This is a genomic window from Streptomyces sp. NPDC101490, assembly GCF_044767145.1.
Lineage (GTDB): Bacteria > Actinomycetota > Actinomycetes > Streptomycetales > Streptomycetaceae > Streptomyces.
Map to the genome: position 1 here is coordinate 375,412 of NZ_JBIWNI010000001.1, position 56,141 is coordinate 431,552.

50 protein-coding genes and 1 tRNA gene (1 of these 51 running past the window's edge) are annotated in these 56,141 nt (G+C 73.9%); 17 read left to right on the forward strand and 34 right to left on the reverse strand.

Annotation, left to right across the window (positions count from 1 at the left end; translation table 11 throughout):
• Positions 1-851, reverse strand: the 5' portion of a protein-coding gene (locus ACIRQY_RS01620) for a molybdopterin-dependent oxidoreductase (RefSeq protein ID WP_403921544.1). The gene continues 319 nt to the left of window position 1, outside the view; 851 of the gene's 1,170 nt are visible here — the first part of the coding sequence; the start codon lies at positions 849-851; its stop codon lies off the left edge, out of view.
• Positions 852-964: 113 nt separating this feature from the next.
• Between ACIRQY_RS01620 and ACIRQY_RS01625 the strand changes: the two genes are divergently transcribed.
• Both ACIRQY_RS01625 and ACIRQY_RS01630 read left to right on the forward strand, forming a co-directional pair.
• Positions 965-2,377: a glycosyltransferase 87 family protein gene (locus ACIRQY_RS01625; protein WP_403921547.1), complete on the forward strand. Its 1,413-nt coding sequence runs from the start codon at positions 965-967 to the stop codon at positions 2,375-2,377.
• Between the two features lie 115 nt (positions 2,378-2,492).
• Positions 2,493-3,341 carry an S-methyl-5'-thioadenosine phosphorylase gene (locus ACIRQY_RS01630; RefSeq protein ID WP_403921550.1) on the forward strand — a complete coding sequence of 283 codons (849 nt, stop codon included), beginning with the start codon at positions 2,493-2,495 and terminating at the stop codon, positions 3,339-3,341.
• A 184-nt stretch (positions 3,342-3,525) separates the two neighbouring features.
• Here the strand turns inward: ACIRQY_RS01630 and ACIRQY_RS01635 are convergent, their stop codons facing one another.
• Positions 3,526-5,889 (reverse strand): glycosyl hydrolase family 18 protein, encoded by a 2,364-nt coding sequence (locus ACIRQY_RS01635; protein ID WP_403921553.1) that lies wholly within the window; start codon positions 5,887-5,889, stop codon positions 3,526-3,528.
• Between the two features lie 213 nt (positions 5,890-6,102).
• Positions 6,103-6,780 (reverse strand): DUF4230 domain-containing protein, encoded by a 678-nt coding sequence (locus tag ACIRQY_RS01640; RefSeq protein WP_403921555.1) that lies wholly within the window; start codon positions 6,778-6,780, stop codon positions 6,103-6,105.
• Between the two features lie 182 nt (positions 6,781-6,962).
• On the opposite strand from ACIRQY_RS01640, the gene ACIRQY_RS01645 reads away from it, so the two are divergent.
• Complete coding sequence (locus tag ACIRQY_RS01645) at positions 6,963-7,715, forward strand: VanZ family protein (RefSeq protein WP_403921558.1); 753 nt, start codon at positions 6,963-6,965, stop codon at positions 7,713-7,715.
• A 448-nt stretch (positions 7,716-8,163) separates the two neighbouring features.
• Here the strand turns inward: ACIRQY_RS01645 and ACIRQY_RS01650 are convergent, their stop codons facing one another.
• From ACIRQY_RS01650 to ACIRQY_RS01660, 3 genes are read right to left on the reverse strand one after another with little or no spacing between them, the layout of a single operon-like run.
• On the reverse strand, positions 8,164-8,361 hold the full coding sequence (locus ACIRQY_RS01650) for a hypothetical protein (protein WP_403921560.1): 198 nt from the start codon (positions 8,359-8,361) through the stop codon (positions 8,164-8,166).
• Positions 8,362-8,387: 26 nt separating this feature from the next.
• The gene (locus ACIRQY_RS01655; RefSeq protein WP_403921564.1) at positions 8,388-8,708 is read right to left on the reverse strand and encodes a 4a-hydroxytetrahydrobiopterin dehydratase; all 321 of its coding nucleotides are present in this window, start codon (positions 8,706-8,708) and stop codon (positions 8,388-8,390) included.
• A gap of 1 nt (position 8,709) precedes the next feature.
• Positions 8,710-9,672 (reverse strand): Twin-arginine translocation pathway signal, encoded by a 963-nt coding sequence (locus tag ACIRQY_RS01660; RefSeq protein WP_403921567.1) that lies wholly within the window; start codon positions 9,670-9,672, stop codon positions 8,710-8,712.
• 452 nt (positions 9,673-10,124) lie between these two features.
• Here ACIRQY_RS01660 and ACIRQY_RS01665 point away from each other — a divergent pair, with 452 nt between their 5' ends.
• Genes ACIRQY_RS01665 through ACIRQY_RS01675 form a run of 3 tightly spaced genes read left to right on the forward strand, consistent with a single transcriptional unit; the run spans position 10,125 to position 10,737 of the window.
• The gene (locus tag ACIRQY_RS01665) at positions 10,125-10,343 is read left to right on the forward strand and encodes a hypothetical protein (protein ID WP_403921570.1); all 219 of its coding nucleotides are present in this window, start codon (positions 10,125-10,127) and stop codon (positions 10,341-10,343) included.
• Positions 10,340-10,558, forward strand: a complete 219-nt coding sequence (locus ACIRQY_RS01670; protein ID WP_403921573.1) for a hypothetical protein — start codon at positions 10,340-10,342, stop codon at positions 10,556-10,558. The genes ACIRQY_RS01665 and ACIRQY_RS01670 overlap by 4 nt, the downstream gene beginning before the upstream one ends.
• The gene (locus ACIRQY_RS01675; RefSeq protein WP_403921576.1) at positions 10,555-10,737 is read left to right on the forward strand and encodes a hypothetical protein; all 183 of its coding nucleotides are present in this window, start codon (positions 10,555-10,557) and stop codon (positions 10,735-10,737) included. The genes ACIRQY_RS01670 and ACIRQY_RS01675 overlap by 4 nt, the downstream gene beginning before the upstream one ends.
• A 266-nt stretch (positions 10,738-11,003) precedes the next feature.
• Here the strand turns inward: ACIRQY_RS01675 and ACIRQY_RS01680 are convergent, their stop codons facing one another.
• From ACIRQY_RS01680 to ACIRQY_RS01705, 6 genes are all read right to left on the reverse strand, one after another.
• Positions 11,004-11,921 carry an SAM-dependent methyltransferase gene (locus ACIRQY_RS01680; RefSeq protein WP_403921579.1) on the reverse strand — a complete coding sequence of 306 codons (918 nt, stop codon included), beginning with the start codon at positions 11,919-11,921 and terminating at the stop codon, positions 11,004-11,006.
• The gene (locus ACIRQY_RS01685) at positions 11,900-12,562 is read right to left on the reverse strand and encodes a cysteine hydrolase family protein (protein ID WP_403921582.1); all 663 of its coding nucleotides are present in this window, start codon (positions 12,560-12,562) and stop codon (positions 11,900-11,902) included. Before ACIRQY_RS01685 ends, ACIRQY_RS01680 begins: the two co-directional genes overlap by 22 nt.
• Complete coding sequence (locus ACIRQY_RS01690; protein WP_403921585.1) at positions 12,559-13,692, reverse strand: isocitrate/isopropylmalate family dehydrogenase; 1,134 nt, start codon at positions 13,690-13,692, stop codon at positions 12,559-12,561. Before ACIRQY_RS01690 ends, ACIRQY_RS01685 begins: the two co-directional genes overlap by 4 nt.
• Positions 13,689-14,225 (reverse strand): EF-hand domain-containing protein, encoded by a 537-nt coding sequence (locus ACIRQY_RS01695; protein ID WP_351790723.1) that lies wholly within the window; start codon positions 14,223-14,225, stop codon positions 13,689-13,691. Before ACIRQY_RS01695 ends, ACIRQY_RS01690 begins: the two co-directional genes overlap by 4 nt.
• 267 nt (positions 14,226-14,492) lie before the next feature.
• Positions 14,493-15,968, reverse strand: coding sequence for a lipase family alpha/beta hydrolase (locus ACIRQY_RS01700; protein WP_403921588.1), 1,476 nt, complete (start codon positions 15,966-15,968; stop codon positions 14,493-14,495).
• Positions 15,969-16,114: 146 nt separating this feature from the next.
• Positions 16,115-20,605, reverse strand: a complete 4,491-nt coding sequence (locus tag ACIRQY_RS01705) for a peptidase C14 caspase catalytic subunit p20 (RefSeq protein WP_403921591.1) — start codon at positions 20,603-20,605, stop codon at positions 16,115-16,117.
• Positions 20,606-20,683: 78 nt separating this feature from the next.
• On the opposite strand from ACIRQY_RS01705, the gene ACIRQY_RS01710 reads away from it, so the two are divergent.
• Positions 20,684-21,679 carry a translation initiation factor 2 gene (locus tag ACIRQY_RS01710; RefSeq protein WP_351790731.1) on the forward strand — a complete coding sequence of 332 codons (996 nt, stop codon included), beginning with the start codon at positions 20,684-20,686 and terminating at the stop codon, positions 21,677-21,679.
• On the opposite strand, the gene ACIRQY_RS01715 is transcribed toward ACIRQY_RS01710, so the two are convergent.
• From ACIRQY_RS01715 to ACIRQY_RS01750, 8 genes are all read right to left on the reverse strand, one after another.
• Positions 21,657-22,163: a DUF3093 domain-containing protein gene (locus tag ACIRQY_RS01715; protein ID WP_351790734.1), complete on the reverse strand. Its 507-nt coding sequence runs from the start codon at positions 22,161-22,163 to the stop codon at positions 21,657-21,659. The genes ACIRQY_RS01710 and ACIRQY_RS01715 overlap by 23 nt on opposite strands.
• Before the next feature lie 59 nt (positions 22,164-22,222).
• The gene (locus tag ACIRQY_RS01720) at positions 22,223-22,891 is read right to left on the reverse strand and encodes a thioredoxin domain-containing protein (protein WP_351790736.1); all 669 of its coding nucleotides are present in this window, start codon (positions 22,889-22,891) and stop codon (positions 22,223-22,225) included.
• On the reverse strand, positions 22,888-25,095 hold the full coding sequence (locus ACIRQY_RS01725; RefSeq protein WP_403921595.1) for a cytochrome c oxidase assembly protein: 2,208 nt from the start codon (positions 25,093-25,095) through the stop codon (positions 22,888-22,890). The genes ACIRQY_RS01720 and ACIRQY_RS01725 overlap by 4 nt, the downstream gene beginning before the upstream one ends.
• Positions 25,085-25,789 carry a copper resistance protein CopC gene (locus ACIRQY_RS01730; protein ID WP_403921597.1) on the reverse strand — a complete coding sequence of 235 codons (705 nt, stop codon included), beginning with the start codon at positions 25,787-25,789 and terminating at the stop codon, positions 25,085-25,087. The genes ACIRQY_RS01725 and ACIRQY_RS01730 overlap by 11 nt, the downstream gene beginning before the upstream one ends.
• An 81-nt stretch (positions 25,790-25,870) precedes the next feature.
• Positions 25,871-26,536 carry a hypothetical protein gene (locus ACIRQY_RS01735; RefSeq protein WP_403921600.1) on the reverse strand — a complete coding sequence of 222 codons (666 nt, stop codon included), beginning with the start codon at positions 26,534-26,536 and terminating at the stop codon, positions 25,871-25,873.
• Positions 26,537-26,911: 375 nt separating this feature from the next.
• Entirely contained in the window at positions 26,912-27,304 is a 393-nt protein-coding gene (locus tag ACIRQY_RS01740; protein WP_403921603.1) for a hypothetical protein, read from the reverse strand.
• A gap of 93 nt (positions 27,305-27,397) precedes the next feature.
• A complete protein-coding gene (locus ACIRQY_RS01745; RefSeq protein ID WP_403921606.1) occupies positions 27,398-27,739 on the reverse strand; it encodes a GNAT family N-acetyltransferase in 342 nt (113 codons plus the stop codon).
• A 32-nt stretch (positions 27,740-27,771) separates the two neighbouring features.
• Positions 27,772-28,695: a pirin family protein gene (locus ACIRQY_RS01750; RefSeq protein ID WP_403921609.1), complete on the reverse strand. Its 924-nt coding sequence runs from the start codon at positions 28,693-28,695 to the stop codon at positions 27,772-27,774.
• Positions 28,696-28,808: 113 nt separating this feature from the next.
• Between ACIRQY_RS01750 and ACIRQY_RS01755 the strand changes: the two genes are divergently transcribed.
• Together ACIRQY_RS01755 and ACIRQY_RS01760 are read left to right on the forward strand one after the other, a co-directional pair.
• Positions 28,809-29,372 (forward strand): carboxymuconolactone decarboxylase family protein, encoded by a 564-nt coding sequence (locus ACIRQY_RS01755; RefSeq protein ID WP_403921612.1) that lies wholly within the window; start codon positions 28,809-28,811, stop codon positions 29,370-29,372.
• Between the two features lie 117 nt (positions 29,373-29,489).
• Positions 29,490-29,780, forward strand: coding sequence for a hypothetical protein (locus ACIRQY_RS01760; protein ID WP_351790758.1), 291 nt, complete (start codon positions 29,490-29,492; stop codon positions 29,778-29,780).
• Positions 29,781-29,973: 193 nt separating this feature from the next.
• Here ACIRQY_RS01760 and ACIRQY_RS01765 read toward each other — a convergent pair whose 3' ends face one another.
• Complete coding sequence (locus ACIRQY_RS01765) at positions 29,974-30,225, reverse strand: EF-hand domain-containing protein (protein WP_403921615.1); 252 nt, start codon at positions 30,223-30,225, stop codon at positions 29,974-29,976.
• A 181-nt stretch (positions 30,226-30,406) separates the two neighbouring features.
• Between ACIRQY_RS01765 and recQ the strand changes: the two genes are divergently transcribed.
• A complete protein-coding gene (gene recQ, locus ACIRQY_RS01770) occupies positions 30,407-32,485 on the forward strand; it encodes a DNA helicase RecQ (RefSeq protein ID WP_403921618.1) in 2,079 nt (692 codons plus the stop codon).
• A gap of 602 nt (positions 32,486-33,087) precedes the next feature.
• Positions 33,088-35,652, forward strand: coding sequence for an ATP-dependent Clp protease ATP-binding subunit (locus ACIRQY_RS01775; protein ID WP_403921621.1), 2,565 nt, complete (start codon positions 33,088-33,090; stop codon positions 35,650-35,652).
• Positions 35,653-35,852: 200 nt separating this feature from the next.
• On the opposite strand, the gene fdhD is transcribed toward ACIRQY_RS01775, so the two are convergent.
• Positions 35,853-36,689: a formate dehydrogenase accessory sulfurtransferase FdhD gene (fdhD, locus tag ACIRQY_RS01780; protein ID WP_403921624.1), complete on the reverse strand. Its 837-nt coding sequence runs from the start codon at positions 36,687-36,689 to the stop codon at positions 35,853-35,855.
• A gap of 397 nt (positions 36,690-37,086) precedes the next feature.
• Between fdhD and ACIRQY_RS01785 the strand changes: the two genes are divergently transcribed.
• Together ACIRQY_RS01785 and ACIRQY_RS01790 are read left to right on the forward strand one after the other, a co-directional pair.
• Positions 37,087-38,070, forward strand: coding sequence for a Dyp-type peroxidase (locus ACIRQY_RS01785; RefSeq protein ID WP_403921627.1), 984 nt, complete (start codon positions 37,087-37,089; stop codon positions 38,068-38,070).
• Positions 38,071-38,076: 6 nt separating this feature from the next.
• The gene (locus tag ACIRQY_RS01790) at positions 38,077-38,919 is read left to right on the forward strand and encodes a family 1 encapsulin nanocompartment shell protein (protein ID WP_403921630.1); all 843 of its coding nucleotides are present in this window, start codon (positions 38,077-38,079) and stop codon (positions 38,917-38,919) included.
• A 21-nt stretch (positions 38,920-38,940) separates the two neighbouring features.
• Here the strand turns inward: ACIRQY_RS01790 and ACIRQY_RS01795 are convergent, their stop codons facing one another.
• Positions 38,941-39,405 (reverse strand): GreA/GreB family elongation factor, encoded by a 465-nt coding sequence (locus ACIRQY_RS01795; RefSeq protein WP_403921633.1) that lies wholly within the window; start codon positions 39,403-39,405, stop codon positions 38,941-38,943.
• 121 nt (positions 39,406-39,526) lie between these two features.
• Positions 39,527-40,759 carry a serine hydrolase domain-containing protein gene (locus ACIRQY_RS01800; RefSeq protein WP_403921635.1) on the reverse strand — a complete coding sequence of 411 codons (1,233 nt, stop codon included), beginning with the start codon at positions 40,757-40,759 and terminating at the stop codon, positions 39,527-39,529.
• A 150-nt stretch (positions 40,760-40,909) separates the two neighbouring features.
• On the opposite strand from ACIRQY_RS01800, the gene ACIRQY_RS01805 reads away from it, so the two are divergent.
• The gene (locus ACIRQY_RS01805) at positions 40,910-41,554 is read left to right on the forward strand and encodes a 1,4-alpha-glucan branching protein (RefSeq protein ID WP_403921637.1); all 645 of its coding nucleotides are present in this window, start codon (positions 40,910-40,912) and stop codon (positions 41,552-41,554) included.
• Here ACIRQY_RS01805 and ACIRQY_RS01810 read toward each other — a convergent pair.
• From ACIRQY_RS01810 to ACIRQY_RS01845, 8 genes are all read right to left on the reverse strand, one after another.
• Positions 41,524-42,075, reverse strand: coding sequence for a hypothetical protein (locus tag ACIRQY_RS01810; protein ID WP_351790785.1), 552 nt, complete (start codon positions 42,073-42,075; stop codon positions 41,524-41,526). The two genes, ACIRQY_RS01805 and ACIRQY_RS01810, sit on opposite strands and share 31 nt — an antisense overlap.
• Before the next feature lie 221 nt (positions 42,076-42,296).
• Positions 42,297-45,206 (reverse strand): AAA family ATPase, encoded by a 2,910-nt coding sequence (locus tag ACIRQY_RS01815; RefSeq protein WP_403921639.1) that lies wholly within the window; start codon positions 45,204-45,206, stop codon positions 42,297-42,299.
• 224 nt (positions 45,207-45,430) lie between these two features.
• Positions 45,431-47,125 (reverse strand): S8 family peptidase, encoded by a 1,695-nt coding sequence (locus ACIRQY_RS01820; RefSeq protein WP_403922272.1) that lies wholly within the window; start codon positions 47,123-47,125, stop codon positions 45,431-45,433.
• A 904-nt stretch (positions 47,126-48,029) separates the two neighbouring features.
• Positions 48,030-48,896, reverse strand: a complete 867-nt coding sequence (locus ACIRQY_RS01825) for a GNAT family N-acetyltransferase (RefSeq protein ID WP_403921641.1) — start codon at positions 48,894-48,896, stop codon at positions 48,030-48,032.
• Positions 48,897-49,132: 236 nt separating this feature from the next.
• Positions 49,133-50,032: a hypothetical protein gene (locus tag ACIRQY_RS01830; RefSeq protein WP_351790794.1), complete on the reverse strand. Its 900-nt coding sequence runs from the start codon at positions 50,030-50,032 to the stop codon at positions 49,133-49,135.
• Positions 50,029-51,042, reverse strand: a complete 1,014-nt coding sequence (locus ACIRQY_RS01835) for an SPFH domain-containing protein (RefSeq protein ID WP_403921643.1) — start codon at positions 51,040-51,042, stop codon at positions 50,029-50,031. Before ACIRQY_RS01835 ends, ACIRQY_RS01830 begins: the two co-directional genes overlap by 4 nt.
• 242 nt (positions 51,043-51,284) lie before the next feature.
• The gene (locus ACIRQY_RS01840; protein ID WP_403921644.1) at positions 51,285-52,304 is read right to left on the reverse strand and encodes a DMT family transporter; all 1,020 of its coding nucleotides are present in this window, start codon (positions 52,302-52,304) and stop codon (positions 51,285-51,287) included.
• Complete coding sequence (locus ACIRQY_RS01845) at positions 52,301-53,131, reverse strand: phosphatase PAP2 family protein (RefSeq protein ID WP_403921646.1); 831 nt, start codon at positions 53,129-53,131, stop codon at positions 52,301-52,303. The genes ACIRQY_RS01840 and ACIRQY_RS01845 overlap by 4 nt, the downstream gene beginning before the upstream one ends.
• Positions 53,132-53,279: 148 nt before the next feature.
• Here ACIRQY_RS01845 and ACIRQY_RS01850 point away from each other — a divergent pair, with 148 nt between their 5' ends.
• Both ACIRQY_RS01850 and ACIRQY_RS01855 read left to right on the forward strand, forming a co-directional pair.
• Positions 53,280-53,882 (forward strand): TetR/AcrR family transcriptional regulator, encoded by a 603-nt coding sequence (locus tag ACIRQY_RS01850; RefSeq protein ID WP_351790806.1) that lies wholly within the window; start codon positions 53,280-53,282, stop codon positions 53,880-53,882.
• 29 nt (positions 53,883-53,911) lie between these two features.
• Positions 53,912-54,286 (forward strand): DUF488 domain-containing protein, encoded by a 375-nt coding sequence (locus ACIRQY_RS01855; RefSeq protein WP_403921648.1) that lies wholly within the window; start codon positions 53,912-53,914, stop codon positions 54,284-54,286.
• A gap of 1 nt (position 54,287) precedes the next feature.
• Here ACIRQY_RS01855 and ACIRQY_RS01860 read toward each other — a convergent pair whose 3' ends face one another.
• Positions 54,288-54,821: a DUF309 domain-containing protein gene (locus tag ACIRQY_RS01860; RefSeq protein ID WP_403921650.1), complete on the reverse strand. Its 534-nt coding sequence runs from the start codon at positions 54,819-54,821 to the stop codon at positions 54,288-54,290.
• 159 nt (positions 54,822-54,980) lie between these two features.
• Between ACIRQY_RS01860 and ACIRQY_RS01865 the strand changes: the two genes are divergently transcribed.
• A tRNA-Pro gene (locus tag ACIRQY_RS01865) sits at positions 54,981-55,054 on the forward strand.
• Positions 55,055-55,359: 305 nt separating this feature from the next.
• On the opposite strand, the gene ACIRQY_RS01870 is transcribed toward ACIRQY_RS01865, so the two are convergent.
• Positions 55,360-56,001, reverse strand: a complete 642-nt coding sequence (locus tag ACIRQY_RS01870) for a class F sortase (RefSeq protein WP_403921652.1) — start codon at positions 55,999-56,001, stop codon at positions 55,360-55,362.
• Between the last annotated feature and the right edge of the window lie 140 nt (positions 56,002-56,141).

The window sequence follows — 56,141 nt, forward strand, 5'->3', positions numbered from 1 at the left end:
CGGGTCTGCGGCAGCGCCGACAGTCCGTCGAGCGTCAGGCGGTACGGACGAGGTCCGAGGACCTCCAGCCGCCACCCTCCCAGCGCCGCCGCCGACACCCCGGCGGCAGCCGCCGTCCGGTTCACCGGCAGCCCCTGCGGCCCGTGGTCGGGATGCCGGGGCGCGAGCAGGTCGAGGGACTTCAGCGGGGTGAGGGACTGGCCGACCGTCGTCACCGTCACGACACCCGCCGCCGCGACCGTCCCCAGGAGCAGCGAGCGCCGGTCGCGGACGTCCTCGGCGGGCAGCGCGAGCGTCCCGGGCGACAGGCGCCGCCAATGGGCCCTGATCTCCGGCGCCTTGACCGCCATGTGCAGCAGGATCGAGCCCGCCACGACCCACGCCACCGCGAAGTGCACCGGGACGAAGGAGAACGGCCACGGATACCACTGGACGATGTTCAGCAGACCGGTGAGCACCTCGAACAGCGCGCCGGAGACCAGGACCGCGACGGACAGCCGTTCCAGGGCGTGGCGCACGGACCGGACCGGCGGCCAGGTGAACAGCCGCGGATAGACCGTCCACAGCTTGACCAGGAGCAGCACGATCGCCACGAGACCGGTGGCGACGTGCAGCCCCTGCGTCAGCCGGTAGCCCCACACCGGCCGCGCGGGCAGCCGGTCGGCGAGCCAGCCGGGCGGATGCTGGAGGTAGTGGCTGACGAGTCCGGTCAGGAAGCAGACCGCGAACGCGGCCCCGAGCCAGCGGCCGACGGCCGTCGCCGTGCGCGCGTCGTGCAGGCGGCCGGTGAACTCGGGCGGCCGGAGCGCACCCGCCGGGGGACGGAGCCGTCCGGGCATACGAGAGGTCATGCCGTCCATGACACCCGTACGGGCGGCCGAACGGGCTCCGCGACACCTTACGCAACCCGAACGCCCCGACGGGTCGCCCCGGCACCGGCCCCGTCCGCTGTCAGGCTGCGCCCATGCCCCGCACCCGCCCCGTCCTCCGCACGGTACCCCTCGCCGTGTTCCTCCTCGCCGCGCTGACGACCGCCCTTGTCCTGCTGCTGCGGGACGACACGGACGGTGGCGCCCTCCTGGCCGGGTACGCGGGATGCTGGGCGCTGTACGCGGTCGCCCTGACCGTCCTGCGCCGGGTGCCCGCCCGCGCGGTCGTCCCCCTGGTCCTGGCCGGAGCGGTCGCGGTCACCCTCACCGGTCTCGCCGCCGCTCCCCGTACCAGTACGGACTCCTTCCGCTACGCCTGGGACGGCAGGGTGCAGGCCGCCGGAACCTCCCCGTACGACCACGCTCCCGCCGACCCGGAACTCGCGGGACTCCGCGACCGCTGGCTCTTCCCCGAGGGCGGCGCCTGCGCGTCCGGAAAAGACCTCGTGCCGCTCGCCGACGGCGGCTGCACCCGTATCAACCGGCCCACCGCGCACACCGTCTACCCCCCGGTCGCCGAAGGCTGGTTCCTGCTGGTCCACGGGCTGTCGCCCGGGGACGTCCGGCACAAGGCGCTCCAGACGGGCGGCGCCCTGCTCGCCCTCGCCGTGACCGGGCTGCTCGTCCTCGTCACACGGGGGCGCGGCGACCCGTGGCGGGCGGCGCTCTGGGCCTGGTGCCCCGCCGTCCCGGTCGAAGCCGTCAACAACGCCCATGTCGACGTCCTCGGCGTCCTGTTCTCGGTCGCAGCCCTCGTCGTCGTCGCCCGCCGACGCGTCACCGGAGGCGTACTGCTCGGCCTCGCGATCGGAGCGAAGATGCTGCCCGCCGTCCTGCTCCCGGGCGCCCTCTCGGGGGCGCGCCGCCCGAGCGCGGTCCTGCGGGTCCTGGGGCCCGCCGTCGCCACGGTCGGCGCGCTCTACCTCCCGTACGTCCTTCTCTCACGGGGCTCGGTCCTCGGCTATCTCGGCGGCTACGCCCAGGAGGAGGGGTACGACGATGCCTCGGCGGGCGGACGGTACCTGCTGCTGCGGCTCTTCCTGCCCGACGCGTGGGCGCTGCCGGTGGTCGCCCTCGCCATGACGGCGGTGGCGCTCACGGTCTGGTGGCGCGGAGACCCCGAACGCCCCTGGAGGGGAGCCCTGTTGACGACGGGTGCCGCCTTCCTCCTCATGACTCCCGGCTACTCCTGGTACGCGCTCCTCCTCGTGGCCCTCGTCGCCCTGGACGGCCGCTGGGAGTGGCTGGGCGTGGCCCTCGCCGGAGCGGTCGCGTACCTGGTGGGCGGTGACGCGGCGACGGCGGCGTACGGAACGGCCGCGCTGGTGGTCCTCGGCGCGGCCCGGGTGCGGTCGCGCGGCCGGAACCGGAACCGGCCGCACGCCCCTGGGGGCGGTACGGAACCGGGTCATCCGGCGCCGCCGCTGGAAGCCCCGTACCAGCGGTGAGAGGTCGCCCAGCCCCTCTCATCACCCTTTCGCTGTCCGGTCGTTGTCCATCGAGGTACGAGACGAGAGCGGCCGTGCGTACGACGGCCGCCGGGCGAGACGGAGGCCCCGCGCCATGCAGGAGCGAGACGAACCACGCGACCGGCCCGAGAGGGGCGGCCCCCACCCGTCGGCCGCCATCGGGATCATCGGAGGGAGCGGCTTCTACGAGCTGCTGGAGCCGTGGTGGCGCGGCGAGGTCCCCACTCCCTACGGCCCGCCGTCCGACGCCGTGACCGTCTGTGTGGTCGAGGGCCGCCGGGTGGCCTTCCTCCCGAGACACGGGGCCGACCACGGTGTACCCGCGCATCGCATCAACTACCGGGCGAACCTCTGGGCGTTCCGGTCCATGGGTGTCCGTCAGGTCCTCGCGCCCTGTGCCGTCGGGTCGCTGCGCGGCGACCTCGCCCCCGGCCGTGTGGTGGTCCCGGACCAGCTCGTCGACCGTACGGCGGGGCGGACGCAGACGTACTACGACACGGGTGCGGTGCACGTCTCCTTCGCCGATCCGTACTGCGAGCGGGGGCGGGCCGCCGTCTTCAAGGCGGCGAGCGAGCGGGGGGAGGACGTCCACGACGGCGGGGTGATGGTCGTCGTGGACGGCCCGCGCTTCTCGACCCGGGCCGAGTCGCGGTGGTTCGCCGGGGCGGGCTGGTCGTTGGTCAACATGACGGGCCACCCCGAGGCCGTGCTCGCGCGGGAACTCGCCCTCTGCTACACCTCCGTGGCCCTGGTGACCGACTACGACGCCGGGGTCGAGCGGGGGAACGGCGTCTCGCAGGAGGAGGTGTTCCGCGCCTTCTCCGCGAACGCCGAACGCCTGAAGGGCCTCGTGCTCGAAACCGCCCGCACCCTGGAGACCACGCGGGACTGCACGTGTGCCGAGGCGCTGGACGGGATGGAGCTGCCGTTCAGGCTGCCGTGACCGCCGTGACCGCCGTGACCGCCGCGACTGCCGTGACCTCCGGGTGATCGTTCCGGGCGGGCCTGCGCAGGCCTGTGCGGGCCCGTGCGTGTGGGGGAAGGTCCGTGCGGTGGGGAAGGACGGACGGTCTGGTGACCGTCCGCCCCTGCCTCGTGGGCGAGTTGGTGTGTGCCGTGGCGCCTCGCTACTTCAGACCGTTGTCCAGCGCGGTCATCAGCTGCCCGTTCGGGGTGTCGCCCGACATCTCCCAGACGAAGCCGCCCAGCAGACCCTTGGACTTGATCCAGGCGGTCTTCTTCCCGATGGACCAGGCGTCGTCGAAGGACCACCACTGGCCGCCCGGCCCGGTGTAGCCGTACGTCGAGACCGACTGCTCGTCGTGGCGGACGACCATGTTCGGGAAGCTGGTGATCAGATTGTTGTAGCCCCTGACACCGGCTTCGGTGTCGAACTGGCCGGGTGCGGCGCCGGTCGCGCTCTGCCACTCGCCGTTGACGCCGCCGTCGGCGACGCCCTGCCAGCCGCGCCCGTAGAACGGGAAGCCCACGTTGAGCTTGCGCGGGCTCACCCCGGCGTCGAGGTAGATCTTGATGGCGTTCTCGACGCTGAAGTGGAACGGGTACGGGTCCTGGGTGTCCGTGTAGAGGTTGGAGCCGTGGCCGACGCGGTTCGGCTCCCAGGAGTTGTCGCTGCCCGCGCCGTGGAAGTCGTACCCCTGGACGTTGGCGAAGTCGAGGTACTCGAAGATGCGGCCGATGTCCCAACCCGCCTGGATCTTCGCCGGGTCGGCCGGGGTGAACGCGGTCAGCAGCTTGTGTTCGCCGCCGAGCGCGTCGAGCTGCCTGCGGAACTCCGCGAGCAGCGCGGTCAGGTTGTCCTTGTCCTGCGGGCCGTAGTGGTTCCCCGGGTGGCCCTCGGAGCCCGGCCACTCCCAGTCGATGTCGATGCCGTCGAAGATCCCGGCCCCGGTGCCCGGTCCGCCCGCGCCGTTGTAGACGGGCAGATCGCCCTTGATCCACACGTCGACACAGGACTTGACGAACTTCTCCCGTGACTGCGGGGTGGCGGCGGCGTCCGAGAAGAACTTGGAGTACGTCCAGCCGCCGAGCGACACCACGACCTTCAGTTTCGGGTACTTGGCCTTCAGCTTCTTCAACTGGTTGAAGTTTCCGCGCAGTTTGCCCCAGCCGTCGTCGGCGATGCCGTCCACGGACTGCGCGGCGGACATGGGACGGGCGTAGTCGGCGTCCGCGTCACCGGCGCCGGTGCCCTCGTCCGGGTCCTGCGGGTTGCCGGTGACGCCCTTGGTGACCCCCGCCTGGCAGGTGAGGTTCTTCGGGTCGATGTTCTCGAACGAGTAGTTGATGACGTCGAGTTTGGCCGCGGAGCCGGAGGTGTCGAGGTTCTTCACGAAGTACTGGCGTCCGTAGATGCCCCACTGCGCGTAGTAGCCGACCTTGAGCTGTCTGCCCGCGCCCGCCACGTCGTCGGTGGTGACGGTCAGGGCGTTGGAGGCGGGGGACCGGTTGTCCGCGGTGTCCCGCGCCTTGACGGTGAAGCCGTACGCGGTGGCGGGGGAGAGCCCCTCCACGGTGGCGGCCAGGGTGTCCGCGCCCACCGACTTGACGAGCACGGCGCCCCGGTAGACGTCGTAGGCGGCCACGGCGACGTTGTCGGTGGACCTGTCCCAGGCCAGGCCGACGGTGGAGGCGGTCCTGCCGGTGGAGCGGAGGTTGCCCGGTGCCGTGGGCGGTGTCGGGTCGGTCGCCGGGTCCACGGTCCGCAGCGACAGCGCCGCACTGGCTGGTCCGGTGTTGCCCCGGACGTCCTTGGCGCGGACGGTGAAGGTGTAGGCGGTGGCCGGGGTGAGTCCGGTGACGGTCGCGGAGGTGCCGGTCACGGTGGCGACGGTGGCCGGGCCGTTGAGCACCTCGTAGGCGGCCACGGGGTGGTCGCCGCCACTGGCGGCGGTCCAGCTCAGCGCGACCGTGCTGGCGGTGACCGCGTTGGCCCGAGGCGCTCCGGGGGCGGTCGGCGGGATGTCGGGGCTGCCGTCGCACTTGTCGCCGTTGACCGTGCAGCCGGTCGGGGCGCCGGGGGTGCCGGACGCGGTGAACCAGTAGCTGTACGGCTCGGTGGTGCCGCCCGCCGGGACGTTGGCGTTGTAGTAGGCGTTCTTGACGGTCACATGGCGGCCGGAGACGGTCGCGTCGCCGTTGTAGTTGCCGGACAGGGTCACCCCGGCGGGCAGGTCGAACTCCAGGGTCCAGCCGCTGACCGGGGCCGTACCGGTGTTGCGGACGATGAACGTCCCCTTCCACCAGGAGCCGTTGTCCTGGGTGCTGAAGGACGCGGTGAGGGTGCCGGCCGCCTGGGCGGGCGCCGCGAGGGCGGTGAGCCCGGCGAGCGGCAGCAGCAGTGCGGTGCCGAGGACGGCGAGACGCCGCCGCAGCCTTCGTCGTGGGGCGCCGGAGCCGGGCGGACGTGCCGCCGTCCGGGCGCCGGGCAGTGCTCTGTCTCCGGGAAGTGGTCTGCGCCAGTGGAACATGGTTCTCCCTGTGGTGGTGGGGTGGTACAGGGGTGAGATGAACCGTGCGCGTACGCCAACGTGTGCCCGGCCGAAGGCAGCCCGGTGAGCGAGGCGGAACCGGTGCGCGGACCGGGCACCGCCTTCTGTCAGGACGCCCCATAACGTAGAAGGTCTGGACCAATGCGTCAACGGGTTCGGAATGAGCGCGGGGTGGGTGGCTGCCCGGCGGCGTCAGACGTAGGTGACGGTGACGCGCTCGAAGCCGAGTGCGCGCAGCAGTCCCTGGAGCATGGCCGTCGTGTTCCGCTCCGCCCGCGATGTCAGGTCCGAACCCTCGGCCGCCTCGCCGATGTGGCGCGCCGCCAGCACGTTGACGGCCTGCTCGCTCGCCGGGTTGTCCGAGAAGAAGTCGCCCAGCCGGTCGAGCAGTCCGCGCTGTTTGGAGACCGCGTACGAGCGTCCGGGATCGAGCGCGGGGGCGGCGAGGCGCGCGTGCGGCAGGCGCAGGGTAGCCGTGGTCCGTCGGGTGTCGACCGTCACGGCGTCTTCCCCGACGCCGCCGAGTTCGACGTACGCGCCGACGCTGCCGGTCGCCACGTAGAGGGTACGGGTGCCCCGGATCGCGGCCGGGAGGAACTTCGCGTCGTGTTCGAGGTCGACGACCACCTGGTAGGTCCCGGATGCTCCCTCGTACCGCTTCATGTCCTGGACGGACTTCAGGACGGCGGGTCCGGACCGGTCCTTGACCTCGGTCCCGAACACGTCCAGGCCGGGCAGGCGCAGGAGCTGGCCCACCGTCATGAGCACGACGGCCAGGACGAGCAGGGCGACAGCGGCGAGGGGCCACCGGCGCCCGCCGCGCTCTCGTCGGGGGAGGAGCGAGCGTCTTCTCTCCGTGTCTTCTCGCATGGTCGCCTGTTGCCCTCCTCTCGGAAACTCATGCTTAACCACCTTGAAAATGATGGCTGTTGAGGCGTGGGTGGTCTGTGGTGAGGCTCTGCTGGGCCGCGCCGAGGGGCGCGGAATGAAGGCTCCGCACCCGGGTAGGCGACGCCCGTCGGAAAGCTCTCCCGCGAAGGAGTGGTGACCACATGATCAGCTGGGGTGGACCGCGGAGACGGCCGAAGAAGTCGGCGGACGGCATGGCGGGGCGGGCGGGCCGGCGGGTGGGGCGGTTCCGCGCGGCGAGGGCGTTCCGGGCGGCGAGCGGGAAGGATCTCGCCACGGCAGCCACGGCAGCCACGGCAGTCACGGCGGCCACGGTGACCGCTGCGGGCACTGCGGACCGGGCCGGAGCCGTACCGTCCCCTCCCGAGACGGACGGGGTCCCGCCGAAGCGGGCGAGGCCGGTTCGCAGCGGTCCGGGCCGGACGGTCCGGGCACTGGTCGCCGTGCTGGCCCTCGCCGGGATGGTGGTGTTCGCCGTCGTCCTCGCCCGGCTCACGCTGGGGGAGTCGCCCGCGTCCGTACCGCTGACCCACGACAACCTCACGCCGGGCCGCTCGATCCGGGCCTATCTGCACCAGCCCGGTTTCGTGGAGACCGTGAAGCAGCTCGGCGGCAACGTGGCCCTCGGCGTCCCCTTCGGACTCCTCCTGCCGCTGCTCTCCCGCAGGGCCCGTGGCGCCGTACGGGTCGCTCTGCTCACCGCCGCCACGATGCTGGTCGTGGAACTGGTGCAGGGCGCCCTCATCACCGGCCGGGCCTTCGACATCGACGACGCCCTGCTGAACACGGCGGGCGCGCTGCTCGGCTACTTCCTCCTCGGCCGACGACTCGGCCGCGCGGTCCACCCCCGCACGCGTGGGCGCTGGTGGCGCCGGTCGGAGGCCGGGTCCGTGTGACCTCTCGGAGGGGTGGCGGGGCCAGTGGGTCGTTCCGCTGGGGGAGGAGGCGGTCGTCCACCCGAGGCAGGGCGGGCGCGATACCACTGCCGAAGAGCAGCGGGATCACCAGCAGGACGAGAGGAGCGGGACCACGGCGAGCCTCCCTGGGATCGGATCGGACCGGACCGGTCGGCGGTCGGCGGGCGGCGGGCGGATCCGTGTGGCTGACGTCCGGACCCGAGGACCGCTTGTCCCCTCCGCGGACGCCCCTGGGCGGGGACCGTGACCGTTCGGGGGTACGGGTGGGAATTCCGCTCGGCCTCGGGGGAGCCGAAAGGCCCGGACCGGCTCTGTGCGGGAGCACCTCGGCCGTCGGAACACCCCCGCTTGCGCGGGGAGCAGAAGACCCTGGTCCCCGCGATCCTGCTGGACACCGGAACATCCCCGCTTGCGCGGGGAGCAGTCCTCATACGCCTCCGGGTTCCGGACCCCGGAACTTCAACTCCGTCTCCACATCGAACCGGTACTGCTCGCTTGCCTTCGCGTGCGCGGTGACAGTGGCCTGCACGGCAGCCGCCGTGTCCACGGTCAACGCCCCGGCCTGAATCTCCTCCCAGGCGCGGGTCTCCAGCGTGATCAGCTCGTCGGTCAATTCGATCGCCACCGGCGGATCGTACGCTGAGCTGCGATCTACTCTTCGAGAGGCTCAGCGAGATGCGCGCTGGCGATCTCGTCGATCCGCCGTGCGAGGTCGAAGTCGGCAGCGGTCAGCCGGTGCCCGGCATCGTGGGTCGTGATCCCGAAGCGCACCTTCCCCCACCGCAGGTCGATGTCTGCGTGGTGCCCGATCAGCCGCTCCACATCTGCGACATGCACAATCATCGCGACCCCGCCGTGATACCGGATCCCGTACCTACGGGTGATCTCGTTTCCATCACGGCGCCACCCCGGCACCGCCTTCAACGCGGCCGTGATCTCGCCCTCGCTCAGCGGCACCTTTTCGTCCGACACGTCAGCTCCCCTCCGTCACCGGCGCCAGGGCTTCGATCAGCTCCCGGCCCACGGGCGCATGGTGCCACGGCCGCATCGCCCGCTCCAGGGTCGCCAGCTCCCGCCGCATCCGGGCCGACCCGGTCTCCACCGCGATCCCCGCGACCTTCCGCGCGATCTCCACTGCCTGCTCCGGCTCCCGCGCGGTGGCCGCCGCCGTCGCGTGCCGAGCCATGTAGACGCCGCGGTCCCGCCGCGCAGTCGCGGGCACAACGGTAAGCACCTGGGCCCACAGGGCGCTCGCCTCGGACCCGAGCCCGAGACGGCCGTAGCAGGTCGCGCGCTGCACCTCCAGGTAGCCGGGCGTCCGACGGCAGGCGTTGCCCCAGGGAAGGTCGTCGTCGACTCGGGGCAGCAGCCGGTCGGCCTGGTCGATGAGCCGGTCGACGGCTGCGCGATCGCGCAGCAGGCTCGCGCCGTGCGCCTGCTGCTGCATCGCCATGACGTGGATCTTCGGAACGACGGCGGACGGCTCGTCAAGGGCGGCCTCGCACAGGTCGACGACCCCGGCCCCGTCACCGAGGTCGGTTCTCACCTGGGCCGAGTTCACCATGGCGTAGCCGATGAGGTGTGGATCCCGGGCCCGGAGGGCTATCTCCTGGGTGATGCCGCGCCAGAACGCGGCCGCACTCAGGTCGCCTGCATCCTGGTAGAGCCAGCCGACGAGCGCAGCGTACGCGGCGCCGACGCGAAGGAGACCGCGCCGCGTCTCCCCGGTCGCGCTCCGGGTCAGCTTGTCGATGAGCTGGTACTGCGGGCCCAGCGTGCCGATCAGGTCGTGCGGGCCGAGCAGCATGTCCGCGCGGTAGTGCCCTTCGAGCTGGTCCTGGAAGTAGCCAACGAGCGCGGGGTCGACCTGCTGGGGGGCGAGGGGCCCGGGAACGAGGGCGGCGGCGGTGACGTGAAGAAAGGACTGCTGCTGCACGGTGGTCTCTTCGCGGTGCTCGGGCCGATTCCAGCCCGGCGGGGTCGTGAAGCCAAGGTCCTCCGGCCACTTCCCGAAGGCGTCGTGGAGAACGACTGCGGTGTCCTCGGACGGCCACCCGGGGCGGGCACCTTCCCACCGGCGCCAGGTCCGGGGGGACACGGCGAAGTGCCGGTCGTCGAGGAGTTGCTGACCACGGGCACTGAGTTGTTCAGCGGCCCTGTCTGCCGACCGCCAACCAAGGCGGAGCCGGGCGGATCGTAAGGGGTCGTTGCGGCTCATGCCGCCAGTCTGAGCCGTCAACGCGGTTCCTCGGGGCCGTGGCCGTGACATGGCCGGACGTGGCCACGCGATGGCCTGTCTGCGCGGAGTCGTGCCCGCCCATCATCGACCCGACACCACCGGGGCGTGCGCCGATACGCGGGATCGCCCCCTGACGGAAGGACACACCGATGCCTGCGGGGCTCTCGCCTGGACCGGCCGACACCGCGCCGAAGGCACCACGCCGGGAGTGCGCGTACTGCCCCACGCCCACGGCCGACTGCTGTGTCCGCACGCAGTCGTCCGAGGCCAACAGCAGCAGGCACGTGTACGCCCACAAGGCGTGCGCCGCCAGGGCCGGCGTGACCCCGCTCTACGAGTTCACCGACGACCAAGAGGCGAGCCGGTGACCCGCCTGCGCTTCGCCAGGTGGACGATCGGAGCCGACCCGGCCCGTCCCGCCCCGGCCCGCTACGCCTCGTGCAAGGAGTGCGAGCAGTGCTCGCCTGTCAGCACGATCCTTCGCGAGCCGGACCTGTGGGCCCTGGAGCACGCCGGACGCACCGGCCACCGCGAGGTCGTGTCCGCCGACCTGATCGCCCGCCCGGCCGAGGAGACATCGTGAGCAGCGTCTACGGCCCGCCGGTCTGCGCGCAGTGCGACCGGCCGATCCGCGGCGACATCCGCCGGTTGGAAGTGTTCTCCTCCTCGGGGGCGCGGCCGGACGTCCTGGTCCACGCCACCCGCCTCGCGTGCCTGGACCCGTCCCTCGACCAGCCCCCGGCCCGGCCGGACGCCCGGTGAGAGAGTGGCACCGCCAGGCCGTCTACCTGGTGATCGTGCTCGACCTGGTCACCGCCCTGGCGGTAGGCATCTTCAGATAGCCCGCTGATCTCCTGTTCGCACGGCCTACGGCGGACACCGAGCGAGCAGGGACAGGCCCCGGCCGGTACGCCAGTGACGGCCGGGGCTACTGTCCGCCACCGCACTCGCCGCCCGCACCCTCCGCGAAGCCCTGAGCGATGCCTGAGCCCACGGCGGCGGCCGACCCGGCGCCCGGCTTCCGTACCTCAGCGGTCGGGGGAGGGCGTGGGCCGGGAGCCGGCCGATGTGAAGATCCAGCGGTTGACCGCGAGGGCGTCGTTCGGCTCCGGCAGCGGGCCACGGCCGTGCAGGACGGTGAAGTCGTACGGCCTGCGGATCTCCACGGTCCAGCCCCGCCGGGCGAGTTCACCGGCCGAGTCCGGCCGCGGCCGGGTGTCGAAGAGGGACAGCAGGTCGATGCCGAGACGTTCGCGGGCCGCCACGTACACCGGATTCGCCCGTACCCCGGGCGACTCGGCGATCTCCTTGATCTCGTACGCCAGGGTGCTCCCGGCGGCGCTCAGCCGGTCCACGGTGGCGACGAGCCGCCGTTCGGCCTCGGCCGGGAGGTAGAGCAGCAGCCCCTCGGCGAGCCAGGCGGTCGGGGCGGTGGGGGAGAAGCCCGAGTCGAGCAGCGCCCGTTCCCAGTCGTGCCGCAGATCGGCCGCGAGCGGTCGGCGCCCGGCCGCCGGGGCGGCCCCCGCCCGGTCGAGCACCTCCTGCTTGAAGGCGAGCACCTCGCCGGTGTCGATCTCGTGGACCGTGCACCCGGGCGGCCAGCCGAGGCGGAACGCCCGGGTGTCCAGCCCCGCGCCCAGCAGCACCACCTGCCGGACGCCCGTCCGTAGGGAGTCCAGCAGATGGTCGTCGAGGGCGCGGGTGCGCAGCCCGAAGTACCGGCCGAGGCGTCCCCAGAGCGGATCGGCGTCCCCCAACGGCACCTGGTCCGGGTGCACCGGCCAGTCGGCCGACGCCGGGGCCGCGCGGACGAAGTGCTCCGCGAGCGGGTCCGTGGCCAGGGCGTCGGGGCGATGGGTCTCGATGGCGCGGGCGGCGGCCACGAGCAGCGCGGTCCGGCCCACGCCCGCCGTCACACCGGCGGTCAGCCCAGGGGCGACGGGCACGGTGCCTCCTCCGGCCGGGTGCCGCCCCCCGCCCCCGCGATCGGTTCCGGCGTCGTCCACGCCCCCGGGTCGTCCGCGGTGGTGGTCCGGGCGCCGTAGAGGACCCGCATGAAGCGCAGGACGGTGTCGTACGGGAGGTGGAGCGAGGTGGTGCACTCGGTCAGCACGGTGACGTGGAAGCCCTTCTGGAAGGCGGTGCGGGCGGTCGAGTCCACGCACACGTCGGCGAACAGTCCCGCGAACACCAGGTGCCCGATGCCCTGTTCGGCGAGATGGGCTTGGAAGCCCTCGGAGAGGAAGGCGTCGAAGACGGCCCGCTTGGTGAAGACCCGTTCCCCCTCCGCCGGGGCCACCGCGTGGAACTCCGCCCCGGGGGAGCCCTCCAGGCACTTCGGCCGCTTCCCCAGCCGCCGGTCGCGCCACCGCCAACTGGGGCCCTGGTGCGCGGTGTCGCCGAGGAAGCGCACGAAGACGACCTCCACGCCCCGCCGCCGGGCCGTCTCCACGGCCCGGATGCCACCGGCGACGGCGGCGTCGAGCACGGCGGGATCGCCGGGGAAACGGGCGCGTGCCGTCGGGGTCGCGCAGAAGTCGTTCTGCAGGTCCACGACGACCAGGGCCGTTCCGGACGGCCCGGTCACGATCCGCCGACCAGGGCCGTCGTCTCCGCGGCGGCGACCGCCCCCAGCACGTCCAGCACGTCGAGCAGGGCGTCGACGACGGAGGTCGTGGTGTGCCCGCCGCCCAGGTCGGGGGTGCCCACCTCCCGCTCGGCCAGGGCGCCGAGGGCCGTCTCCACGGCCCGGACGGCACCGGCGGCCCCGCAGTGCCGCTCCGCGACGAGGGCCGCCGCGCGGACCGTTGCCACCGGATTGACCAGGTCCCGGCCCGCCAGGTCGTCGGCTGAGCCGTGCACGGTCTGGTACTCGACGAGACCGCCCGCCCCGGGACCGAGGAAGACGTTCTCCGTGCACCGGTTCTCCTGCCGGTCGGAGCCGAACCGGTCGAGCAGCACGACGTGCATGATGTCGGCCCACTCGTTCCCGGCGACCAGGAGCGTACGGTCGGGGAAGCCGTGGGCGAGGAGATCGCGGTTGACCGTGTCCGGCTGGAACACCTCGATCCGCACCCCGAGCCGGGCCGCTAGCTCGGCCACCCAGGTGTCGAACACGCCGTCGAGCAGATGGAACTTGTACGCCAGCACGATCCGGTCGGGGCCGCCGTCGGGCCACTCCCGGCGCGCCCTCTCCAGGGCGTAGCCGACGACCGCCCCGGTGACCTCCCGGCTGAAGGTCGTCGTGCGGACGATCTCACCGGGGGAGTGCCGGTTCTCACCCGTGTAGAAACCCTGCGCCTGGTCCCGTACCAGCAGCAGTGAGGCCGGTCCCTCGGTGAAGAGGTCCACCTTCACCGCGCGCAGCCGCTGGCGCACCAGGTAGAGGGACTGCGCGTTGATCGCCGTACGGAAGACGGCGGGGACGCCGCTCCCGGCCAGCTCGCGGCAGAACCGTTCGTAGTGCTCCGCGTCCTGTGCGGTCAGCTCCCGGACGCGGGCGGTGTCCGGTTCCGCGCGGAGCGAGACGTACGAGTGGTAGAGGCGCGGGGAACGCACGACCTCGACGCCGAGCGGGAGCCCGGAGGTGAGGGAGCCGAGCACCCGCTCGAAGACGTCGGCGAGTTCGGGGCCGGTGCCCCGGCCCACCGCGAGCCCGACCACGGGCCTCGCGGCGGGTAACTCGCCGTCCGCGCCCCGGGGGGCGACCCGGGTCACCGGGAGGTGCTGTCGGTGAGGTGGTCGCCGGGGATCCCGGCCTTCTCGGGCCGGTAGTAGTCGCGGATGCCGTCCGCCCAGGTGGTCACCGGGATGCGGTCGCCGTCCACCGGCTCGAAGGCGTCGAAGAGGGACTCGATGTTGGGCCGTTCGAAGCCGATCGCCGTCATGAGGGCGAGGAACTCCGGGCGGTCGACGAAGCCGTCGCCGTCCGGGTCGCCCATCGCGGCGAGCGCCTCGGCGAACTCGTCCACGGTGTCGTCGAACCGCTCCGGGGAGAGCACGACGGCCTCGAACTCCTCGTAGCTGATCCGCCCGTCGCGGTCGGAGTCCAGCTCGGTCTCCAGCGTCTTCCAGTACTGCTGGAACGCGCCGAGCAGCCGGGCGGTCGCGGCGTCGCCCGCCGTCGGCACCGCGGCGACGGCCCGGTTGCTCATCAGCGTGAAGTCGTCGGGCTCGATGGCGCCGTTGCCGTCGGCGTCGAACAGGGAGAAGACGAGCCGCACACGGTCGTGGGCCTGAGGAGTGGTCATCCTGATGTGCCTGTGCTTTCGGGAGCGGGGAACGCGCCGGGCGCACCCCGGCGGCTGCTCCATTCTCCGGTCGCCCCCGGCGCGCGCCCCCGCGAAACGTGCCCGCGCACACGAAGGAGTGGAATCCGCCGGGCCGTGCGTGAAGCACCACCCGGCGGGGAAGCACAGGTGTCCCGTCGGCGTCGGCGCGCCACCGTCAGCGCCCTCGCCCAGACCCCCTCCCTCGCCCGGCGCCCCGCCCTCGCCCAGCGCCGTCGGCGCGCCCTCTCACTCGCCCAGCACCGTCACCACCTCCCGGCACACCCTGCGCGGGCCCTCCGCCGTCACCTCCAGGACCCAGACGCCCGGACCCGCCGTCAGCGACACCCGACGGGTCTCCCCGGACGCCTCGCCCTCCCCGTACCCCTCGGCCCCTCCGGGCGCCCCGGACCCCTCGGCGAACGGGACCGGCGGGGACGCCGGAACCCCGTCCCGGGTCAGCACCGCCCGCAGGTTCCGCCCCGCCAGCCCCTCGCCCGTGGCCAGTACCTCGAAGGGCTCGCCCGCCAGGGCGCACTCCGGCACGTCCAGGCCGAACTCCTCGTCCCCGGCGAGCAGATCGCGGGCCGCCCGGCCCTCCCGTATGACGGACAGCTGATGCCCCACCGAGTCCCCGCCCGCCATGTCGGCGTGCCGGTACCCGTTCCACACCGCGTCCTCCTCGTAGTCCAGGGCCCAGCCCGCGAACGCGGACTCCCTCGGGACCGTGCCGTCCCCGGACCACGCGCGGCCCCCGCCCAGGTCCGTCGTGAACCGGGTCCCCTCCGGCGCGACCACCACCCCGTGCACCGTCGGATGGGCCGCCCCGCCCAGGCAGTGCACCCGGTAGGGAAGCCGGCCGCCCGGATCGCCGCGCCGGTTGGCGTCCCGCGCCTCCTGGAACTCCCGGTCGAACGCGAACGCGTCCTCCACCAGGGCCGTCGGCAGGTCCGGCACGGCGTGACGACGGTCCATGAGGGAGCGGCGCCGGGTCCTGCCCGGCACCAGGACCGCGTCGTACACCGGCAGCAACTGCGCCACCGACGGCAGGGTCAGGGCCAGTTCGCGCAGCGTCTCGTTCACCACCCCGCCCGCCCCTCCCAGAGCCGCGCCGCGCAGCCGCCCGTCGCCCACCACCGGACCGACACCGTGCCCCGACAGGAACCGCACCGCCTTCGCCGCGCCCCGGTGCGGCGTGCCCAGCGTCACCAGCGTCCGTGCCGTCTCCCGCCCGCCCAGGCACTCCAGGTAGTAGCGCCCGACCAGACCGCCCATCGAATGACAGACGAGGACCACCCGGGGCTCGTCCGGACGGTCCGGATGGAAGGCGTCCACCCGCTCCCGCCACCGGGCCAGCGCCCGCTCGACGCACTCCTTCAGATCCCGCGCCGTCAGCCGGTTCGACAGCCGCCAGTCGTACGCGAAGGGCACGTACTGGCCCTCGGCCAGTTCGCCCAGGGCCGCCCGGACGTCCGGGTACCCCAGGGACGACAGCAGTCCGGGCAGCGCGTCCGGCGTCTTCAGCAGCCCGTCCGCGACGAGCGCGTACGGCCCCTCCGGACGCCCGTCGCCGATGCCCGGCGGCAGTGCGACCTCCGCCATCACCCGGGCCCGGCCGCGCAGCCGGAACAGCGCCCGCAGGGACTGGTTCCACACATCCCGTCCTTCGCGGGTCAGACGGCTGCCCAGAATCCCCGGGACGAACACCACAAGGTCGTGCCTCACCGCGACTCCCTCTCCTTCCACCTGTGCTGGGAGCACGGCCCCGTGGCCGCGCCCCCGGTCCCCGGCGACCGGCCGCCCCCGTGCCCGGAGGACGATGAGGCGAACGGCCGTCTCCGTACCCGAGGACCATGAGGCGCCCGGCCGTCTCACGGCCTTCCGGGCACCGGAGTCCCCGGCCCCGACGGCGCGAGGAAGGCCGCCGGGAGCCGGATCACATCACACCGGTGATCGCCCTGGAGCGCCACCACCAGACCGCCCCGGTCCCGCGCGGCGGCCGCCGCCCGTACCGGATATCCGCGCCGGGGCACCCCCGCACCACCCAGCCAGGTCCCGGCCCGCACGTCCCACACCGCGGGCGCGCGACGCTCGTCGCACACGAGGAGCAGGGGCCGCTCCGGAGCCCCGGCGAAGACCAGCGAGGTCACCGCGAGCGCGTCGCCCGGCAGCGTCCGCCGCTTCCCGGGGCCCGAGCCGCACTCGGCCACCCTGACCGTCCCGGCGTCCACCCACGCGAGCAGCGGAACGGACTCCCCCTCCTCCGCGTCGTACCACTCGCCGAGCGCGATCCTGCCCACCTGCGGGCCGGTGTCCCCGCGCCCCGGGAGCGCGATCCGCTCCGCCCGCGCCAGACCGCCGTCGCGGTGCTCCCACAGCAGCAGCGCGTCCCCCAGATCGGCTGCCAGCCAGCTCGTCCCGTCGGTCATCGCCCGCGCGTCCACCCCGCAGGCGCGCACCCCCGCCGGTACGGACTCGCCGCGCCGCCAGCCCCGCGCGCCGCCCACCGACAGCTCCGCGCACTCCACCCGCTGCCGGTCCGGCGCGTACAGCCGCACCACACCGGCGTCCTCGTCCACGACCAGCCCCAGCGCGGGCACCCGGTTCCCGGCGTCCCCGCCCAGCTCCAGATCGTGCTCCGCCCGTACGGCCAACTCCTCGGACAGCAGCCAGAGACGGACCGTCCGCCGGGCCGCCGCGACCACCACCCACGACCCGGCACAGCGCTCCGCGCGGACGGCGGTGACCTGGTCGACATGGCCGAGGACGACCACCGGCGCGGACGCCGGGGCGCCCCGGCCGGGCCGCGACACCAGCACCCGGTCACCCCGCACCCGGCAGAGCAGCGGCGCCTCCCCGCCCGCCTCGGCCAGCGCCACCAACGGCCGCTGGTCATGGCTGCGGCGCGGCAGACCGCGGCCCGAACCCAGCGCCGACGCGACTTCGAGGACCCGGATGTGGGAGCCGTCGGCCACGGCGAGGACCCCCTGCCCGTTCGGCTCGAACGCCAGCGCCCCCACCCCGGGCGCGGTCAGCGCGAACCGTGCCTCGCGGCCCGGGTCCGCCGGGTCGAGGACACGGACGGTGAGCCCCTCCTGCACCGCGAGCAGCGTCACCTCACCGCAGCGGCCGAACGCCAGCCCCCGGGCGGGCGAGTCGAACGCGTGCACAGGGGACGCCTCCACGGGACCCCCCGCCCGGTCGTCCGTCTCGCACAGCCACACCGACACCCGCCCGCCGTCCGCCACCGCCAGCCAGCCCTGCGACCGCCCGTCCGGCGACGGCACATCGAGCGCGGCGGCGGCCACCGCGGGATAGCCCAGCGCGCCGAGGTCGAGACCGGCGCCCAGCAGCCCCCGGCCGCCCCTGACACCGAGGTCCACCTCGTGCAGCACCGCCCGGCGGCCCGCCGCCAGGAGGAACACCCGGCGGCCGAGCACGAGGGCCGCGAGCCGCTCGGTGTCCGCCGTGCGGATGTCGACCAGGCTCTCGTCCCGCTGGTGCAGCGCCCCCCGCTGCCACCGCCACATCCACAGGTGCCGCCCGTCGGCGGCCCACACGATGGTCTCCGCACCCCGCTCCACGGCGGCGAGCGTCCGCACCGCACCACCCCAGCGGTACGCGTAGTCGGGTCTTCGCGCACCGGACCGCCAGAAGTACACCGCCCGGTCGTCGCGGGCCACCGTCGTCCGGTGCGGGCCCGTCCCCACCTCCCGCACCTCGGCCAGCGCCTCGCCCCGCGACCGCTCGGCGCCATGGGTGCGCCGGGTGAGCAGCCGGAGCCCCGACTCCGCGTCCAGGACGAGGACTTCGCCGCGCCCGCCCGCGGCGAGCGTGTCCCCGGCCCGCCGTTCCGTCGCGCCCGTGCCCGCCGTCCAGCTCAGGGTGCGCGCCCCGCCGAGCGGCGCGGGCAGCCGCCATTCCAGCGGGTCCGGCGGCTGGTCGGTCCAGTACTCCTGCCAGGGCAGGAAGCCCTCGGTCCGTTCGAGGAGCGCGTACGCCGTCTCCCGGTGGCTGACGAACGCGGTGGCCCGCAGCAGCGCCCGCCGCTCGGGGACGTCCAGGTCGCGGAAGGCGTCGCCGACCCGGCCGTACAGCGCCGCCCCGTCGCAGTCGCGGGCGAGCGCGGAGGCCAGCGGCAGCATGACGGCGGGGTCGGTCCGCACCAGGAACTCCAGGTCCTCGAAGAGGGCCCGCAGATGCCCCGGACCGGCCTCGGCCGCATGGGCGCCGAGGTGCCCCAGCGTGTAGGAGTCGGCGCCCCGCCAGTCGGCCGAGGCCCCTTCGCGCAGTGCGGCGACGGCCCTGAGGTGCGCCTCGGCGGTGTCGAGCCCGGCCCGCCGCAGCAGATGCGGACCGTAGCTGGGGTGCGCCAGATGGAAGGAACTGTCCCGGGTGTCGGGGACGAGCTGCCGTACCACGATCCCGCCCGCCGCGCCGAGCCCCACCCGGTGCAGATCACCGGCGGTCAGCTCCGAACTGCCTTCGTCCCGAAGGGCGTTGGCGAGGACCAGCCACGGGCCGCGCCGGGCGAGACCCGGCTCCTGCACGACGGCGAGCGGACGCAGCACCTCCTCGGCGCGTTCGGCGCCCTCCTGCGCGGCGAGGTGCCCGATCTCCTCGGCGAACCGCTCGCCGAGGTCCATGCGGCCCTCGTCCATCCAGCGGGTCAGCTCGGCCTCGGTCACCGCCCAGGGCCGCCGGGCGAGGTACCGGGCGGTGAGCCGGGCCACCAGGAACGAGCCCCGGCTGCGGGCGGCGACCGTCCGGGCGATCCACTCCCGGTCCTCCGCGTGCGGATACGGGGGCGCCTCCGCCAGCACCGAGGCCACCATTCCGGCGATGCTCTCGCCCGCCTCCTCGTCGTCGCCGAGCACCAGCGGGGCCACGCTCTGGTCCAGCGTGTCCGTGAGGGTCTCCTCCGTCTCCCGGGCGGTGGTGCGACGCCGTGGCTGCGGCCGGGTGGCGACGACGACCCGGACGCCCCACAGCGATGCCAGCGGGTTGAGCAGATGGCGTGCGATCTCGTGGGCCTGCTCGGGCAGTGCCTCGTCGAGGGCGTCGAAGAGCAGGTTCAGCGAGCCGGACGCGGCGACCAGCTCGTCGACCGCGCGACGGCAGCGGTCCGGTGTCACCGGCCCCTCGGGCAGCGGCGGCATCCCGCCGAGCCCGGCGAGCACCTGCCACAGGGCGCCCGTCAGCGAGTGCAGGGACCGGCCCCGGCAGGACAGCGCGGCATGGACCGTACCGGTGCGGGGGAGGGTGGCGGGCGGCAGGCCGGGCCCGAGACCGTCCCGCCACGAGGACAGCGAGGTCAGCGCGAGCCGCCCGAGGAGAGCCGTCTTGCCGCTGCCCGCGGGACCGGTGACCGCGAGCAGCCCCCGGGGATGGGTGTCCATCCAGCGGACCACCCGGCTCAGGGCGCCGTGCCGCCCGGCGAAGTGACGGCGCAGGTGCCCGTCGTCCTCCAGGCCGAACTGCTCGGCACCGAACCAGGGGGTACGGTCCCGCAGCACCGCCGTGGTGTGCACCTTGCGCCGGGGTTCGACGAAGTACGGGTTGTCGAGGAAGTTGTTCGGCAGCGCCCGGACCTCGGTGTACGCGGGACGCTGGGCGGGCTCGTCTATCCCGGAGGCCGCCGCGGCCCCGTCGACGGCCTCCAGGAGGTACGGCACCGGCAGGTGCAGCGCGGCCGGGTCGAAGGGGCGCGCGTGGTCCGCCGCGACGAACTCCGGTGCGTCGAGCACCTCTTCGAGCCAGTCCACCCAACGGCCGTCCGGCACCGACGAGTCCGTGCCGGAGGTGGCGACGACGACGAACCCGGCCCTGCGGTGCCGCCGGGCGTGGCCGATACTGTCCCGCTCGACGGAGAGGGCACGGTCGAGCGCGGCCGGCAGGTGCCCGTGCGAGAAGCAGGCGTCCACGACCAGCAGGGTGTCGGCGGTGGAACCGGGACTGAGCAGCCGGTCGACCAGGTCCGTCAGGGCGATCGCCCGCCCGGGGTCGAACCGGCCGTCGGTACAGGAGTCCTCACAGGCGAGGAAGTAGCCCAGCGGGCCCAGGTCGTAGCCGTGCCCCGTCCAGTACAGGATCTTCCGTTCGGCGCCGTGCGCGAGGAAGTCCTCGATGCCCGCCCATAATCGCGCGCGGGTGGCGCCCTCCGCGTCGACGGGGACGCTGTCGCCGAAGCCGAGCCGGTCCCGGGCGATCCCGGTGAACCGGTCGCGGACCTCGTCGACGTTGCGCAGGTCCGGCAGGACGCGGCGCGCCCCCACCGGATGCGCGTAGCGGGACACGGCCACCGTGCCGACGAGCGCCGAGGCCCGCCGCTCCGACCGGATCATCGTCAAGTGCTCGACCACATCACGTCCGTATCATGTCCGGGCCACCGTGACGTGTGCCACACGTCAACGCGAACACACTCATTAAAGGGGTCGTCGATGGTTCAGCGGGACAGGTTCACCCTGCTCGGCAGGGAAACGCCATGTCACCTCTTCGAAGGTGACGGGATACGGCCCATCCTGGAGGACGACATCCGGGTCAAGTACCGCCCGGACCGCGTGGAGTTCCCGGACGAGACCGGTGGCTGGCGGCACGCCATCCAGGAGGCCGAGGAACGCAAGGAGGCGCTGGGGCAGCCGTACCGCTGGAACAACAAGCGGTTCGCCGTCGAACGGATCGTGGTCACGCGCACCCACCTCGCGGAGGACCCGGTCGTCACCCTCGCGCTCCAGGACGCCGACTACTACGACTTCCTCACCACCTCGATCAACCTCGACCGCACGCAGGAGAACGGCCTGACCCTGCGCGAGCAGTACCTGGAGAGCCAGGACCCCGTCGACGCCCCCGCGTACATGAACTGCAGCTTCGGCGTGAACGTGGCCCTGGAGACCGGCCTGGACGGCAGGATGCTGTTCTCGCACCGCAGCCCCCGGGTGGCCGGTCCCCACAACGACCACTGGAACTCCTCCGCGAACGAGGGCCTGGCCAGGGACCACGACCTGCCCGCCGACGGCTCCCCGGTCAGCCTGTACGCGGTGGCCCGCCGGGCCCTGTTCGAGGAGCTGGCCGTGCACGCCACGGACGAACTCGACCTGGAACTGCTCGGGTTCGGCCTCGACCTGCGCAACCACCAGTGGGCCGCCTTCTTCCGGGCCGTCCTGCCCGGTCTCGACGAGGAGGCGCTGCGGCTGCGCTGGTCGCGCGGGGTCGGCGACAAATGGGAACACGACCGGTTCGCCTTCGTGCCCGCCGACCCCGAGTCGGTCCTCGGCTTCATGGCCGACCGGCCCGCCGAGAACTGGACACCGTGCGCACCCGCCCTCTTCTACCTGGCCCTGGTGCGGGCAGCCGTCCGCCGCGCGGACGGCGACCCCGCCGCCCGCTTCGCGGTGGAGGAGGCGGAACAGCGGGTCATGGCCCGGCGGGACCTGTAGGACCACCGGGGCCGGAGGGGAGCGCCGCGCCCCGGATCGCCTCCGCGAGCGCCTCCGGCGAGCGGGTGGACAGATAGACGTACGGCGTCGGGTCCGCCGGGTCCACGACCTCGACGCGCAGCGCCGTGGTGACGTAGCCGCGCATCAGCGTGAACGCCCGGAGGTCGGCCCGGTGGGTCCGCCAGGCGCGGGCCTCCTCCCCTTCGAGGGCCTCCGGCTCGCCGAGCGCGGACACCGGGATGCGGGCGTCCCCCGCGACGAGGAGCCCGCCGACGATCCGGATGCGCGCCGAGCCCTGGGCACTGACCGTCGACGCGGCGATGCCGGTGCCGACGGCCAGCGCGAGCAGTGCGGGGAGCAGCCCGTAGGGGAAGAAGACCAGGGCCATGGAGAACCCGAAGAGGAAGGCGATGAACCACCAGGAGCGCGGTGCGTACAGCCGTTCGTCGTAGGTGGCGGGGGCGGGCGGGGGAGCGGGGGGCATGGGGCACCTCGGGGTGTCGGGGAGGAAGGGACGGGCCGCCGCCGGGCGCGGCGGCGGGATCAGCGGGCGAGACGGGCGTCGATCAGCGCCTTGAACGCCTCGTACGTGGCCGGGGTCGCGATCTTGATCCCGTCCACCAGGAACGTCGGGGTGCCCTGGACGCCGAGGCCCAGACCGTCCCGCTGGTCGGCCCGCACCCGCTCGGCCGTGCGCGGGTCGGCGAGCGCAGTGTCGTACGCCTTCAGGTCCAGGCCGATCTCCCGCGCGTACGAACGGAACACGTCGGCCTTCGACTCCTTCGCCTCGCCCCACTCGCGCTGGGTGGCGAAGAGCCGGGCGTACATCTCGGCGAACTTCCCCTGCCGGGCGGCGGATTCGGCGGCCAGGGCGGCCGACTCGGCGTTGTGGTGACCGGGCATGGGGAAGTAGCGGACGACGAACGTCACCCGGTCCCCGTACTCCGCGCGGAGCTTCTCCACGACCGGGTACGACGCGCCGCACGCCTCGCACTCGAAGTCCAGGAACTCCACGACGGTCAGTTCGCTGCGCTGCGGGGTGCTCAGCCGGTGGCTGTCGCCGCGCACCGGCAGGACCTCGGCGGCGGGCGTCGCGTTGAGCCCGCCGTCGGTCCGGCCCTGCGGGTTCAGCAGCAGGAACGAGCCGAACGCGGCGGCGAAGGCCGCCGCGAGCACGGCGGCGACGATCAGGTTCTTCTTCAGCTTGCTCATGATTCCTCGGTGGGGGACGCGGTACGGGAGAGGGAAGGGGACAGGGGGGAGGGCGCGGGCTCGGACTTCGGTGCCGAAGCCGGAGCCGGAGCCGGAGCCGGAGCCGAGGCTGGCTCTGGTACCGAGGCCGGCTCCGGTGCTGGTGCTGGTGCTGGTGTGGGTGTGGGGCGGCGGGCGGGCGGTGCGGCGCGGCGGTCGCGGGCGTGGAGACCCGCCAGGTACGCGTTGTACGCGGCCAGCGGATCGCCCTCCCCGCCACGGTCGATCCGGCGGTCCACCCGACGGGCCTCCCGGGCGTCGGACCGCACCCACTGGATCGCGAGCACCACGGTGGTCAGCAGGACCGGGATGTCGCCGGTGGCCCAGGCGATGGCCCCGGCGTCGTACTGGTCGGCCAGCGCGTCCGGCACCCACGGCCGGTCGAGCCGCTCCCACCAGCCCGCGCCGATCAGATCGGTCGAACTCATCAGGGAGATGCTGAACCAGGAGTGGAACGGCATCGTCAGGATGAGCACGAAGAGCCTGCCCAGATGCGGCGGGCGGCGCGGTCCCGGATCGACGCCGATGATCACCCAGAAGAACAGCAGCCCCGTGCCGAGGAAGTGCGTCAGCATCACCACGTGCCCGAGATGACTGCTCATCAGGGTCTCGAACAACGACGTGAAGTACACCGCGAACGCACTGCCGATGAACAGGAAGCTCGCCACCACGGGATGCGAGAGGACCCTCACGTAGCGGCTGTGCAGCAGCTTCACCAGCATCTCGCGGGGGCCGTCCGGCTCGCCCCCGAGCACCTTGGGCAGCGCGCGCAGCGCCAGGGTCGCGGGGGCGCCGAGGACCAGCAGGATCGGCACGGTCATCGCCAGGACCATGTGCTGGCCCATGTGCACGGCGAACGTCACCTTGCCGTACACGGCCAGCCCGCTCATCGTCGAGAACACCGTCACGGCCAGACCGGCCAGCCAGGAGACCGTACGGCCGACCGGCCACCGGTCCCCCCGGGCGCGCAGCTTGCGCACTCCCGCCAGGTACAGCAGCGCGGCGGCCCCCGTACCGAACGCGAACAGCGGGTCGAAGTGCCACTCGGTGAACAGCGGGGTCCACGGGAAGTCGCCCAGCGGCGGCGGCATCGGGAAGCCGAGCAGTTCCTCGGCCGGGCTCCGGGGCGCGCCCGCCGACCCCGGCGCGGGGGTGCGGGAGAGACCCACCGCCAGACCGGTCGCCGCCGCCATGACCAGCAGTTCCCCGGCGGCCAGCCGGACGAACGCCGATCGCGAGCCCGAGGCGAGCGCCGGGAGGGCGCGCCTGCGGTGCAGGAACCCGATGCCGCCGAGGACGGCGAGCGCCGCCGCCTTGGCCAGCACCATCAGCCCGTACCCGGTGCTGACCAGCTCGGCGACGGAGAGCCTGACCACGGCGTTCACCAGACCGCTGGCCCCGACCGCGAGCAGTGACCAGGCAGCGAGCGGACCGAACCGCCGGGCCGCGTCGGCCGCCCGGGGCTCCCGGCGGGCCACGACCACCAGGAGGAAGAGGAGCCCCCCGGCCCAGACCGCCGCGCCGACCAGATGCAGGGCGAGGCTGGTCACCGCCGCGTCGTGGTTGCCCGCCGCCGAGGAGTGTCCGGTGAAGGCGGGCGGCAGCAGCCCGGCGACCGCGAGCAGCAGGGCCGCCCGCGCCCAGCGGGACGTGCCGATGCCGAGGCAGAAGGTCGCGAGCAGGGCCGCTGCGGCGGCGGAGAGGGCGTACGCCCGCCCCTGTGCGTCGGTGAGGACGAAGTCGGCGACCGTCGCGGGGGACAGGACCGTGCCCACGGGCCGCGCGAACAGGTCCGAGAGCGTGAACACGAGCGTGGCGGCCGAGGCCACGGCCCAGCCGCCCGCCGTGGCCGACGCCCAGGTCAGATACCGCAGCCGCACCGGATCGAGCCGCCGCCCGCCGGGCAGGAGCACGACGACCAGCAGCAGCGCGCCGACGGTCGCCACGGCGGCGACGTCACCGAGGGCCCGCGCGAGGGGCAGGCCCCAGGCCGTGACCGGCCCGGCGTCCTCGATGCCGGGCACGGCGGCCCCGGCCCCGCCCCCGGTCCGTACCACCACGAGGGCGACGGCGAGGCAGAGGAGCAGCGCCGCCGTGAGGACGGCGGGGAGCCTCAGGGGGCGGCGGGCGGCGGAAGGGCGAGGAACGGTCGGTTCAGTCGCCACGGCGGGTCCTCCGGCGCCGGGCCGCGAACACGCCGAGGGCGCAGACGAGGGCGAGGAGACCAGCGCCCGCGAGCACGGCGGGGGTGACGGCGGAGGAGCCCCGACCGGGGGCCGGGCGGCCGGACGCGGTGGTTCCGGTGGGGCTTCCGGAGCCGGTGGGAGCACTGGTCTCCGTACCGGCGGCGGAGGTTCCGGCGGCGCTCGGACCGGCCGCCGTGGTCGTCGTCGGAGAAGGCCGCGCCGCTCGCGTCTGCGGTGTCTGCGGTGTCTGCTGTGTCGGTCGTGTCGGTCGTGTCGGCTGTGCCGGTTCGACGGTGAAGGTGTACGAGCCCGAGACCGGATGGCCGTCGGCGGAGACGACGCGGTAGCCGACGGTGTACCGGCCCGCGAGGGCGTCGGGGCGCAGGGCCAGGGAGACCTCCCGGCCGCTGACCCGGGGCGCGCCGAGGGCGGCCGTGGTTCCGTCGGCCGCCGTCACCGCGACCTGCGCGTACTTCTGGTTCATGGGGTCGGTGAAGGTGAGGACGACCCGGGAAGGGGGCGCGCCGAGCGAGGTGTTCCGCGCGGGGCTGCTGTTCTCCAGGCCGGTGTGGGCCGCCGCCCGGGGGGCGGCGAGGGCGACCGCGCCGAGGGCCAGCGGCACGGTGAGGGCGCGCGCGGCCGTACGGGCGGCGCGCCGGGGGAAGGCGTCCATGGGTGGGGAGGCTCTCTGCTGGGTGCCGGTGACAGGGGCCACCGGGCGGTGGGGCACCGGCGAAGGGGCCCCGTCACCTCGTCAGAGCAGGCGGGGGCCGCCGGTCGGCGCCGGTCGGAAGAGGAGCGGGGCGTACGGGCGCGGCGGGGCGCGGCCCCGTTGCGGGCGTACGAGCAGGGCCGAGCGCAGCGCCGAGGTGCCGCGGCGCAGGATGCGGCGCGGGCCGGTGCCGGAGGTGACGGCGAGCGGCCGCCACAGGAAGAGCAGCGTGCGGTGGACGACGTCCAGGAGAGGCCGGGCCTGCCACAGGAGGCGTTCGGTGAGGCCGAGCAGCCGGGCGGCGATCAGCACGGTCATCAGGTGTCCGGCGAGGAGGACGCCGGACGGGGGGCCGCCGGCGGCGCCGTGCTCGATGAACCAGGGGGAGCCGGTCGCGGAGCCGCCGGGATCGACGATCGCGGCGCAGGCGCCCGGCAGGGAGTACGCCGCGTGATAGGCCAGCTGGGAGGCGGTGAGGGCGCCGGCCACCTGGGTGTCGGTGAGTCTGCGGCGGGTGACGAAGGCGGCCCCGGGCACGGCGACGGCCGCCGCGACGAGCGTCACGAGCCAGGGAGGCGTGTGCCCCCGGGACAGCGCGTGGCCGACGAGGGGAAGGAGGACGCAGAGCACCGCGAGCGTCCCCGCCCGCACTCCGCGCAGCGCGCCCACGGCCGGTGAGGCGGGGCGGTTCGCGCGGAGCGGTCGCATCGGGTCGGCCTTCGTGAGGTCGTCGGGAGCGGGCGGAGAGGACGAGGGGCTGCGGACGGGCCGTCCGCCCCGGACCGGCCCGCTGAAGGGTACCCGCCGAGGCAGTCACCCCCGGAGGGCAGGGGGCCGCTGCACCGGAGTGCCGTCCCTCAGGGGGCGGGCGGGACGTGTGCGCCCCTGAGCTCGACGCGCACGGTCCGGTCCGGGTGAACGGTCGGGCGGCGGAGGGCGTTCAGAACCACTGGTTCCGGCCGAAGGTGGCGACGCAGGCCCGTCGGACGACGTCCCCGCCGCGCCCGCCACGGGTCCTGTCCTGTGCGTGGGGCCCGGGTGGCCACGTGCCCGTGCGGGCGGCCCGTCGGCGCTCTCCGCCGCCTACGCCCGCACGAACGCGTCCTCAGGGGTCTCGTCGAGTACGAGGCCGCTGTCGAGGCGGACGCGGGCGGTCACCCGGTTCCGTTCCCGCTGGAAGGCCGTCCACGCGGCTTCCAGTGAGGTGACCTGTTCCTCCAGCCGGGCCAGGCTCTCCGGGGGCATCTGGGGGCCGTAGTCGTCGAGGAGCGTCTTGAGCCGTTCGTACTCGCGGGCGTCCGTGCTCCACCGCTTCTCGTACGTGCGCACCCGCTCGACCGTGCCCTCGGTGCCCGCCGCCACGGCCAGGAATCCGGCCGGAGACCCGTCGTCCCGGGTGACACCGCCCAGCCGCAGGTCCGTCGTCAGCCGGACGCGCAGGCCCGCCGTCAGTGCCATCGGTGTCATCGGTGTCATGGGGTGCTCGTTCCTCCCGGTCGGCCGGGTCACGGCCGCTCGCGCGCGGAGGAACCCGGGGGGCCCATTATTCAGGGCCCCCGGGGGCCCGGTTCAGCGGGCGAGCTGGGCCTCCAGCCAGGTGAGGACCTCGGGGGTCACCGGGTCGGTGATGTCCGCGAACTCCTCGTGCTTCTTCAGGAACTTGGCCACGTACGGGCAGACCGGGACGAGCCGCCTGCCGGAGGCGCGGACGTCGGTGAGCGCCTGCTCGACCAGGATCGAGGCGAGGCCCTGCCCGGCGTGGGCGTCGTCGATCTCGGTGTGGAAGAAGACCCGCTGCCGGTCGCGGTCCCGGTAGGCGGTGAGGCCCGCGCGCCGGTCGTCGACGAGGATCTCGTAACGGTGGCGGGCCTCGACGTCACGGACGACGGGGGTGCCGGTCTGCTCGCTCATGGGGGGCCTTTCCGGGGGAGATGGAGGGGGGTTCAGGTGCGGGGCGGGTTGCCGCGCGGGGTGAGGGAGGCGTTCGGGAGGACGGGGGCCGGGAGCCTGTCGCCGGGGTAGCCCTCGACGTGGCCGAAGCGGTCGGAGGCGCGCTCCCACTCCTCCCGCGCCTCGACGATGTCCTGGTGGGTGCGGCCGATGAAGTTCCACCACATCACGATCCGCTCCTCGAAAGGGGTACCGCCGAGGAGGACGGCCCGCGCGCGGTGGCCGGACTCGTTGGTCAGGGTCAGGGTGGCGTGGCCGGGAGCGACGTAACCGAGTTCGGCGGGCTCCAGGACCGTTCCGGCGAGCCGTACCGTGCCCTCGTCGACGAGCAGACCGTGCTCGAAACCGGGATCGACGTCGAGGGTGACGGTGGCGCCGGGGTCGAGGAGGAGTTGGGCGCCGAGCAGCGGGGTGAAGGTGGGGACGGGGGAGGTGTCCCCGGCGAGGGTGCCGAGGAACACGCGGAGTTCGGCGCCGTCGAGCCGGACCGGGGCGGGCGCGTGGTGCCGGAAGTCGCGGGGGGCGTGGCGGTGTTCCTCGGGGAGGGCGACCCAGAGCTGGACGCCGTGCAGGACGGTGGTGCCGGGGGTGGAGACCTCGGTGTGGCTGATGCCGTGTCCGCCGGTCATCAGGTTGATCTCGCCGGGGCGCACGAGGGCGTGGGTGCCGAGGCTGTCGCGGTGCTCGATCTCCCCGGTGAAGAGCCAGCTGGCGGTCTGGAGACCGGTGTGGGGGTGGGGCGCCACGTCCATGCCGCCGGACTCGGCGACCCGGTCGGGCCCGTAGTGGTCGGCGAAGCACCAGGCGCCGATCAGGCTCCTGGACCGCTGGGGCAGGGTGCGGCGTACGGTCATGGCGCGCGGTCCGCCGAGCGGGACGTCCCGGGCGGTGAGGATCTCGACCTCCGTGTCGGACATGGCCGACCCCTTTCCTGTGATCTCCATGAGAGGTGTAGTTTCGTTTTCAACAATAATGGGTGATCATAGCCCCAGAACCCGTGAAGCGCACGGGGACGGCGAAGGAGCACATCGTGACCGACGTGACACGGGCCACCGACGGCCGACGGGTCTACCTCGACAAGCAGCACCCGGCGAGCTACCAGGCGCTGCTCAGGACCGCCGAGACCGTCCGGGCCGAAGCCGCGCGGGCGGGCCTGGACCGCGTTCTCGTCGAACTGGTCAACCTCCGCGTCTCACAGATCAACGGCTGCGCCTCCTGCCTCGACGTGCACACCCGGGCCGCGCTCCGGTCCGGTGACACGCCCCGGCGCCTCGGCGTGCTCCCCGCCTGGCGGGAGACCGAACTGTTCACCCCCAGGGAGCGCGCGGCCCTCGCCCTCGCCGAGGCCACCACCCACCCGGCGGACGGTCTCGCGCAGGACCGCGCCTACGAGGAGGCCCGCGCCGTCCTGGACGACGACGAGATCTCCGCCGTCGTCTGGGTGGCGATCACCATCAACGCCTTCAACCGTGTCTCGATCATGAGCCGGCACCCCGTAAGGGACACGGCGGCCCCCGTACGGGACGTGAGCGCTCCCGTAGGGGACACGGTCACTCCCGCAGGGGACGCGGACGGGGCCGTACGGGATCGCTGAGGTCCCCCTACGGGATCACCGGCGCCGGGGGTGGTCCTTTCGGGCGGCCGGGGCCGTTTCGGGTGGCCGGGGCCGGGAGCGGCCGTGTCCGACGGCGGGGCGGGCCGTTGTGAGGGTGTGACCTCTACACGACGCATCACCTCGCTCCTCGCCGTGGCCGCCGCCTTCACCTGCCTCGGTGGCGCCTCCGCCGCCCAGGCCGCGACCAGCCCGCTCGGCCCCCCGATCAACCCCGTCGCCGAACTCGACGCGCTCGCCACCACCGGGCTCCCCGCCGAGTCCCGCGCGCAGTACCCCGGGATCGCCGGTCAGCTGAACGGCCTCAACGGGCTGCACGACCTGGGCCAGCTCCGCCAGCTCACCGACCAGGCCGCGCCGGTCACCGGGCTCCTCCCCGAGATCTCCTGACCCCTACGGCCCCCGGCCGACCGTCGTCCCCGAGGGGCGGGGGGGGGGGGGCCCCCCCCCCCGCCCCCCCCCCCCCCCCCCCCCCCCCCCCCCCCCCCCTCCGGCCTGCCCAGGACCGCCCCCTCCGGCCAGCCGTCCCGGCGTCCGGCCGTCCGGGACCGCCCTCCTCCGGCCTTTCCCGGCCGGGACCTGATCACCAGCCGAAACGGCGGTCCACGAGGGCGGCGAACTCCTCGAAGGTCAGCACCCGGTCCCCGTTCCGGTCCGCCTCGTCGAACAGCGCCGACGCGTCGTCGTCGCTCCCCACGCCCCAGAAGGGGATCACCCCCCGCGCCGCGAGGGTCGGGCCCTTCTCCCGGAGCGCGTTGATGACCTCGACCCGGGTGAGGGCGCCGTCCTGGTCGAGATCGAGCGCGTCGAAGAGGACGCGTGCCTTGTCACTCATGCTCTGTCCCGTTCCTGTTCCCCCGGCAGGGGCGTCGCGGTGGCCGGTGCGGTCCGGCCGTACCGCACGGGAAGACGCCGTACGGGCCCCGCACAGTTGCCCGGTACGGTCCACCGGCCGGGTTGTCCACAGGTTCCGTCGGCGCCGCCGGAGTGTCCTCGGCGGCCTATAGGCTGGACGAATGGTCCTCACCGACGAATCCTCCGAGATCTCCGACGCGGCGCGGGTGCTCCAGCGCGTCTTCGGCTACAGCTCCTTCCGAGGGGAGCAGCAGGAGATCATCGAGCAGGTCGTCGACGGCGGCGACGCCCTCGTCCTGATGCCGACCGGCGGCGGAAAGTCCCTCTGCTACCAGATCCCCGCGCTGGTCAGGGACGGCACGGGCGTGGTCGTCTCCCCGCTGATCGCCCTCATGCAGGACCAGGTGGACGCGCTCCGGGCCCTCGGCGTCCGGGCGGGTTTCCTCAACTCGACGCAGGACACGTACGAGCGGCAGGCCGTCGAGCAGGCCTTCCTCGCCGACGAGCTGGACCTGCTCTACCTGGCCCCCGAGCGGCTGCGCACCGAGGGCACCCAGCGGCTCCTCGACCGGGGCAGGGTGTCGCTGTTCGCGATCGACGAGGCCCACTGCGTCGCCCAGTGGGGCCACGACTTCCGGCCCGACTACCTCGCCCTGTCCATGCTGCACGAGCGCTGGCCCAAGGTGCCGAGGATCGCGCTGACGGCGACGGCCACCGAGGCCACCCACCGGGAGATCGCCGCCCGCCTCGGCCTGGAGGAGGCCCGGCACTTCGTCGCCGGGTTCGACCGGCCCAACATCCAGTACCGCATCGTCCCCAAGAACAACCCGCACAAGCAGCTGCTCGAACTGATCAGGACCGAGCACGACGGCGACGCCGGAGTCGTCTACTGCCTGTCCCGCTCCTCGGTGGAGAAGACCGCCGCGCTCCTCGTGGAGAACGGCGTGGCGGCCGTGCCGTACCACGCGGGCATGGACGCCCGGACCCGTGCGGCGAACCAGTCCCGGTTCCTGCGGGAGGACGGCGTCGTCGTGGTCGCGACGATCGCCTTCGGCATGGGCATCGACAAGCCCGACGTGCGGTTCGTCGCCCACCTGGACCTGCCGAAGTCCGTCGAGGGCTACTACCAGGAGACCGGCCGCGCCGGACGCGACGGCGAACCGGCGACCGCCTGGCTGGCGTACGGCCTCCAGGACGTCGTGCAGCAGCGGAAGATGATCGACGGCTCCGAGGGCGACGAACAGCACCGGCGCTCCCTCGCCCAGCACCTCGACGCGATGCTCGCGCTCTGCGAGACCGTCGACTGCCGCCGAGTGCGGCTCCTCGCCTACTTCGGGCAGCAGAGCGGACCCTGCGGCAACTGTGACGCCTGTCTGACTCCCGCCGAGTCCTGGGACGGCACGGTCGCGGCCCAGAAGCTGCTGTCCACGGTGTGGCGGCTCGCCAAGGAGCGGCGCCAGAAGTTCGGCGCGGGCCAGATCATCGACATCCTCCAGGGCAAGCGGACCGCCAAGGTCATCCAGTTCGACCACGACGGGCTCTCGGTGTTCGGCATCGGCGCCGACCTGGGGACCGCCGAATGGCGGGGTGTCGTCCGGCAGCTCCTCGCGCAGGGCCTCCTCGCGGTGGAGGGCGACTACGGCACCCTCGTCCTCACCGACGGCAGCGGCGAGGTCCTCGGCGGGCGCCGCACCGTCACCATGCGGAAGGAGAAGGCCCCGGCCGCCGCCCGCAAGGAGTCCGGCGCGCGCACCGGCAAGGGCGCCCGGGTGCCGGTGGACCTGCCCGCCGAGGCCGCGCCGGTCTTCGAGGCCCTCCGCGCCTGGCGGGCGGCGACCGCCCGCGAGCAGGGCGTACCGGCGTACGTCGTCTTCCACGACGCGACGCTCCGGGAGATCGCGACGCAGCTCCCCGGCACGGTGGCGGAACTGGGCACGGTCGGCGGGGTTGGCGAGGCCAAGCTCGCCAAGTACGCGGAGGGCGTCCTCGGCGCGCTCGCGGAATGCGGGGCGACCGGGGGCGGCGCCCCCGCCGGAACGGAGACGGCCGACGGGAACGGGGCCCCTGCCGGAGCGGCGGCCGTCACCGGCGTCAGGGCCGCCGTGGGGAACGGAGCTGCTCCCTCCGCCGGGACGCCCGCCCGTGCCGAGGCGCTGCCGGCCGACGCTCCGTACGACGAGGAACCGCCCTACGACATGGACGAGACGGAGGAGCCGCCGCCCTGGGACGACTGGCGGTGACGACCGGCCCCGGGCCCCGGGGCCGTCCGGACAGCGGCCGGTCATCGACGAGGTGACCGAGGCGGCGGGGCGGTGGGGCGGTGGGGCGGACCTCCGCGTCGGGGTGCGGCCGGGGCCCGTGCCCGGCCACGGAGGCCGGTCTCCGTCCGGGCCGGGCTCGCGGCTCGGACGGCCCCGCCGCCCCCGGCCGGGCCAGCCGCCCTTGGGCCCGCTTCGTCGGCTCCACCGCCGCCCCACCCCGCCACCACGGTCGGGCCCGCCCCGGCCGGTCCGATACTCCGCCCGGCCCGTCGCAGTGGAGGGGCCCACCCCGCCACCTCCGCCGGACCCGTGGCCTTCGCCCGCAGCCGCAGCCGCAGCCGCAGCCGCAGCCCCACCCCGCCGGGCCCGCCCCGCCACTTCCGTCGGACCCGCAGCCGGGTCCGCCGTCGCCAGGCCCGGCCACCCCACCCCTGGCCATGCGTCCGGGGCCGTACCGGTGGTGCTTCCGAGGGCTCCTGTGGCCCCGTACCGCCGTGGAATCCCTGAGATCCATTCCGGTTGCGGAGCCCGAACGACCAGGTTTGAGTGGGTACGACCCCCTCCGCGTCCCTGGAGCTGACATGTCGATGGCGTTCGGTTCACCCCTCGGTTCGTCCGATCCGTTCAGCGACATGCTGAACCGGTTCTTCGGGATGTCGCCCGCGTCGTCGCCCCCGGCCGTGCAGCGCGTCCCCATCGGACGGCTGCTCACCGAGTCCTCGCACGAACTCCTCAGCCTGGCCACCCGTAAGGCGGAGGAGGACGGCACCTCCGACCTCGACACCGAGCACCTGCTGTGGGCGGCGACGCAGGTCGACCCCTCGCGGCGGCTCCTCTCCCAGGTCGGCGTCGACCCCGAGGCGCTCGCGGCGCAGCTGGACGCGGTGCTGCCCAGGGAGTCCGGCGAACCCTCCTCGGAACCGGGGCTCACCCCGGCCGCGAAGCGCACCCTGGCCGCCGCCTACGGGCGTTCGCAGCAGGCGGGCGTGTCGTACATCGGCCCCGAACACATCCTCGCCGCCCTCCTCGACGACTCCGACTCCGGCGCCACCCGCCTGCTGGGCGCGGACGGCCAGGACGTGGAGAAGCTCCGTGGCCTCACGGACCGGGCGGCCCGTCCCGAGGGCGGGGCCCAGACCGCCCCCAAGCAGCCCGCGACGAGCCTCGACGAGTTCGGCCGGGACCTCACGGAGGAGGCCAGGGCCGGAAAGCTCGACCCGGTCGTCGGCCGGGCCGAGGAGATCGAGCAGACCATCGAGATCCTCTCCCGCCGCTCCAAGAACAACCCCGTCCTCATCGGCGAGCCCGGCGTCGGCAAGACCGCCATCGTGGAGGGTCTCGCCCAGCGGATCGTCGCCGACGAGGTCCCGGCCACCCTCAAGGGCAAACGGGTCGTCTCCCTGGACCTGTCGGGCATGGTGGCGGGCGCGCAGTACCGGGGCCAGTTCGAGGAGCGCCTGAAGAAGGTCATCGAGGACGTCCAGAACGCGGGCGGCGACGTCATCGTCTTCATCGACGAACTCCACACCGTCGTCGGCGCGGGAGCCACCGGCGAGGGCTCGATGGACGCGGGCAACATGCTCAAGCCCGCCCTCGCCCGGGGCGAGCTGCACGTCGTCGGCGCCACCACCATCGACGAGTACCGCAAGCACATCGAGAAGGACGCGGCCCTGGAGCGCCGCTTCCAGCCCGTGCTCATCCCGGAGCCCACGGTCGAGGAGACCGTACAGATCCTCGAAGGACTGCGCGACGCGTACGAGGCCCACCACCAGGTCCGGTTCGCCGACGGCGCCCTGACGGCGGCGGCCGAACTCTCCGACCGGTACATCAGCGACCGCTTCCTGCCCGACAAGGCCATCGACCTGATGGACCAGGCGGGCGCCCGCGTACGGCTGCGCGGCGCGGCCCGCTCCACCGAGGTCGTCAGCCGGGAGGACCGGCTCGCCAAGCTGCGGCGCGAGAAGGACCAGGCCGTGGCCGCCGAGCAGTTCGACAAGGCGGCCGACCTGAAGCGGGAGGTCGCCGACGTCGAGGGCGAACTCGCCGGGATCGAGGAGCGCCGTGAGGGCGTCGTCTCCGTCACCGCCTCCGACATCGCCGACATCGTGTCCCGGCGGACCGGCATCCCCGTCTCCCAGCTCACCGCCAGCGAGAAGGAGAAGCTCCTCAGGCTGGAGGAGGAGATGCACGCCCGGATCGTCGGCCAGGACGAGGCCGTCACCGCCGTCTCCGAGGCGGTGCGCCGCAGCCGCGCGGGCATGGGCGACCCGAACCGTCCCGTCGGCTCCTTCCTCTTCCTCGGCCCGACCGGCGTCGGCAAGACCGAACTCGCCAAGACCCTCGCCGACCTCCTCTTCGGCGACGAGGACCGGATGATCCGGTTCGACATGAGCGAGTTCCAGGAGAAGCACACGGTCGCCCGGCTCGTCGGGGCACCCCCCGGATACGTCGGTTACGAGGAGGCCGGACAGCTCACCGAGAAGGTGCGCCGCAACCCGTACAGCGTCGTCCTGTTCGACGAGGTGGAGAAGGCGCACCCCGACGTCTTCAACACCCTGCTCCAGATCCTCGACGACGGGCGCCTCACCGACGGGCAGGGCCGCACGGTCGACTTCCGGCACTGCGTCGTCATCATGACGTCCAACATCGGCGCGCACCGCATCCTCGCGCACGAGGGCGACGCCGCCGAGCTGAAGGACGAGCTGATGGAGGATCTGCGGGGCCGGTTCCTGCCCGAGTTCCTCAACCGCATCGACGACATCATCGTCTTCCACAGCCTCACCGAGGACGACCTGTCGGAGATCGTCGACCACCTCCTCGACCGCAGCAAGCACCGGGTGCGGGCACAGGGCATGACCCTGGAGGTCACCGACGCGGCGAAGAAGCTCCTGGTCGCCCACGGCCACCAGCCGGAGTTCGGCGCGCGTCCGCTGCGCCGCACGATCCAGACCGAGCTGGACAACCGGATCGCCTCGCTGCTCCTCGGCGGCGAGGCCGACCCCGGGGACACGATCGTCGCCGACGTGATCGACGACTCGCTGCACTGCACCGTCCGGGCGCCCGCGCCGACGGACGACGGCGGAAGCACGGACGCGGAAGCGGACTCGGGCGCGGCACCCGCGGAGAGCGGCACGGCAGCCGCCTGACCCGGTCCACCCGCCCCGGGGCCCGGCCGACACCGGCAGGGCCCCGGGGCGGACGTGCTCCTGGGGAGCGTACGGGGGACGTATCCCGCATGTCCCCAGAGCCGTAGGGGACACCCGCAAGGGTCCGAGGGTGTACGGGGTTCCCCGCGAGGCCCCCGGGGCCCTACGGGCCATCCCCCACGCGCCCCCTGGTCCGGGTCTCAGGCCGTCGGGACCGGGTGGATCCGTTCGTCACCCGTGTACACGTTCATCGACGTGCCGCGCAGGAAGCCCACCAGGGTGAGCCCGCTCTCGGCGGCGAGGTCCACGGCCAGCGACGACGGCGCCGACACCGCCGCGAGCAGCGGGATCCCGGCCATCACCGCCTTCTGCACCAGCTCGAACGAGGCCCGGCCGCTGACCATCAGGACCGATCCGCGCAACGGCAGCAGACCCTCGCGCAGGGCGTGCCCGACGACCTTGTCCACGGCGTTGTGCCGGCCGACGTCCTCCCGCAGGCACAGCAGTTCGCCCCCGGCGTCGAAGAGCCCGGCCGCGTGCAGCCCCCCGGTCGCGTCGAAGACCCGCTGGGCCGCCCGCAGCCGGTCCGGGAGGGCCGCCAGGACCTCCGTACCGATCCGCAGCGGGTCCTCGGCGACCGACCAGGCGGCCGTGGTGCGGACCGCGTCGAGACTGGCCTTGCCGCACAGACCGCACGAGGACGTCGTGTAGAAATTGCGCTCCAGGGAGGCGTCGGGGGCGGCGACCCCGGGGGCCAGCACGACGTCGACCACGTTGTACGTGTTGCCGCCGTCGGCGGTGGCACCCGCGCAGTAGCGGATCCCTGCCACGTCGGCGGCGGCGTGCACCACGCCCTCGCTCACCAGGAACCCGACGGCGAGGTCGAAGTCGTCCCCCGGGGTGCGCATCGTCACGGTCAGCGGGCGCCCGCCGACACGGATCTCCATCGGCTCCTCGGCGGCCAGGGTGTCCGGACGGTAGGAGGCGTTCCCCTCCCGTACGCGCAGGACCCGCCGTCGTACGGTCACTCGGCCCATGGTCCGCTCCTCTCCTCGGAGCACTGCCCCGGGCGTGATGACGGGCGTACCGCTCCCGGCTGCCCCGTACGACTCTGCCACGGCCACCCCGTACGGGTTCCCCACGGGGTGCCCGGGGCTCCCGCCCCGGCCGTGTGGCCGCGCGATGCCGGGAGTCACCGCGGAATGCCGGGCGTCACCGTGAAGTGCCGGGCGTCAGGGCCCTCCGGTCGCGGCTCCGGACAAGGGCAGGGCTGCCACCCGGCCGATCCCGTGCTGCGTGCCCGAAGTCCCGCGCCTACGCTGACGCTGTCCTGTTCTTCCCTTTTGTCGGTACTTGCGTGTGTGGGCTCCGTCGGCACGCGCGCGTGTGCGGGCCATCGGGAGTCTCGCTGATCACCGTCCGGCCGGGAGCGCCATGGTCGTCGTCCAGCCCGTCGTCACGCCGCCCACCCGCGCAGCCGTGTTCCTGGTGGCCACCGTCAACCCCGGTGGTGAGGCCACGGTCAGGGACGCGCTCCAGGACCTCTCGGGCCTGACCCGCTCCGTCTCGTTCCGGCTGCGCGACGCCGGTCTCACCTGTGTCGCCGGGATCGGCTCCGACGCCTGGGACCGGCTCGTCGGCGGCCCGCGCCCCCGCGAGCTGCACCCCTTCCCGGCCCTGAACGGCCCCCGGCACCGCGCCCCCGCCACCCCCGGTGACCTGCTGTTCCACCTGCGGGCCCGGCGCCCCGACCTCTGCTTCGAGCTGGCCCGGCTGATCGTCGACCGGCTCGGCGGCGCCGTCGGCGTCGTGGACGAGGTGCACGGCTTCACGTACTTCGACGAACGCGACCTCCTCGGCTTCGTCGACGGCAGCGAGAACCCCATGGGCGCCACCGCGACCGGAGCCGTCCACATCGGCGACGAGGACCCCGGCTTCCGGGGCGGCAGCTATGTCGTCGTGCAGAAGTACCTGCACGACATCGCCGCCTGGGACGCGCTCACCGTCGAACAGCAGGAACGGGCCATCGGCCGGAGCAAGGCCGCGAACGTGGAGATGCCCGACGACGTCAAACCGCCGGACTCGCACGTCGCGCTGAACACGATCGTCGACGAGGACGGCGTCTCCCGGCAGATCCTCCGAGCGAACATGCCGTTCGGGCAGGTCGGACGGGGCGAGTTCGGCACGTACTTCATCGGGTACGCGAGAACCCCCTCCGTCACGGAGCAGATGCTGCGGAACATGTTCCTGGGGAACCCGCCGGGCACCACCGACCGCATCCTCGACTTCTCCCGGGCCGTCACCGGCAACCTGTTCTTCGTGCCGAGCGCCGACCTCCTCGACGACCTGCCCACCGCGCCGCCGGACGCCGCCCGCCCGGGGGACACCCTCGGCATCGGCGGCCTGAAAGGAGCCTGAGCCCCCATGACGACCCCCGAGGCCACCAGCCAGGTCCACCACGGACCCGCCACGACCAACCTGCACCGCGAACTCGCGCCGATCACGGCGGAGGCGTGGGCCGAGATCGAGGAGGAGGCCCGCCGCACCTTCCGGCGCCATGTGGCGGGGCGCCGGGTCGTCGACGTGCCCGACCCGGCCGGACCCGGCCTCGCCGCCGTCGGCACCGGACACCTCACCGACATGAGCCCGCCCGCCCCCGGTGTCACGGCCCGGCTCCGCGAGTCGAAACCCCTGGTCGAACTCAGAGTGCCGTTCACCGTCGCCCGGTCCGCCGTGGACGACGTCGAGCGCGGCTCCAAGGACTCCGACTGGCAGCCCGTCAAGGACGCGGCCCGCGCGATGGCGTTCGTCGAGGACCGGACGATCTTCGACGGGTACGGGGCGGCGGGCGTCGAAGGGCTGCGCACCCGGTCCTCCAACCCGGTCGTGCGGCTGCCCGCCGAACCGCGCGACTACCCCGACGCGGTGAGCCGGGCGCTGACCGCCCTGCGCCTCGCCGGCGTCGACGGACCGTACGCCCTGCTCCTCGGCCCCGACGAGTACCGGGCGGTCAGCGAGACCTCCGACCACGGCTACCCGATCGCCGCGCACCTCACCCGGATGCTGGACGGCTCCCCGATCTGGGCCCCGGCGCTCAGCGGCGGCTTCGTCCTGTCCACCCGGGGCGGCGACTTCGAACTGCGCCTCGGACAGGACCTGGCGATCGGCTACACCGGGCACGACGCGGACAGCGTCCAGCTGTACTTCCAGGAGACGCTGACCTTCCTGGCGTACACCGACGAGGCCGTGGTCGTCCTCGAACCCTGAGCGGGGGCGTCCGCCGTCCGGTCAGCCGCCCAGGGACAGGACGACCGCGGTCGCCGGGCCCTCGGGCGTCAGGTACGAGACGGTGTCACCGGCCCGGTGGCCGAGCAGGGCGCCGCCGAGCGGGCTGTCGACGGTGACGACGGTTCCGTCGAGGACGACGGCGTCCTCGCCGATGCGGACCGTGGTGCGGGTGCCGTCCTCGAACCGCACGGTCACGGTGGTGCCGACGCCGACCGCGTCGGTACGGGGCGCCCCGGCCGTCGCGGCCTCGGCGAGGCGCCCGTGGATCTCGTCGATGCGCAGGTCCAGCCGGTTCAGCTCCGTGACGCGTTCGAGTTCGTCGGCCTGGTCGGCGTGGTCGCCCGGCTGGTCGCCGCCGTCCCGCAGGGTGACGGCGACGGCCTCGCGCTCGGTGCGCAGGTCGGCGAGTTCCCGCTCCAGGCCCTTGCGGGCGTGGGCGCTGATGGGCTCGGGTCCACCGGTCATTCGTGCTCCCGTGGTGCGGTGCGGCGGCACGGCTCTCGTACCGCGAGCAACATACGGAACGAAGGGGCGTTTCGGACATCATTCGGGGCGTCGGCCCCGGCCCGGCGCGTCGGAGGGGACGTCAGCCCGTGCCCGGCGACGCCGGAACGGGAATGTCGTAGACGTGCCCCGGAGTCACGATCTTGGTGATCGCCTGGCCGAAGAGGGTGCCGGGTGCGCTGCCCTCGTGCGTGACGTCGGTGTTGAGCAGGACGACCAGGGTCGCCCGGGACTCCGGCAGGTAGATGGTCAGCGACTGGTACCCCGGCAGGGAGCCGTTGTGCCCGATCCACCCCTGGATGTCGAAGATGCCGAGCCCGTATCCCGCGCCGGCCACCCCGGTCGGATACGTGTGCAGCCGCTCCGCCTGGGTCGCGGGGCTGAGGAGCGTCCCGGTGGCGACCACCCTCGCCCAGGTCCGCAGGTCCTGGAGGTCGGAGATCATCGCTCCGGCCGCCCAGCCCCAGGACGGGTTCCAGTCGGTGGCGTCCTCCAGTTTGCCGGACGCGGTCTGGTTCGTGTACCCGTGCGCGTGCGGGCTGGGGAAGGCGGCGTCCATCGGGAAGACCGTGTGCCGCAGACCCGCCGGATCCAGGACGTTCTTCTGGATGAACTCGTTCAGCGGCATCCCGCCGGCCTTCTCCACGACGAGACCCAGCAGGATCAGGTTGGTGTTGCAGTAGTCGAACTCGGCGCCCGGCTGGAACTTCACCGGGTGCTTGAACGAGTAGTCCAGCAACTCCTGCGGGGTGAAAGGCCGGTCGGGGTCGGTGGTGAACGCCTTGTAGAAGCCGTCGTCCGCCGAGTAGTTGAACAGCCCGCTGCGCATCGACGCGAGGTTCCGCAGGGTGATCCGGTCGCCGTTCGGCACCCCGTCCACGTACCGCGAGATCGTGTCGTCGAGCTTGACCTTGCCCTGGTCGACGAGTTCGAGCAGGGCGGTGACCGTGAACGTCTTGGTCTCGCTGCCGATCCGCATGTACAGACCCGGGTCCATCGGCTGCCGGGTCTCCTTGTCGGCCACGCCGAAGGAACGGATGTACGTGCCCTTGCCGGGCGCGGACAGGCCGACCGTCACACCGGGCACGCCCGTCTGCTTCATCACGTCCTGGACGGCCCGGTCGAGTTGCTGGGCGACCGCCGGGGTCAGTTGCGGGAAGTCGTCGCTCGCCGCCGGGGACGAACTCGTCAGGACCGTTCCCGGGGTGGGCGGTTCGGCGGCGAAGGCGGCGCCCGCGCCGACCGGCGCGGCGAAGATTCCGAGAGCCGCGATGCCCGCGCAGACGCGTCTGCGGCATGTGCGTGAGTACCTCACGGCGGGCCCTCCTGCCGGCCGGGGACAACTCCACCTCCCAGGCTAGGACGGGGCGGCCCGGCGCGCGCGGCGACCCCCGGACCGGTCTGCTACGTTGCGCGGGCCCCGCACCCGGGAAGCCCGGGGCGACGAGCGAGGAGAAGAGACACGATGGCCGTCATCCACGAGACCACCATGCGGCCCACCAAGCTGGAACTGCTCGCCGCGTGGCTCCCCGGCCAGAAGTGGTTCACGGGCACGGAGGCGAGCCCCGCGAAGGCCGGGGGCTTCCGCCTCGACGACCCGGCGGGCGAGGTCGGCATCGAGTTCATGGCCGTGACCGACCGTGACGGAGCCGCGTACCTCGTCCCCCTCACCTACCGATCGGCTCCCCTCCCGGGCGCCGGGCACGCGCTCGTGGGGACCTCCGAGCACGGCGTCCTGGGCACCCGCTGGATCTACGACGGCGCCCACGACCCGGTGTTCGTCGCCCAGTCGTACGCGCTCCTCACCGGCCGGACACACGCCCAGGACCAGAACCTCAGCGACGCCGTCGACCCCACCGTCACCGTGACGCCCGCCGCGTCGGCGGGCCCTTCCGACGCGGAACCGACCGGAGTCGTGGACGGCCCCGGCCACACCGACGTGGCGGTACGTGCCGGGGGCGCCGCCCCGACCCTGCGCCTGAGCCGCCGACTGAGCCCCGGCCCGGAGGCGGCCCCCACCGGCGGGGGCCGGGTGGAGGCCGAGTGGCGCCTCCCCGACGGCACCCGGGCCCGGGGCACCTACGCGCTGCTCCTCCCCGACGGGTCCTGAACCGGAACCGTGCCGTGCTCCCGGAGGAAGGCGCCCGCGTAGGCGGCGGCCTCCTCCTTGGTCGCGGACGGTGTCCCGGGGTCGGCGGCGCCGCGGGTGCCGTCGGCTCCCAGACCCGTCCACCGCCATTGCCCCGAGGGCTGATCATCAGTCAGTTCCGCACGACCGCCGAAGAGTTCGAGGACGACCGGAGCGACCGGCCCGCGTCCGACCGCGTCAGGCCACTTCTTGCGCGCGCCCTGCCGGGTGATGCCCCACGCGGCGCCGAGCCGCTCGTAACTCGCCCCGTAGGCCCCGGCGGTGCCCGCGGCCGTCGCGGTGAGATGCCCGACCCGGGTGTCCACCACCTTCCAGGTGGCGAGCACGGACAGGGCCACCTCGACCGGGTCCTCGCTCCACATGCGCTCCTCGGGCAGGCCCGTGGCGCGTGCGCGCAGGGCCGAGGCGAGGGGGGTGAGGGCGTCGAGGAGGGCCTTGTCGAGCGCGGAGCGCTCTTCGGGAGTGATCTCAGGTATCGCCATATGGAAACTTTAGTTTACGTGCGGCGGTTCCGACAACTGTGGTTGTCGTTGAGGTGTGAGGGTGTCCTGGCAGGGCGCGGAAGGAGGCTCCTGCGCGTGCGCCTCCGGGCTCCGTCGGCGTGTCCCGGGCGTGCGCCCGCAGAGGGAGGCCCCCCTGGCCCCGGTGCCTACTCGGGGCGGGCCGGTTGTCGGGGAGATGCCCCGCCCCCGTACCCGCCCGTTCACGGCCGCAGGGCCGTCGCCAACTGCGCCCGTGACCGGACGTCGAGCTTCTGGTAGATCCGGGTCAGCCGCGCCTCCACCGTCTTCACGCTCAGATACAGCTTCGCCGCCGCCTCCTGGTTGCTGGCGCCCTGCCCGACGAGCCGGGCCAGCCGCAGCTCCGCCTCCGTGAGCGCGGAGAGACCGGGCAGTGCCTCCTCGCTCCCGGAGCCGGGCCCGGGGCCCTCGACGGTGCCACCCGCCGGGGTCTCGGTGGCGAGGGCCAGCCACGGCGCCGCCCCCGCCCGTTCGAACACGGTCGCCGCCTCGTACAGAGCGCCCTGCGCCGCCGACCTGCGCCGTCTGCGCCGCTCCACCCGGGCCAGCGCGATCAGGGCCCGCCCCCGCTCCAGGGGCAGCCCGGCGCGCCCGAACCGCTCGGCCGTCCTGGTCAGCAACTGCGCCGCCTCGTCCGTCCGCCCCTCCGCGGCCAGCCACAGCCCGTGGACCCGGTCGCAGCCGAGCAGCACCGTGTTCCGGCCGAGCCGGGCGGCCACCGGCCGTACCTCTTCCAGGAGGGTCCGGGCCTCGTCGCCCGCGTCGGTGGCGAGCAGCGCCTCGGCCAACTCCTCGTGCCAGCGCAGCATCGAGGGGTCCACGGTCGACTGGGCGCGCTCGTCGGCCTGGACGCGCCGCAGGGTCTCCAGGGCGGCGGCGACGTCCCCGTTGACGAGCTGGACCCGGCCCAGCGCGTACCGGCTGCGGGAGAGGAAGATCCGGTCACCCTCCTCCTCCGACGCCTGGACACTGCGCCGGGCGTAGCTCGCCGCCCGTGCGAAGCTGCCGCCCGCGGTCTCCGCGAGAGCGAGGGCGTACCAGGCGGGGCCGGGGGAGAGGCCCGCCTCCAGGGTGAGGGCGAGGGACTGTCCGGCGTGCGCGAGGGCGCTGGGGCAGCGGCCGATCCGCGACTCGATCTCGGCGAGGGTGCGGAAGAGCTCGATGGCGTCCTCGACGGAGCCTCGCCGCCGCACCAGCGGGAGGAGCGCGCCGAGTTCGTCGCGGGCGTCGGACAGCCGGTCGTCGAAAAGAGCATGACGGATCGTCAGGATCTGGGCGGCGTTGCGGATGCCGAGGGGGCGTTCGGCCAGCTCCAGGGCACGGGCCTGGGCCAGGACGGCCTCGGTGTCGGGCGAACCCAGGGCCCGCTCCATCCGCGCCTGGACGGTCAGGGCCTGGGCCGCGAGGCGCGGGTCGCCGGTGGAGGCGGCGAGCGCGGCCGATTCGAGGGCGGCGGTCCTGGAGCGCTCCGGGTCGCCGTCGGCCAGCACGTACTTGATGGCGAGCCGAAGTTGGACGGCGGCCCGCAGCGCGGTGTCCTCCTCGGAGTCCTCCATGGCGTGCACGTACATCTCGTCGAGTCCGGTGAGGCCCTGCCCCGCCGTGTCGAGCACGGCGAGCCGCGCCCTGACCCGGTCGGCGGGTCCGGCGTCGCGGGCGAGCAGATCGGTGGCGGCCCGCATCGCCAGGTCGGCGCGGGCCGCACGGGCGGCCTCCTCGGCGGCGTCCACGAGCCGGGCGATCCGCCGGGTGCCGTGCCGTCCGGGGGTGGACTCGGCTGCCAGCAGGGCGAGTTCCGCGGCGAGCGCGCTGTTGCCCCGGCGGCGGGCGAGGTCGGCGGCGGCGGCGACCTCGGCGGCCAGGTCCTCGTCGGGACGATCGGTGGCGAGGGCCCGGTGCCGTACCGCCTCGACGGGATCGTCGACGACCTCCGCGAGGGCCGCGTGTCCGGCGCTCCGCTCGGCCCAGCAGGCGTCGTGCACGAGGGTGGAGGGCAGCAGCCCCGCGGTGAAGGAGAGGGAACCGTCCTCGGCGAGCGACACCAGGCCCGCGCGCTCGGCCGCCGCGAGGTCCGCCTCGGCGTTGGACCGCCCCGCACGCCGTACCAGGGCCGCCGACGGGCGCAGCGCGAGGGCGGCGAGCAGCAGGGTCGCGCGGACGGCGGGGGGCGCGGCGCCGAGGAGCTGGCGGGCGAGGTCGCGGGCCCGGCCGGAGAGCGTGAGGGCCTCGGCGTGGTGCACGGGGGTCCGGGCGTCGGCGAGCGAACGGCCCACGGCGAGCGCGAGCCGGGGATTGCCGCCGCTGGCGCGGTGGATGCGCCCGGCCATCCGGGAGGGCAGCCGGTGGTGGATGAGGAGTTCGGCGATCTCGTCGGCGTGCAGCGGTGGCACGAGCAGGACGTCCGCCTCGGACGGCACCCAGAGCCGGGTGGCGTACGGGTCCTCGGTCCGATGGGGTTCGCGGTAGGGCCCGCCCGCCTCCGCGTACGGCTCCGGGGTCTCGACGGCCACCACCCGCAGGCTCGTCGGCGCCAGGTGGAGGGCGGAGCGGAGCAGGTCGGCGCTGTCGGCGTCCATGTGCTGCGCCCCGTCGACGACGAGGAGGACGGGGCCCCGGCGGGTGAGGGCGCGCAGGATCTGGGCGATGCCGAGCCGCAGCGCGATCGGGTCCCAGCCGCCCGCCGCGAGGGGCGCCTCGCGGCAGAGCATGGCGACGGCGGTGCGTTGGGGGCCGGGGAGTCCGGCGAGGACCCCGGGGGTCCCGGGCGGGTGGGCGCCGGGGTCGGGGCCGGAGTCGGGGCGGACCGTGGTGGCCGCGACGGAGGCGACGAGCGCGGCGGCCGAAGCCCCGGGTATCTCGCGGTCGGAGGGCAGGGTCGCCAGCCAGATGACGGTCTCGCCGCGGGCCTCGGCGCGGGTGGCGGCGGCGAACGCGACCTCGGTCTTGCCGACTCCGGCGGGACCGGTCAGCAGGGCGCGGCCCCGGGCGGCGAGGGCGCGTTCGAGCCGGGCGAGGAGTTCCTCGCGGCCGACGGGCGCCGGTCCCGGGGCCGTACCCGTGGGGCGGGGGACGAGGTACGGAGCTGTCGCCACTGGTCATCCCCTCCGCCCCCGGGGGGCCCGGCCCGTGGGCCCCGTGGGCTGAGAATACGGAGCCCACCGGCGGAGTCCAGGCCCCTTGTCCGGCATACGGACAGGGCGCCCCGGCCGTCCGGTGGGCGCGGACGCCAGGACGCGCCCGTGGTGTGGACCACGGGCGCGTCGCTGACCAGCGGTGATGCTGATGTGGGGGGTGGTTCTGTGGGGGACGCGATGCGTCAGAAGGTGAGGCTCCACGAGTCGATGTAACCGGTGTCACCCGTGGCCACATCGCGGACCTGGAGCTTCCAGGTGCCGTTGGCGACCTCGCTCGACGCGTCGACCGTGTAGGTGGCGAGGACGTTGTCGGCGCTGTCGGAGGAGGCGGACGCCTTCAGGTTGCGCACCGTGCCGTCGGGGGCGACCAGGTCGACGACCAGGTCTCCGCGCCAGGTGTGCTTGATGTCCACGTCGACCTTGAGGGCGGCGGGCGCGTTGCCGGTGCGGCCGGTGACGGCGATGGAGGACGTCACCGTGGTGTTGTCCGGGACCGTCACGTCGGTGGCGTTGGTGAAGACCGTACCCGCGGGCGGGGTGGCCGTGACGGCGTCGACGGTCTTGGCCGTGTCGGCGATGCCGCTGCCGCAGCCGCCGGTGCAGGTGCCGGGCAGCGGACGGGCGTTGGCCTTGATCGCGGTCTCGATCTGGGCCGGGGTCAGGGTGCTCTTCGCCGACTTGAGCAGCGCGGCGAGACCGGCGATGTGCGGGGCGGCCATCGAGGTGCCCTGGTAGGGCTTGTAGTTCTCGGCCGACTGGGTGGTCGTGCCCGAGTTCAGCGTGGAGTAGATGGCGTTCTCGGGGGTGGTGACGGTACCGGGCGTGTCGGTGGCGCGGCGGGTCTCGCCGCCGGGCGCGGCCACGTCCACGAGGGTGCCGAAGTTGGAGTAGTACGAGCGGCTGCCGTCGCGGTTGGTCGACGCCACGGTGATGACGTTGGCGCAGTTGGCGGGGGTGAAGCTGGAGGTGTTGGCGTTGCTGTTGCCCGCGGCGACGACGACGGTGGTGCCGCGCGAGACGGCGCCGTTGATCGCGGTCTGGTAGACGCTCGGGCAGGTGGAGCTGGCGCCGCCCAGGCTCAGGTTGACGACCTTCGCCGGGTTCGCGTTGGCGGGGATCCCCGGCACGGAGCCGCCGGAGGCCCAGGTGATGGCGTCGGCGATGTCGGAGGACGAGCCGCCGCACTTGCCGAGCACCCGCACGGGCTGGATCTTCGCGTTGTACGCGATGCCCGCGATGCCCTTGGTGTTGTTGGTGACGGCGCCGATGGTGCCGGCCACGTGGGTGCCGTGCCAGGAGGAGGTGGAGGCCTTTGAACCGACGCCGCACTCGTTGTCGGTGGCGTTCCAGTCGCCCTCGTCCTTCGGGTCCGCGTCGCGGCCGTTGCCGTCGCGGGCGTCGGCGGAGGCGGAGATGAAGTCGTATCCGGCGACGACGTTGGCCGCCAGGTCCGAGTGGGCGGCGTAGCCGGTGTCGATGACGGCCACGGTGACGCCGGAGCCCGTCGTCTTGTCCCAGGCAGCGGGAACGTTCATGCCGCCGGTGGGCTCGAAGAGGTCCCACTGCTTGGCGTAGTCGGTGTCGTTCGGGGTGACCGCCATCGCGTAGGCGCGGATGTCCGGCTCGACGGAGGCGACGGACGGGTCGGCGCGGAAGGCGGCCATGACCTCGGTCACGTCCTGCGGGGAGGCCCCGCCGCCCAGGTTCACCAGGGCGGCACCGCCCGCGAGGCGGCGTTCGAAGGAGAGCTTCTCGCCCGTCTTCGCGGCCTTCTCGGCCGTGTCGCTCTTCGCGGCGGTGTTGGAACCGGCCTCGGCGGCCTGGTTCTTGTAGGTGACGATGACCTTCTCGACGGGGGCGCTGGGGAGCGCCCGCATCGTCTGCGAAGCCGGGGCGGGCTTCGGGGTGGCTGCGCCCGGGGCGGCGGCGAACGCCCCGGAGGTGGTGGCAGCGGCGCCGAGTATCGCGGCGCTCGCGACCACGGATATGAGTCTCCGCCTGGAACCGTTCAAGGTGTGGCCCTTTCGATCACGACGTAACTGCGGAGCAGTGGCGGCGGCGCGGGGCTCACGGGGCGAAGTGGGGTCGCGGTCCGCAGGTCCCTGGGCTGGGGGCCCATGCGCCGCCACCGGCGCAACGGCCCGGGTCAAGGCCGCCACCGGCGGATGTCACCCTCCACATGCACCTGTCAGGTGCGGTCGGAGGATGGTATCTGCCGGTGCGGAGGACAGTAGGCAACGGGGGGGTGAACCCGATACGGGGAAAACCCTTGTCACCCCTCATGGGGCGGCGGGGGGTGGTGAGGGATGGGCGCGACCCGCGCGCCGGAAGGGGCGGTGCGGGGACGGGGGAAGGGCGGGGCAGGGACGCCGGAAGGGGCGGGGCGGGGGCGTCTCGCCGGCCCCTGCCCCGCCCCTTCCCGAGGGAAAGCCGTCCGGGATCGGCCCAGTTCGCGGGCCTGCCGGGTCGGCCCGGGCCGAAGGGACCCGCCCGGCTCGGCTGCGTCAGGCCCTGCCCGTCCGGTCCGGCCAGCCCCACCCGGTCCCGGCAGCTCGGCAGGTGTCTGCCCGGTGCTTGTCCTGCCCCGCCTGGTCGGGACGGGCTCGGTTCGTGCCCGTCCTGCCCGATCCCTTTCCTGCCCGGTCCCGTCAGGCCAGTCACCCGCCCGTACCCGCCCGTCCCGGCCCGGGGCCGTTCGCCCCCAGGACTCGGACCACCGCCTCACTGGACCGCCCCGGTAGGACGGCCCGGTCGGACGGCCCGGCCGGACCGCCCTCCGGGTCAGCCCAGTTCGAGGGTCGTGACCCCGAAGACCCGCTCGCGCGCCACCGGACGCACCGGGCCCGTGTACATCCGGGCCGTCTCGAACGTCGGCCGCAGTCCCCGCTCCTCGGCCAGCCGGGCCGCCGCCGGGTTCGACTCCGGCATGTCCACCGCGATCCGGTCCGAGCCGAAGTCCCTGGCCTCGGCGGCGAGGGCGTCGAGCAGCGCCCCCGCGTCGGCCGGGGTGTCCGCGAAGAGCGGCCCGATCCGCGCCTCCCCCTGCGCGGGGCGGACCACCCCGTACCCGACCGGCCGCCCGTCGGCCACGCGGACCAGCGCGCGGTGTCCGGGCGTCGCCACCCAGGCGGCGAGGAACCGTGGCCGGTCGGCGTGGTGACAGGCCGCGTCATAGGCGGCGAGGACGGCCGGATCGATCCGGCCGGCGGGCACGACCCCGGTCACGGGAGCGTCGGGCGCCGGGACCTCACCCACGTAACGCGCCGTCCGGTACGCGGTGGTGAAGCCCGAGCGCCGGTAGTTGTCCTGCTGGGCGGGGACCCCGTCGAGCCCGATCGCCCGCCCGCCCGCGTGCGCCAGCGCGGCCCGCCAGGTGGCGAGACCGTGTCCGTGGCCGCGCAGTTCGGGCCGGACGAGGTAGAAGCCCAGGAACGCGTACGCGTCGTCGTAGGTGACGACCGAGATCGCCGAGACCGGCTCCCCGTCGACCCGGCCGAGGAAGAAGCCCCCGGGGTCCTGCGTGAAGAACGCCCCGGCGTCGGCCAGACCGGGGTTCCACCCCTCCTCGGCGGCCCAGGAACGGACGATTTCCCAGTCCGTGACCGTGGCGGGCGAGACGGACAACGAGCCGGAGGAGACGGAGACCATGGAGATTCCTTCGACAGCCGGGAACGGGCGGCGGACGTCCGGTCGCGGGAAACCGGACAAAGCGCGCCGAGCATAACGCCGTACGGCCCCGCTCCCGGCCCTGGCCGAACGATTCCGGCCGCGCCGTACGGACCCCCGGGAGGGTGCCCAGAGAGGGTGACCCGGGAGGGTGCCCAGGGAGGGTGTCGCCCGGCCCGCGAGGCACGGCCGCGACCCGTCACCCGTACGAGGGCCGCTCAGGTCACGAGCCGCAGCCGTGTTCCCGCGACCCCGAGCCGGACCGTCTGGCCCCACGTCAGTTCCAGGGCGTCCGACTCGACGCCGTCGCCGAAGACCACCAGCCGGTCCGACTCGACGGTGAGCCGCAGCGCCCGGCCCCGGTCGAGCAGCCCCTCCACCCGGCTGGTCCCGGTCGCCGGGGACGGCCAGGCCTCCCGGACGAACCAGGCGAGCCGGGCGTCGGCGGGAGCGGGCAGGGCGAGCGCGCTGGAGCGCTGTTCCCACAGCGACCGCAGCCACCCCGTCGCACCCGTCCCGGTGCCCACGAGCACCCCCGACGAGGCCTGCGGCTCGGGCGGGACCCCGGGAGCGTCCCCGTCCAGCGTGTACCGGGCCGTCTGATGGCCGCGCGGGCCGACATAGATCTCGTTGAGGGCCAGGAGCCGCTGGGTGTCGTCGGTGACGGCCTCCACCATGGTCAGCTCGTCCACCGCCGCGCCCGCCGTCACCGCGTGCGGAAGGAGCCGCCGGGCCCGGTCGGCGCGGTGCCGGACCAGGACGCCCGGATTCCGGCCCGGGTCGGCGTCGATCCCGACGACGGGCTGACCCGTCAGGTACTTCGCCGTGTTGGCGACCAGCCCGTCCTGCCCGACCACGACGACCACGTCCTCCGGCCCGAACGGGAACCTGTCCAGGTCGTCCCGCTCCACCCGGGTCCGCCGCCAGGACAGCGGAACCGCGCCCGCCACCTCGGCCAGCGCCCGCCCGGCCCGCTCGTGCCGCTCGCGCACGGCGTCCACCGAGCGACCGCGCGCGGAGAGGAAGAACGACGCCTGCCCGTGCGTCCCGTGCCGGGCGAGCAGCTCCTCGTACTCCGTGGTCCGGTGCACGAGCACCGCGCGCGGTGCCAGGCTCACGACCCGGCCCCGGCCCCGCCCTCGCCCAGTCGGGCGAGGAGCCCGGTCAGCACGTCGGGGGAGAGCGTCAGATGCTCGATGCGGGGCAGGTTCTCGGCCGCGCGGCTCACCGCGAGCGCGCGCAGGGTCGTGGGCGGCACCTCGGTGTGCGCCGCGAGCCACGCGGACTGCGCGGCGGCGCGCGCCGCGCCGACCTCCCGGGCCGCCTCCGCCTCGGCACGGGCGAGGCGGACCTTCCGTACGGCCTCGGCCTCGGCGCGCACGGCGTCGGCGGCGGCGTTCTCCTCGGCCTCGCGGCGGGCGTTGGTGCCGTGCTGCTCGACCAGCCGTTCCTCCTGCCGGGCCAGCTCGATCCTGTTGGACAGTTCGTTCTCCGCGATGGCGCGTTCGCGTTCGACGGCCACCGCGCGCCGCTCGTAGGTGGCCCGGTCGGCCTCCTGCTGGATCTGCTCGCGGGCCGGGGTGCGCAGGGCGCGCTCCACCTCGGGCTCGGGCCGGAGCGCCACCACCCGTACGGAGACGATCTCGATGCCGGTGGCGGGCAGCCTGGGCTCGGCCGCGAGCCCGGCGGCGACTCGGTCGCGGACCGCCGCGACGCCGTCCACGAGCGCCTCGGCGAGCGCGGTGCGGGCCAGTACGTCGAGCGCGTGCTGCTGGGCGGTCCCGGTGAGGAGGGTGGCGATCTGCTCCAGCGGGGTGCCGCGCCAGGCGCCGGTGTCGGGGTCCACGGAGAAGTCGAGCCGGGTGGCCGCCGCCGCCGGGTCGCCGATCCGGTACGTGACGGTCGACTGGACGCTGACGTCCTGGAAGTCGGCGGTGCGGGCGTGGAAGGCCATGGCCAGTTCACGGTCGTCCACCGGGACCTCGGAGAGGGCGGCGGTCAGCGGACGGAACCAGAAGCTCAGCCCCTCGCCCTCGTGCACGAGCCGCCCGCGGCTCTGGTGGCGGATGTGCGAGGTGGGCGCGGAACGCAGATGGCGCCAGCCTGCCCGCCGGGTGATGTCTGCCATGAGGAAACCCCCTTGTCGTCATGGTGACGATAGGAGGTTCCCTCGATTGTCGTCAAGGTGACGAATTGAGGATTCCGGATCGTTCCGGATCGTTCCGGCCCGGGCGCCGCCCCGGCCCGGGTCCTTCCCGACTCCCCTTTCCCCGCTCCCGGCCGCGACCGGTTTTCCTTCCTCGGCCCGGCGGTTCCTTCCTCGGTCCGGCGACCGGTCTTCGCTCCCGGTCCGGCGACCGGTCCGCGCGCTCAGCCCGCGAGCGGCGCGGGCGAGGCCTCCACGTCGGGCAGTGCGAGCGAGGGGGTGACGGGTCCGTGGAAGCCCCGGTCGGCTCCGCCGGGCGCCGGGGCGCCGGAGCCCGACGCGCGCGGTGCCGGGACCGGAGGCGGGCCCCCTGCCGCTGCGGACGGGTCCGGCGCGCCCTTCGTCAGGAGGACCACCCCGCGCGCGGCGACCAGGGCCGCGGCGGCCGCAGCGGCCCAGCCCCAGGCGCCCGCCCGGAACGTCTCGCCGAGGAGGGCGACACCGATCACCGCCGCGGAGGCCGGGTTGGAGAGGTTGACCACGGCCAGTGGCGCGGCGAGACCGCCCCGGTAGGCGGCCTGGGAGAGCAGCAGCCCGCCCGTCGCGAAGCCGGAGATCAGGAGCGCGAGCAGTGCGGTCTGCCACCAGGTCGGTTCACGGCCCGGCAGTTCGAGGGCGAGCGCGGCCGTCAGGGTCTGGGTCAGCGCCGAGGCGACGCCGGAGGCGAGCCCGGAGGCCGTCGCGTGGCCGAGCCCGCGCCGGGTCCTTCCCGGCGCCCGCCCGGCGGACAGCACGGCGATGAGCAGCGCCGTCGTCGCCGCGACGGCGAGGGACTCGGAGAGGGTGAGGGCCTCGCCCGGCGCGGCCGGACCCGTCACCGCGACGAGCCCGACGAGACCGGCCAGGGTGCACAGGGCGCCGCGCCACTCGGTGCGGGTGACCCGGCGCCGCGCCGCGTACGCCCCGAGCGGCAGCGCCGCCACCAGGGTCAGCGCGCCGAGCGGCTGGACCAGGGTCAGCGGCCCGTAGTGCAGGGCGACGACGTGGGCGAGGGCCCCGGCGGCGTTGAGTCCGACGGCCGCCCACCACTGGCGGCGGGCGAGCAGCGCGCGCAGGGCGCCGCCGCCGTCCCGGGCGGGGGAGGCGGCGGCCAGCCGGGACTGGGCAACGGCGGCGAGCGCGTATCCGGCGGCCGAGACGAGCGAGAGCAGCACCGCGAGGACGGTGCCCGAGCCGGGGCTCATCGGAGGACTCCGGCCGGGAGGGGCGTCGTGCCGAGGGTGCGCGGCACCGGCGGCGGAGCCGTACGGCGGCCGGGCGCGCGGACGGCGAGCAGGGCGAGGCCGAGGAGCGCGGCGGCGGCGAGCGCGTCGAACCAGTAGTGGTTGGCGGTGCCGACGATGACGATCAGGGTGAGCAGCGGGTGCAGCAGCCAGAGGAAGCGCCACCGCGACCGGGTGGCGGCGACGAGGCCGATCGCGACCATCAGGGCCCAGCCGAAGTGCAGTGAGGGCATCGCGGCGAACTGGTTCGCCATGGAGTCGGTCTCCGGGGTCGCCGCGTAGACGGAGGGTCCGTAGACGCGGGCGGTGTCGACGAGGCCGCCCGCCGCCAGCATCCGGGGCGGCGCGAGCGGCATCAGCAGGTGCAGGGCGAGGGCGGCGCCGGTGAGCAGCGCGAGCACCCGGCGGGACCACACGTAGTGGGCGGGGCGGCGCAGGTAGAGCCAGCCGAGGAAGGCGATGGTGGCCGGGAAGTGCACGGCCGCGTAGTACGTGTTCGCCGCCCGTATCAGGGTCTCGCCGTGCAGGAGGAGCTGTTGCACGGCTCCCTCGCCCGGGAGGTGGAGGGCGCGTTCGGCGTTCCAGACGCGGTCGGCGTTCCGGAAGGCGAGGGCCTCGTGGCCGTTGGCGAAGAGCCGGCCGAACTTGTAGACGAGGAAGAGCGCGGTGACGAGCAGCAGCTCGCGCAGGAGGGGCGGCCGGGCGGTTCCGTCGCCGGGGCCGGGGGAGGGCTTCCTCCCCGGTCCCGCAGGACGTGTGCCTCGTATCCCGCGTATCCCGCCAGCCATCGTGCGGCCCTCTAATCCGTCAAATCGCCAACAAACGGAGTGAGCCTAGATCCGAATCCATCGAGACGCAAGCGTCTCGATACGTTTGCGTCTCGATTGTGCACCCCCTACTCTCGTATGTGCAGACAGAGGTGTCCGGGAGGGATCGATGTCCACAGAGGCCGCTACCGCCGCAGCCCGCCGCAGCAAGATCACGCCGGAGCGCGAGACCGAGCTCTACGACGCCGTCCTCTGTCTCCTGCGCGAGGGCGGATACGACTCCGTGACCATGGAGGGCGTCGCCGCCCGCACCAAGTGCGGCAAGGCCACCCTCTACCGGCAGTGGGGCACCAAACCCAAGCTCGTCACCGCCGCGCTCGCCCGGCGCCGCTGCACCGTCTTCGCCGGGATCGACACCGGCACCCTCGCGGGAGACCTCCGCGAGGCCGGCCGCATCGCCGCCTCCCACCGCGAACGCGACGCCGAACTCATGGAAGCCGTCGCCCAGGCCTTCATCCAGCACCCCGACCTGCGCGCCGCGCTCCGCGAGACCGTCATCGCCCCCGAGGTCGCCGCCATCGACGCGATCGTGGCCCGCGCCGTCGCGCGCGGCGAGGTCGCCGCCGGAAATCCCGCCGTCGAGTTCGTCGCCCCCTGCTTCATGGGAATGCTCCGCATCGAGCGGATCTTCGAGGAGCGCTTCACGGACGCCTCGACCATGCGGACCTTCGTCGACGCCGTCCTCCTTCCGGCACTGCGCGCCGAACGCTGAGACCCGGCACGGTCCCGCACCCTGGGACCATGCCCCCACACAGCCCCGACGTCCGCGTCCGCCGCGTCTACGAGACCCCCTCACCCGACGACGGCGTACGGGTCCTCGTCGACCGCCTCTGGCCGCGCGGCCTCGCCAAGACCGACGCCCGCATCGACGAATGGCCCAAGGCGCTCACCCCTTCCACCGAACTCCGCCGCTGGTACCACGGCCCGGACGGCACGTACGAGGAGTTCCGCCACCGCTACGGGGCCGAGCTCACCGCCCCCGACGCCGCCACGGCCCTGGACCGCCTGAGGACGCTGGCGGCCCAGGGCCCGGTCACCCTGCTGACCGCGACCAAGGACCCGTCGACCAGCCACACCACGGTCCTGCGCGAAGCCCTGGAGGAACCGGACGCATAGCTCAGACGGACGGCCGGAGCAGGCGGGGGGAGACGGCGACGGGATCGACGGGAACCGGACGGCCGTCAGAAGCCGCCACCGCACCGTCCGTAAGGGCGGCCAGGGTGCGGGCCCAGTCGACGAGACCGTCCACGTCGATCCCGTACGGCTCCGAGGCCGCGCGCCCCGGGCCGCCCTCGAGGCGGTCGGCGCCACGGCGCAGCAACCGGGCACCGCCGGGCCCGTTGCCCCGGGCGGCGTGGGTCAGACCGACGGCGAGCTGGGCCAGCCCCTGCCACAGGTCCCGCTCCGCCCCGGGCCCCGACTTCCAGGCGTCCTCGAAGACCTCGTGCGCGTGGAACGGCATCCCGGCGTCGAGCAGCCGCTGCGCCTCCCGCAGGGTCTCGCCGGGCTCGCGCACCACGCCCTCGGGCTGCCGGGCCACGCCCTCGGCGCCGTGGGGAAGGGGCCGCCCGAGACCGTCACGGGGCCGCGCGTTCCGCGCCCGCCCAGCCTCGTCACGGTCCCTGCCACGGCCACTCGCTGTCGGGTTCACCCGCCCATTGTCCCGCGCGGGCCCGACCGGCCCACCGCCAGGACCCCGCCACCCCGCCCGCCGGGACCCCGTGACAGCCCGTGCGTCATCGCACCCGCCGGAGTGAGGTAGTGTTTTCCCTGCACGCCGACGAGGGAGCAACACCCCGGAGGCAGGCATCGGGACGTGGCGCAGCTTGGTAGCGCACTTGACTGGGGGTCAAGGGGTCGCAGGTTCAAATCCTGTCGTCCCGACTTTGCGAAGTCGGATACCGAAGGGCCGTTTCAGAGAGATCTGAAACGGCCCTTCGGTCGTTCCCGGGGGCCGGTCGGGAACCCAAGCCGCCTTGACCGCGTCAGCGGGCGACTGCGACTGCGACTGCGACTGCGACTGCGACTGCGATCGCGATCGGGCTGGGCAGGGACCGGGGCGCTCAGCGGGTACGGCGTGGGCCAATTGGCGGCGTGGTGACGGCTGGACGGTTCGGGGCATGGCTGCCGCACGGTCCCGGCGGACGGGGCACGCCCTCTCCCCGCAGGCCGCCGGGCCGACATGCGGCTCAGAGCTTGGCGTACACGATCAGGTTGTCCACCGGATGCCCCTCGGCGTCGAACTCGCCGTCGCAGGTGACGAGGCGCAGCTCGGGCGTGGCGGTCGGGCCGTAGACGCGCTGGGTGGGGAAGGCGGTCTTCCGTACGGTCTCGGTCGCGGTGACGGTGAAGGTGAGGTTCTTGCCGCGGGCGTCGCGGACGATGATCTCGGCTCCTTTGGTGAGCTTGTTCAGATCGTGGAAGACGGCGCGGCCGAACCTGGTGTCGTTGTGTCCGATGAGCACCGCGGCGCCCTTCTCGCCCGGGGCCGCTCCGCCGGTGTACCAGCCCGCGGTCATCCCCTGCTCGGACGGCGGTACCTCGACCGTCCGATCGCTGTTGAGCCCGAGACGCATCAGGGCGCTGCTGACCTTGATGGCGGGGATGGAGACGTGGACGGGCTCGGCGGCGTCCTTGCCGGGGGACGTGGCGGGCGTGTCGGTCGCGGACGGCGGTGCGGGGTCCTTCGTGGTCCCCGTCCCCGTCGCCGTCTTGGTCACGGCTCCGGCTCCGGTCTCGGCTCCGGCTCCGGTCCCGGTGGAGCAGCCCGTCGCCGCGAGGGCGAGGGCCAGCCCGACGGCGTACCAGGTCGGCAGGCGGTGACGGTGCATGAGGAAGCCTTCCGGTGACACGGGTCGAGGGGGAGGTGCGGCGGCCGGGCCGGCCCGCGGCGGGAGCGACTCCGCAGCGGACCGGACGGGCGTACGACTGTTGGTGCTCTTGGTGCTCTTGGTGCTCTTGGTGCTCTTGG

Excerpts from the sequence above, each read along its gene's own strand:
- ACIRQY_RS01730 (WP_403921597.1), bottom strand. The coding sequence starts at position 25,789 with ATGGACGCCTTCCCCCGGCGCGCCGCCCGTACGGCCGCGCGCGCCCTC.
- ACIRQY_RS01745 (WP_403921606.1), bottom strand. The coding sequence starts at position 27,739 with ATGAGCGAGCAGACCGGCACCCCCGTCGTCCGTGACGTCGAGGCCCGC.
- ACIRQY_RS01665 (WP_403921570.1), top strand. The coding sequence starts at position 10,125 with ATGCCTGCGGGGCTCTCGCCTGGACCGGCCGACACCGCGCCGAAGGCA.
- ACIRQY_RS01695 (WP_351790723.1), bottom strand. The coding sequence starts at position 14,225 with ATGACCACTCCTCAGGCCCACGACCGTGTGCGGCTCGTCTTCTCCCTG.
- ACIRQY_RS01870 (WP_403921652.1), bottom strand. The coding sequence starts at position 56,001 with ATGCACCGTCACCGCCTGCCGACCTGGTACGCCGTCGGGCTGGCCCTC.
- ACIRQY_RS01820 (WP_403922272.1), bottom strand. The coding sequence starts at position 47,125 with ATGCGGGCGCTCCCCAGCGCCCCCGTCGAGAAGGTCATCGTCACCTAC.
- ACIRQY_RS01785 (WP_403921627.1), top strand. The coding sequence starts at position 37,087 with ATGGTCGTCGTCCAGCCCGTCGTCACGCCGCCCACCCGCGCAGCCGTG.
- ACIRQY_RS01645 (WP_403921558.1), top strand. The coding sequence starts at position 6,963 with ATGATCAGCTGGGGTGGACCGCGGAGACGGCCGAAGAAGTCGGCGGAC.
- ACIRQY_RS01630 (WP_403921550.1), top strand. The coding sequence starts at position 2,493 with ATGCAGGAGCGAGACGAACCACGCGACCGGCCCGAGAGGGGCGGCCCC.
- ACIRQY_RS01750 (WP_403921609.1), bottom strand. The coding sequence starts at position 28,695 with ATGTCCGACACGGAGGTCGAGATCCTCACCGCCCGGGACGTCCCGCTC.
- ACIRQY_RS01835 (WP_403921643.1), bottom strand. The coding sequence starts at position 51,042 with ATGGCAGACATCACCCGGCGGGCAGGCTGGCGCCATCTGCGTTCCGCG.
- ACIRQY_RS01740 (WP_403921603.1), bottom strand. The coding sequence starts at position 27,304 with ATGACACCGATGACACCGATGGCACTGACGGCGGGCCTGCGCGTCCGG.
- recQ (WP_403921618.1), top strand. The coding sequence starts at position 30,407 with ATGGTCCTCACCGACGAATCCTCCGAGATCTCCGACGCGGCGCGGGTG.
- ACIRQY_RS01795 (WP_403921633.1), bottom strand. The coding sequence starts at position 39,405 with ATGACCGGTGGACCCGAGCCCATCAGCGCCCACGCCCGCAAGGGCCTG.
- ACIRQY_RS01720 (WP_351790736.1), bottom strand. The coding sequence starts at position 22,891 with ATGAGCAAGCTGAAGAAGAACCTGATCGTCGCCGCCGTGCTCGCGGCG.
- ACIRQY_RS01640 (WP_403921555.1), bottom strand. The coding sequence starts at position 6,780 with ATGCGAGAAGACACGGAGAGAAGACGCTCGCTCCTCCCCCGACGAGAG.
- fdhD (WP_403921624.1), bottom strand. The coding sequence starts at position 36,689 with ATGGGCCGAGTGACCGTACGACGGCGGGTCCTGCGCGTACGGGAGGGG.
- ACIRQY_RS01735 (WP_403921600.1), bottom strand. The coding sequence starts at position 26,536 with ATGCGACCGCTCCGCGCGAACCGCCCCGCCTCACCGGCCGTGGGCGCG.
- ACIRQY_RS01765 (WP_403921615.1), bottom strand. The coding sequence starts at position 30,225 with ATGAGTGACAAGGCACGCGTCCTCTTCGACGCGCTCGATCTCGACCAG.
- ACIRQY_RS01790 (WP_403921630.1), top strand. The coding sequence starts at position 38,077 with ATGACGACCCCCGAGGCCACCAGCCAGGTCCACCACGGACCCGCCACG.
- ACIRQY_RS01710 (WP_351790731.1), top strand. The coding sequence starts at position 20,684 with ATGGTTCAGCGGGACAGGTTCACCCTGCTCGGCAGGGAAACGCCATGT.
- ACIRQY_RS01805 (WP_403921637.1), top strand. The coding sequence starts at position 40,910 with ATGGCCGTCATCCACGAGACCACCATGCGGCCCACCAAGCTGGAACTG.
- ACIRQY_RS01625 (WP_403921547.1), top strand. The coding sequence starts at position 965 with ATGCCCCGCACCCGCCCCGTCCTCCGCACGGTACCCCTCGCCGTGTTC.
- ACIRQY_RS01840 (WP_403921644.1), bottom strand. The coding sequence starts at position 52,304 with ATGAGCCCCGGCTCGGGCACCGTCCTCGCGGTGCTGCTCTCGCTCGTC.
- ACIRQY_RS01850 (WP_351790806.1), top strand. The coding sequence starts at position 53,280 with ATGTCCACAGAGGCCGCTACCGCCGCAGCCCGCCGCAGCAAGATCACG.
- ACIRQY_RS01855 (WP_403921648.1), top strand. The coding sequence starts at position 53,912 with ATGCCCCCACACAGCCCCGACGTCCGCGTCCGCCGCGTCTACGAGACC.
- ACIRQY_RS01715 (WP_351790734.1), bottom strand. The coding sequence starts at position 22,163 with ATGCCCCCCGCTCCCCCGCCCGCCCCCGCCACCTACGACGAACGGCTG.
- ACIRQY_RS01775 (WP_403921621.1), top strand. The coding sequence starts at position 33,088 with ATGTCGATGGCGTTCGGTTCACCCCTCGGTTCGTCCGATCCGTTCAGC.
- ACIRQY_RS01825 (WP_403921641.1), bottom strand. The coding sequence starts at position 48,896 with ATGGTCTCCGTCTCCTCCGGCTCGTTGTCCGTCTCGCCCGCCACGGTC.
- ACIRQY_RS01810 (WP_351790785.1), bottom strand. The coding sequence starts at position 42,075 with ATGGCGATACCTGAGATCACTCCCGAAGAGCGCTCCGCGCTCGACAAG.
- ACIRQY_RS01845 (WP_403921646.1), bottom strand. The coding sequence starts at position 53,131 with ATGGCTGGCGGGATACGCGGGATACGAGGCACACGTCCTGCGGGACCG.
- ACIRQY_RS01635 (WP_403921553.1), bottom strand. The coding sequence starts at position 5,889 with ATGTTCCACTGGCGCAGACCACTTCCCGGAGACAGAGCACTGCCCGGC.